The sequence below is a fragment of the Mucilaginibacter sp. L3T2-6 genome (assembly GCF_030519355.1).
Classification (GTDB): domain Bacteria; phylum Bacteroidota; class Bacteroidia; order Sphingobacteriales; family Sphingobacteriaceae; genus Mucilaginibacter.
The window spans coordinates 1-57671 of record NZ_JAUMKC010000010.1 but is presented as its reverse complement, the minus strand read 5'-3'; the positions used below and the strand labels follow the sequence as shown (position 1 = coordinate 57671).

Annotated in this window: 55 protein-coding genes and 1 tRNA gene (1 of these 56 running past the window's edge); 29 read left to right on the top strand and 27 right to left on the bottom strand. The window is 44.0% G+C overall.

The window, feature by feature from the left end; all coding sequences use genetic code 11:
- Window positions 1–205 carry the 5' end (the start) of a hypothetical protein gene (locus Q3W13_RS12710; protein ID WP_302864388.1) on the bottom strand. The gene continues 212 nt to the left of window position 1, outside the view, so 205 of the gene's 417 nt are visible here — the first part of the coding sequence; the start codon lies at window positions 203–205; its stop codon lies off the left edge, out of view.
- A gap of 113 nt (window positions 206–318) precedes the next feature.
- On the opposite strand from Q3W13_RS12710, the gene Q3W13_RS12705 reads away from it, so the two are divergent.
- Entirely contained in the window at window positions 319–705 is a 387-nt protein-coding gene (locus tag Q3W13_RS12705; RefSeq protein ID WP_302864386.1) for a YidH family protein, read from the top strand.
- A gap of 18 nt (window positions 706–723) precedes the next feature.
- Here the strand turns inward: Q3W13_RS12705 and Q3W13_RS12700 are convergent, their stop codons facing one another.
- The 10 genes from Q3W13_RS12700 to pyrE all read right to left on the bottom strand — a co-directional run bounded on the left by Q3W13_RS12700 (window position 724) and on the right by pyrE (window position 9393).
- Complete coding sequence (locus Q3W13_RS12700; protein ID WP_302864385.1) at window positions 724–1800, bottom strand: acyltransferase; 1077 nt, start codon at window positions 1798–1800, stop codon at window positions 724–726.
- A gap of 92 nt (window positions 1801–1892) precedes the next feature.
- Window positions 1893–2654, bottom strand: coding sequence for a LytTR family DNA-binding domain-containing protein (locus Q3W13_RS12695; RefSeq protein WP_302864383.1), 762 nt, complete (start codon window positions 2652–2654; stop codon window positions 1893–1895).
- On the bottom strand, window positions 2635–3654 hold the full coding sequence (locus Q3W13_RS12690) for a sensor histidine kinase (RefSeq protein WP_302864382.1): 1020 nt from the start codon (window positions 3652–3654) through the stop codon (window positions 2635–2637). Before Q3W13_RS12690 ends, Q3W13_RS12695 begins: the two co-directional genes overlap by 20 nt.
- Window positions 3655–3789: 135 nt before the next feature.
- The gene (locus Q3W13_RS12685; RefSeq protein ID WP_302864381.1) at window positions 3790–4248 is read right to left on the bottom strand and encodes an organic hydroperoxide resistance protein; all 459 of its coding nucleotides are present in this window, start codon (window positions 4246–4248) and stop codon (window positions 3790–3792) included.
- Window positions 4249–4287: 39 nt separating this feature from the next.
- Window positions 4288–5337, bottom strand: a complete 1050-nt coding sequence (locus tag Q3W13_RS12680; RefSeq protein WP_302864379.1) for an alpha/beta fold hydrolase — start codon at window positions 5335–5337, stop codon at window positions 4288–4290.
- 28 nt (window positions 5338–5365) lie between these two features.
- On the bottom strand, window positions 5366–5815 hold the full coding sequence (locus tag Q3W13_RS12675; RefSeq protein ID WP_302864378.1) for a DoxX family protein: 450 nt from the start codon (window positions 5813–5815) through the stop codon (window positions 5366–5368).
- Between the two features lie 269 nt (window positions 5816–6084).
- Window positions 6085–6157 (bottom strand) — tRNA-Lys (locus Q3W13_RS12670).
- A 106-nt stretch (window positions 6158–6263) separates the two neighbouring features.
- Window positions 6264–7892, bottom strand: coding sequence for an ABC-F family ATP-binding cassette domain-containing protein (locus tag Q3W13_RS12665; protein ID WP_302864377.1), 1629 nt, complete (start codon window positions 7890–7892; stop codon window positions 6264–6266).
- A 372-nt stretch (window positions 7893–8264) separates the two neighbouring features.
- Complete coding sequence (locus Q3W13_RS12660; protein ID WP_302864376.1) at window positions 8265–8735, bottom strand: SRPBCC family protein; 471 nt, start codon at window positions 8733–8735, stop codon at window positions 8265–8267.
- Window positions 8736–8748: 13 nt separating this feature from the next.
- Window positions 8749–9393 carry an orotate phosphoribosyltransferase gene (gene pyrE, locus Q3W13_RS12655; RefSeq protein WP_302864375.1) on the bottom strand — a complete coding sequence of 215 codons (645 nt, stop codon included), beginning with the start codon at window positions 9391–9393 and terminating at the stop codon, window positions 8749–8751.
- Between pyrE and Q3W13_RS12650 the strand changes: the two genes are divergently transcribed.
- Complete coding sequence (locus tag Q3W13_RS12650) at window positions 9392–10015, top strand: NUDIX domain-containing protein (protein WP_302864372.1); 624 nt, start codon at window positions 9392–9394, stop codon at window positions 10013–10015. The genes pyrE and Q3W13_RS12650 overlap by 2 nt on opposite strands.
- Window positions 10016–10113: 98 nt before the next feature.
- On the opposite strand, the gene coaD is transcribed toward Q3W13_RS12650, so the two are convergent.
- Window positions 10114–10575: a pantetheine-phosphate adenylyltransferase gene (coaD, locus tag Q3W13_RS12645; protein WP_302864371.1), complete on the bottom strand. Its 462-nt coding sequence runs from the start codon at window positions 10573–10575 to the stop codon at window positions 10114–10116.
- 134 nt (window positions 10576–10709) lie between these two features.
- On the opposite strand from coaD, the gene Q3W13_RS12640 reads away from it, so the two are divergent.
- Genes Q3W13_RS12640 through Q3W13_RS12625 form a run of 4 tightly spaced genes read left to right on the top strand, consistent with a single transcriptional unit; the run spans window position 10710 to window position 14266 of the window.
- Window positions 10710–11627: a decaprenyl-phosphate phosphoribosyltransferase gene (locus Q3W13_RS12640; RefSeq protein WP_302864369.1), complete on the top strand. Its 918-nt coding sequence runs from the start codon at window positions 10710–10712 to the stop codon at window positions 11625–11627.
- Window positions 11608–12942 carry an FAD-binding oxidoreductase gene (locus Q3W13_RS12635; protein WP_302864367.1) on the top strand — a complete coding sequence of 445 codons (1335 nt, stop codon included), beginning with the start codon at window positions 11608–11610 and terminating at the stop codon, window positions 12940–12942. The genes Q3W13_RS12640 and Q3W13_RS12635 overlap by 20 nt, the downstream gene beginning before the upstream one ends.
- Before the next feature lie 5 nt (window positions 12943–12947).
- The gene (locus Q3W13_RS12630) at window positions 12948–13673 is read left to right on the top strand and encodes an SDR family oxidoreductase (RefSeq protein WP_302864365.1); all 726 of its coding nucleotides are present in this window, start codon (window positions 12948–12950) and stop codon (window positions 13671–13673) included.
- The gene (locus Q3W13_RS12625) at window positions 13670–14266 is read left to right on the top strand and encodes an HAD family hydrolase (protein WP_302864364.1); all 597 of its coding nucleotides are present in this window, start codon (window positions 13670–13672) and stop codon (window positions 14264–14266) included. The genes Q3W13_RS12630 and Q3W13_RS12625 overlap by 4 nt, the downstream gene beginning before the upstream one ends.
- On the opposite strand, the gene Q3W13_RS12620 is transcribed toward Q3W13_RS12625, so the two are convergent.
- From Q3W13_RS12620 to Q3W13_RS12605, 4 genes are all read right to left on the bottom strand, one after another.
- Window positions 14242–15987, bottom strand: a complete 1746-nt coding sequence (locus tag Q3W13_RS12620) for a hypothetical protein (RefSeq protein WP_302864362.1) — start codon at window positions 15985–15987, stop codon at window positions 14242–14244. The two genes, Q3W13_RS12625 and Q3W13_RS12620, sit on opposite strands and share 25 nt — an antisense overlap.
- Before the next feature lie 65 nt (window positions 15988–16052).
- A complete protein-coding gene (gene rsmD, locus Q3W13_RS12615) occupies window positions 16053–16586 on the bottom strand; it encodes a 16S rRNA (guanine(966)-N(2))-methyltransferase RsmD (RefSeq protein ID WP_302864361.1) in 534 nt (177 codons plus the stop codon).
- Window positions 16574–17371 (bottom strand): DUF3822 family protein, encoded by a 798-nt coding sequence (locus tag Q3W13_RS12610; protein ID WP_302864359.1) that lies wholly within the window; start codon window positions 17369–17371, stop codon window positions 16574–16576. The genes rsmD and Q3W13_RS12610 overlap by 13 nt, the downstream gene beginning before the upstream one ends.
- Before the next feature lie 130 nt (window positions 17372–17501).
- Complete coding sequence (locus Q3W13_RS12605; protein WP_302864358.1) at window positions 17502–18725, bottom strand: acyltransferase; 1224 nt, start codon at window positions 18723–18725, stop codon at window positions 17502–17504.
- 202 nt (window positions 18726–18927) lie between these two features.
- Between Q3W13_RS12605 and Q3W13_RS12600 the strand changes: the two genes are divergently transcribed.
- From Q3W13_RS12600 to Q3W13_RS12590, 3 genes are all read left to right on the top strand, one after another.
- Window positions 18928–20349 (top strand): ATP-dependent RecD-like DNA helicase, encoded by a 1422-nt coding sequence (locus Q3W13_RS12600; protein ID WP_302864356.1) that lies wholly within the window; start codon window positions 18928–18930, stop codon window positions 20347–20349.
- Between the two features lie 92 nt (window positions 20350–20441).
- Window positions 20442–21335: a cation diffusion facilitator family transporter gene (locus Q3W13_RS12595; protein WP_302864355.1), complete on the top strand. Its 894-nt coding sequence runs from the start codon at window positions 20442–20444 to the stop codon at window positions 21333–21335.
- Window positions 21336–21435: 100 nt separating this feature from the next.
- Window positions 21436–26100 (top strand): DUF3320 domain-containing protein, encoded by a 4665-nt coding sequence (locus tag Q3W13_RS12590; protein ID WP_302864354.1) that lies wholly within the window; start codon window positions 21436–21438, stop codon window positions 26098–26100.
- 34 nt (window positions 26101–26134) lie between these two features.
- Here the strand turns inward: Q3W13_RS12590 and prmC are convergent, their stop codons facing one another.
- Entirely contained in the window at window positions 26135–26995 is an 861-nt protein-coding gene (gene prmC / locus Q3W13_RS12585; RefSeq protein ID WP_302864352.1) for a peptide chain release factor N(5)-glutamine methyltransferase, read from the bottom strand.
- Between the two features lie 33 nt (window positions 26996–27028).
- On the opposite strand from prmC, the gene ribD reads away from it, so the two are divergent.
- The 7 genes from ribD (at window position 27029) to bioB (ending at window position 32775) form a co-directional block, all read left to right on the top strand.
- On the top strand, window positions 27029–28075 hold the full coding sequence (gene ribD, locus Q3W13_RS12580; RefSeq protein ID WP_302864351.1) for a bifunctional diaminohydroxyphosphoribosylaminopyrimidine deaminase/5-amino-6-(5-phosphoribosylamino)uracil reductase RibD: 1047 nt from the start codon (window positions 27029–27031) through the stop codon (window positions 28073–28075).
- A complete protein-coding gene (locus Q3W13_RS12575) occupies window positions 28072–29031 on the top strand; it encodes an EamA/RhaT family transporter (protein WP_302864349.1) in 960 nt (319 codons plus the stop codon). Before ribD ends, Q3W13_RS12575 begins: the two co-directional genes overlap by 4 nt.
- The gene (locus tag Q3W13_RS12570) at window positions 29031–29645 is read left to right on the top strand and encodes a YigZ family protein (RefSeq protein WP_302864348.1); all 615 of its coding nucleotides are present in this window, start codon (window positions 29031–29033) and stop codon (window positions 29643–29645) included. The genes Q3W13_RS12575 and Q3W13_RS12570 overlap by 1 nt, the downstream gene beginning before the upstream one ends.
- Window positions 29646–29717: 72 nt before the next feature.
- Window positions 29718–31076, top strand: a complete 1359-nt coding sequence (gene mgtE, locus Q3W13_RS12565; RefSeq protein WP_302864346.1) for a magnesium transporter — start codon at window positions 29718–29720, stop codon at window positions 31074–31076.
- Window positions 31077–31112: 36 nt separating this feature from the next.
- Complete coding sequence (locus Q3W13_RS12560) at window positions 31113–31424, top strand: nucleotidyltransferase family protein (protein ID WP_302864344.1); 312 nt, start codon at window positions 31113–31115, stop codon at window positions 31422–31424.
- A complete protein-coding gene (locus Q3W13_RS12555; RefSeq protein WP_302864342.1) occupies window positions 31414–31749 on the top strand; it encodes a DUF86 domain-containing protein in 336 nt (111 codons plus the stop codon). The genes Q3W13_RS12560 and Q3W13_RS12555 overlap by 11 nt, the downstream gene beginning before the upstream one ends.
- 18 nt (window positions 31750–31767) lie before the next feature.
- Window positions 31768–32775: a biotin synthase BioB gene (gene bioB, locus Q3W13_RS12550; protein WP_302864341.1), complete on the top strand. Its 1008-nt coding sequence runs from the start codon at window positions 31768–31770 to the stop codon at window positions 32773–32775.
- 105 nt (window positions 32776–32880) lie between these two features.
- On the opposite strand, the gene Q3W13_RS12545 is transcribed toward bioB, so the two are convergent.
- Window positions 32881–34665, bottom strand: coding sequence for a glycoside hydrolase family 15 protein (locus tag Q3W13_RS12545; RefSeq protein ID WP_302864340.1), 1785 nt, complete (start codon window positions 34663–34665; stop codon window positions 32881–32883).
- Between the two features lie 652 nt (window positions 34666–35317).
- Between Q3W13_RS12545 and Q3W13_RS12540 the strand changes: the two genes are divergently transcribed.
- From Q3W13_RS12540 to Q3W13_RS12500, 9 genes are all read left to right on the top strand, one after another.
- Entirely contained in the window at window positions 35318–35953 is a 636-nt protein-coding gene (locus Q3W13_RS12540; protein ID WP_302864339.1) for a peroxiredoxin, read from the top strand.
- Between the two features lie 140 nt (window positions 35954–36093).
- Complete coding sequence (locus tag Q3W13_RS12535) at window positions 36094–36291, top strand: cold-shock protein (RefSeq protein ID WP_302864338.1); 198 nt, start codon at window positions 36094–36096, stop codon at window positions 36289–36291.
- 119 nt (window positions 36292–36410) lie between these two features.
- Entirely contained in the window at window positions 36411–37646 is a 1236-nt protein-coding gene (locus Q3W13_RS12530) for an MFS transporter (RefSeq protein WP_302864337.1), read from the top strand.
- A gap of 147 nt (window positions 37647–37793) precedes the next feature.
- Window positions 37794–38717 (top strand): oxygen-dependent coproporphyrinogen oxidase, encoded by a 924-nt coding sequence (gene hemF / locus Q3W13_RS12525; protein WP_302864335.1) that lies wholly within the window; start codon window positions 37794–37796, stop codon window positions 38715–38717.
- A gap of 15 nt (window positions 38718–38732) precedes the next feature.
- A complete protein-coding gene (locus tag Q3W13_RS12520) occupies window positions 38733–39140 on the top strand; it encodes a hypothetical protein (RefSeq protein WP_302864333.1) in 408 nt (135 codons plus the stop codon).
- A 224-nt stretch (window positions 39141–39364) separates the two neighbouring features.
- On the top strand, window positions 39365–42001 hold the full coding sequence (gyrA, locus tag Q3W13_RS12515; RefSeq protein WP_302864331.1) for a DNA gyrase subunit A: 2637 nt from the start codon (window positions 39365–39367) through the stop codon (window positions 41999–42001).
- Window positions 42002–42004: 3 nt separating this feature from the next.
- Window positions 42005–43123, top strand: a complete 1119-nt coding sequence (locus Q3W13_RS12510; protein ID WP_302864329.1) for a lipopolysaccharide assembly protein LapB — start codon at window positions 42005–42007, stop codon at window positions 43121–43123.
- 6 nt (window positions 43124–43129) lie between these two features.
- On the top strand, window positions 43130–44431 hold the full coding sequence (locus tag Q3W13_RS12505) for a tetratricopeptide repeat protein (protein WP_302864328.1): 1302 nt from the start codon (window positions 43130–43132) through the stop codon (window positions 44429–44431).
- A gap of 211 nt (window positions 44432–44642) precedes the next feature.
- On the top strand, window positions 44643–45437 hold the full coding sequence (locus Q3W13_RS12500) for an SDR family NAD(P)-dependent oxidoreductase (RefSeq protein ID WP_302864326.1): 795 nt from the start codon (window positions 44643–44645) through the stop codon (window positions 45435–45437).
- Between the two features lie 64 nt (window positions 45438–45501).
- On the opposite strand, the gene Q3W13_RS12495 is transcribed toward Q3W13_RS12500, so the two are convergent.
- Window positions 45502–45705: a hypothetical protein gene (locus tag Q3W13_RS12495; RefSeq protein WP_302864325.1), complete on the bottom strand. Its 204-nt coding sequence runs from the start codon at window positions 45703–45705 to the stop codon at window positions 45502–45504.
- Between the two features lie 271 nt (window positions 45706–45976).
- On the opposite strand from Q3W13_RS12495, the gene Q3W13_RS12490 reads away from it, so the two are divergent.
- From Q3W13_RS12490 to Q3W13_RS12480, 3 genes are all read left to right on the top strand, one after another.
- Window positions 45977–46453, top strand: a complete 477-nt coding sequence (locus Q3W13_RS12490; protein WP_302864324.1) for a GNAT family N-acetyltransferase — start codon at window positions 45977–45979, stop codon at window positions 46451–46453.
- Entirely contained in the window at window positions 46450–47073 is a 624-nt protein-coding gene (locus Q3W13_RS12485) for a helix-turn-helix domain-containing protein (protein ID WP_302864322.1), read from the top strand. The genes Q3W13_RS12490 and Q3W13_RS12485 overlap by 4 nt, the downstream gene beginning before the upstream one ends.
- Before the next feature lie 108 nt (window positions 47074–47181).
- Entirely contained in the window at window positions 47182–48549 is a 1368-nt protein-coding gene (locus Q3W13_RS12480) for an MATE family efflux transporter (RefSeq protein ID WP_302864321.1), read from the top strand.
- Here Q3W13_RS12480 and Q3W13_RS12475 read toward each other — a convergent pair whose 3' ends face one another.
- From Q3W13_RS12475 to Q3W13_RS12450, 6 genes are all read right to left on the bottom strand, one after another.
- Entirely contained in the window at window positions 48550–50847 is a 2298-nt protein-coding gene (locus tag Q3W13_RS12475; RefSeq protein ID WP_302864320.1) for a glycoside hydrolase family 95-like protein, read from the bottom strand. It abuts the gene before it with no gap.
- A gap of 85 nt (window positions 50848–50932) precedes the next feature.
- Window positions 50933–51841 (bottom strand): histone deacetylase, encoded by a 909-nt coding sequence (locus Q3W13_RS12470; protein ID WP_302864318.1) that lies wholly within the window; start codon window positions 51839–51841, stop codon window positions 50933–50935.
- Between the two features lie 71 nt (window positions 51842–51912).
- Window positions 51913–53196: a kynureninase gene (gene kynU, locus Q3W13_RS12465; protein WP_302864317.1), complete on the bottom strand. Its 1284-nt coding sequence runs from the start codon at window positions 53194–53196 to the stop codon at window positions 51913–51915.
- 576 nt (window positions 53197–53772) lie between these two features.
- Window positions 53773–54375, bottom strand: coding sequence for a DNA-3-methyladenine glycosylase (locus Q3W13_RS12460; protein WP_302864316.1), 603 nt, complete (start codon window positions 54373–54375; stop codon window positions 53773–53775).
- Window positions 54372–55019 carry an alpha/beta fold hydrolase gene (locus Q3W13_RS12455; RefSeq protein ID WP_302864315.1) on the bottom strand — a complete coding sequence of 216 codons (648 nt, stop codon included), beginning with the start codon at window positions 55017–55019 and terminating at the stop codon, window positions 54372–54374. The genes Q3W13_RS12460 and Q3W13_RS12455 overlap by 4 nt, the downstream gene beginning before the upstream one ends.
- Window positions 55012–55494, bottom strand: a complete 483-nt coding sequence (locus Q3W13_RS12450; RefSeq protein WP_302864313.1) for a GAF domain-containing protein — start codon at window positions 55492–55494, stop codon at window positions 55012–55014. Before Q3W13_RS12450 ends, Q3W13_RS12455 begins: the two co-directional genes overlap by 8 nt.
- 87 nt (window positions 55495–55581) lie before the next feature.
- Here Q3W13_RS12450 and Q3W13_RS12445 point away from each other — a divergent pair, with 87 nt between their 5' ends.
- Window positions 55582–55827 carry a hypothetical protein gene (locus Q3W13_RS12445; protein ID WP_302864311.1) on the top strand — a complete coding sequence of 82 codons (246 nt, stop codon included), beginning with the start codon at window positions 55582–55584 and terminating at the stop codon, window positions 55825–55827.
- A gap of 221 nt (window positions 55828–56048) precedes the next feature.
- On the opposite strand, the gene Q3W13_RS12440 is transcribed toward Q3W13_RS12445, so the two are convergent.
- Both Q3W13_RS12440 and Q3W13_RS12435 read right to left on the bottom strand, forming a co-directional pair.
- A complete protein-coding gene (locus tag Q3W13_RS12440) occupies window positions 56049–56771 on the bottom strand; it encodes a diphthine--ammonia ligase (RefSeq protein ID WP_302864309.1) in 723 nt (240 codons plus the stop codon).
- A gap of 114 nt (window positions 56772–56885) precedes the next feature.
- Window positions 56886–57575, bottom strand: a complete 690-nt coding sequence (locus Q3W13_RS12435; protein WP_302864308.1) for a Sir2 family NAD-dependent protein deacetylase — start codon at window positions 57573–57575, stop codon at window positions 56886–56888.
- Between the last annotated feature and the right edge of the window lie 96 nt (window positions 57576–57671).

Sequence of the window (57671 nt, the reverse complement as noted above, 5' to 3'; positions counted from 1 at the left end):
GCTTAGCATCAAATACGTGATTATAAATTATTTCGAGCAGGGTGTTATCCGGATGCGAAATTGTCGTCTCGCAGGAACTTGTATACGCATTGGGAACCTCGGAGAAGACCGGGTGAAAGCAGACCAGCGCGTTGATTAGCCATGCTGCCAGTACGATATGAAGAGATCGCTTCAGCACGCTGCAAAGATAAGAAATTTTGCGCACAGGAGCAATATTTAATTGAATTGCCGGGTGAGAAGAGACGGACCTACCCAGTTACGCGCCATCAGGTTTATATCATAATTTAAACCTGAATGGGCTTTAAGTGTTAGGTTAATATGATAACATCCGGAGAAAAAATAAAGATTAGCGCAAGTGATCACCTTGCCAATGAACGCACTTTTCTTGCGTGGATACGTACCAGTATAGCCCTGATGGGCTTTGGGTTCGTGGTAGTTAAGTTTTCGCTTTTCATCCGCCAGTTGTCACTGGTAGTTAGCGGCCACGAGGTAAGCCCGCCAAAAGGGTTCTCCGGCGTTATCGGTATGTGCCTGGTGGCTATCGGAGCGTTAACCGCACTCATTGGCTATACGCGCTATAAGCGAATAGAGCGGCAATTGCTATCGCAAGCTTTTTATCCTTCGTCCCGATTGTTGATGCTGCTGACAATTGGTGTTGTAGTTGGCAGCTTGTTGTTACTGTATTATCTTTTGCCGAATTTATAAGGAAAGGGGTAATATTCTTTATCCTACCAACCACTTGCTCTTCGGCAAATACGAAAGCACCTTAATAATTACGTTTGTTATCACAAACGTTGTAAGCGCTATCAGCGGTAGCTTGATGGCAGCGCTTTCAAAATGTGGGTTAAGCAAGGCATAGACAGCGTTTAAAACAATAATGTGGGCCAGATAAACGCCATAACTCTTCGCGGAAATATCGGTAAGGATTTTTACAATGAGCGAATCGGTATTTTTTATAGAGACGTTTTTTAGAATCAGGAATATCCCCGCAGTCATCATTGCGACGTTAATGGTCTCGAAACTCCAGCTAAGTTCTGCTGCGCTGGTGTATTTTTCCACCGGCAGCAGGTGCAAAAAACACCAGGCTGTTATCGTGTATCCTATAATTATTAACAACGCGCCCACATAATAGTTCCATGACCGGGCCTCCAGGCAAAAACGCTTAATGTAGTTGGCGAGTATAACATAGCCCAGGAATCCGGAAAAATAATAGAGCATCGGCGTTTTGTTCCAGTAACATTCCCCCCAAACCGCAGGGAAAGCCAGGTGTATATAAGGCAGCGAAAATGAGATTGCCCAAAGTAACAGGTAAAACTCCATATTCCTGCGGCTGCAGGTTTGCACCCAGTTAGAAATTAAAGGCGCGAACAAATATATACCCAGCAGCATGTAAACAAACCATAAGTGCCCAACATCCACGCCATAGTTCACAGCTATTTTAGCTATATTGATAAACGTTGTCTGTAGGTCTGCCTGTCCCTTAAAATAGTAATAGAACGCATATATAATGCACCATAAAACAAACGGAATAGCCACCCGGCTCATGCGCTTTTTAAAGAAGGCACGCGTATCAGTAATTGGAAACAGAAAATAGCCTGACAGCATCACGAACAATGGCACACAAGTCCTCAGAAAGGAGTTACACCAGCCTACAATATGCGCGTCGGGAGAATTTATTACCGTACCGCCATCTCCGATATAGTAAAATTCGCCGGTATGTATCTGCATTACCATATAACAAGCGAGCACTCTAAGGATATCAAAGCCGTAATGGCGTTTGGCGATGTTTTGGGTGGTCATTTAGGTTGGTCTAATGGTTCAAAGCTTTAAATTTAGAAAACAAGATGATAAAAAAGAGTCCCAGGGTAGATTTAAAAGGCCGGAAAATATTGTCAGCGCTCCTCCATCCAGTTCAAAAAGCTATGTGATTTTTCCTTATTAATCAGCAACTTCTCCGGTGTCTCAATAATCAGCTTTACATACAGCTTGCGCAGAAAATAATGCTCAACCTCTTTAATCGCCTTAAAATTAACCAGGTACTGCCGATTAATCCTAAAAAATTGCTTAGCTGAAACCGACGAGGCAATTGTATCGAGCGATTGATTAAGTGTATACTCCTGACCATCAAAACACATAAGTGAGGCAGCGTCATTGCGAATGTAAAAGAATGCAATGTTATGGGTGTGTACAGTAGTATATTTCTGGTTTTTAAACACCAGAAAACTAGTTTTTTCAGCAGGCTGACTAAGGCGCGACAAAAGGCTCTCCAGCGTATGCGCAGATTTTTGTTGAAAAAAGTTCTTTAATTCATCCACTTTTCTCAATGCATCCGCAATATCATCTTTAGAGAAAGGTTTCAAAATATAATCAACACCATTGCTTTTAAATGCCTCCAGCGAATATTCATCGAAAGCGGTACAAAAAACCACCGGACAAGTAATCTTCACCGATTTAAATATTTCGAACGATAAGCCATCAGCGAGCTGGATGTCCATAAAAATAAGATCAGGCAGAGGACCGTTGCTGAGCATTTCTACTGATTGATCTACGCTTTGGTACTGCCCGATTATCTGTGCATTTGGTTTAAGCTCTTTAATAATGTTTTCGAGCGATTTGGCCGTCCTAAACTCGTCTTCAATAATGATTATGTTCATAAATAAAGGGAAGTATTACCTTGAAGGTTTTGTCATCTTGTACGATCTCAATATTTTTTTTCAAAAAGTGATTGTAGCGCAAACCTATGTTTTTTAAGCCAATACCTGTTGATTTTACACCGCCCTTTTTTGGCTGTAAAACGTTCTCTATAACAATATGCTCATGGTCTTCATAGATAGTAATGTCCAGCGGTCTTTGTGGTGATACTACGTTGTGCTTAATGCAATTCTCAACTAACAACTGAAGTGTAAAAGGCGGAACCAGCGTTTTAAAAGTATCGGGAGTCAACTTGCTGGTAAATGTAAAGCCGCTATCGAAGCGTGCTTTCTGCAGAAAAAGATAAGCATTTACAATTTCCATTTCCTCTTGAACATGTATAAGGTCGAGCCTGCGGCTTTCGAGGGTGAAGCGATAAAAATCAGATAGTTTGAGAATGAAATCTACGGCTTCCGCATCGCCGGCTTCAACCATGGCTTTTAAGGTATTTAAACTGTTGAACAAAAAGTGCGGATTGACCTGCTGTTTTAATAATTCATACTGGGCAGCAAGGTTGTCGCTTTTTATACGTTCCAGTTCCATGCCAACATACTGGTTTTCGTAATTATGCTGAAGCAGATTTAAAAACATATAAAATACGAGATTGATGAGTATGCCACGTACTTCGACCATTAGCATGGTTGGCCCAAAATTAATTTGCGAGAGAATAAGTTGTTGCAGCCAGGCCAAACCAAACATCACTACAAGCCCGAACAACAGTGATTTAAACAACCTGGTATAAGAGATGCCTTGTGCGCGCTTTCTCACGGGCTCGCGTTTGAGCATGAAGATATTGAAATACCACATCAGTATTGCAAAAGAACCGGTAAGCACCGCATTTACGGCAGCCTCGGCAGCGTTAAATTGATGTGCTGCCAATTGCGGCGCCGACGACAGCAAGCCGAGGATAACAGAACTTACCCATATAGTGGTATGCGATACTTTGAACTCCGGATTCTTCATTTATATAATACGGGCTTTAAAGGTAATTATAATGTATAGTAATAGCAGCAGATACGTAAATCGTGATTAATTATGGTTTATATAAAAGCGGAAGCACATTTGCCGTACTCCCGCTTTCATCAAAAAACGCAGATGTTAAACTGTTACATTAATGTCAACATTGATATTGCCGCGTGTAGCTTTTGAGTAGGGGCAGGTTTCATGCGCTGCGCTTACCACGGCCCTGGCCTCATCCGGCGTTAAACCCGGTAAACTTACGTTAAGACGTGCCTGCAGGTAAAACCCGCCATCGCCGGTGCCAAGATCTACCTCTGTATCGACAGCAAGGTTGGCAGGCAACGCAATTTTCAGGCCTGATGCGTTATGCTTCATCGCTCCTATAAAACAGGCCGACCATCCTGCGGCAAACAACTGTTCAGGGTTTGTGCCTGCACCGGGCCCGCCCGGAGTCGAGAGCGTGATGTTTAACCGGCCGTCGCTGCTGCTCGCGTTACCTTCGCGGCCGCCTGTTACATGTAATTTCCCGGTATATAGCACTTTGCTTATCCCGGCGTTTGCAGCATTTCTGCTGCTGATCACATTTTGATTTTCCATTTTTATTTAAAGATTGATCCTATCGATTAAGTTGATTTATTATTTCGTAAAACTGCCGGCCTCAACAATCGCGTCAACAAAGGCTTCCGGTGCTTCCTGGGGCAGGTTGTGCCCGATTCCTCCTTTAATCGTATGATGAGCGTATTTCCCTTTAAAGCGATTTGCATAATCGGCTGGCGACGGATGCGGCGCGCCATTGGCATCACCCTCAAGGGTTACCGCCGGAACTGTTATTGCGGGCGATAGAGCCAGTTTTGCCTCCAGTTCATCGTATTTCGGCTCCCCTTTGGCAAGCCCAAGCCGCCAGCGGTAGTTATGGATCACTATCGCGACGTGGTCGGGGTTATTAAAGGCGGCAGCCGATTGTTTAAAGACCGAATCACTGAATTTCCATTCGGGCGAAGCGGTTTGCCATATAAGTTTGGCAAACGCGGCACGGTTGGCCTGATAACCAGCCTGGCCCCGGGCAGTTGCAAAATAGAATTGATACCACCAGGAAAATTCGGCCTTTGGCGGGAGAGGTGCTTTATTAGCCTGCTGACTGCCGATCAGATAGCCGCTTACAGATACCAGCGCCTCAACCCGTTGGGGCCATAGTACCGCTACTATGTCTGCGGTACGGGCGCCCCAGTCAAAACCACCGATAATGGCTTTTTGTATTTTAAGCGCATCCATTAAAGCTATTACATCTTCGGCCAGCGCTGCTTGTTGTCCATTGCGCGGGGTCTTTGCCGAAAGGAAGCGGGTAGTGCCGTATCCCCTCAGGTAAGGCAAAATTACGCGGTATCCCCTTGCTGCCAGCAGCGGCGCTACTTTTGAATAACTGTGAATGTCGTATGGCCAGCCATGCAGCAGTATTACCGGTTTGCCATTTGCAGGGCCGATATCTGCGTAGCCAATATCCAGCACTCCTGCCTTTATCTGTTTAATTTTTCCGAATGAAGCATCGAAGCGGCTTATGTCCAACGGCGCCTGTTGATTATTGATGTTTTGTGCATGCGTCGCGTGTGAACTGCCTGGCAGCAGTGCGATGAGGATGGCGGCGGCAGCAATTATCATGTTGCGGCCCGCGGTTAAAGTATTTTTCATGATTCAGCGTTTTGTTTGATGAGAGTTTTTAAGCCTGAACAATGTTATAATTTGCTTTTTCTGAGACCCCTGTGCTATAAGCAGCCGGGTAAAGCTTTCTGAACATTGCGTATGTTATAGTGATTGCGGCGAAAGCGATAATTGCATCGATTGTCGGCGCAAAACCCAAGACCATAAGCTTGGAGAAGAATGCGAAAATGATGTCGAAAAAGATTCCCGCAAATACCCACTCTTTCAGACGAAGGAAACGGTTGGGAGTGAGCAGCACGATTACTCCTGATAATTTAGCCACACCAAGGATATAAATAAAGTGTGCCGGATAACCCAGTTTTACGGTAATATCCCAAACGAGGGGATTTTTGGTAAGTTCGAAAAAGCCGCTGGCGCCAAACCAAAGAGAAATAAAAATAGCACCAGACCAGTAAATTGTTTTTAATGTTTTTAAGTTCATGACGTTGTTTGTTTTGATTGCTGACACAAAATTGGCGTAAAACAAACAGCGCCGGGAGCAGATAATGGCCGAAGCGGACACATCAACCCATGAAACGGACATTCACGCTGCCGATTAAGATATTTTTGCTAAAACGGATCTGCGCTGATGAATAGGGCACAGTTCAGCCTGCGGAGTTATGCCAGGTATTCAAGAATGGTTCCTTAAGGCAGGGCCTGTTGAATTTATTCAACGAAGAAAATCTTACTAACAAAAAGCGGGATATGACGCTGAAAACAGCGCTATATCCCGCCTAGTGACCCCGGAGAGATTCGAACTCTCGACCCAATGATTAAGAGTCATTTGCTCTACCAGCTGAGCTACGGAGTCTGGTGTTTTTTTGCTGGGGCTGCAAATAAACGAATTTTTTTTCGAACAGAGATAAGAGAAAAGAGATTAGGGGAAAACTAACCTCCGTCTTCAGCTATCTTAACGATCAGGCCGTCGCATAGAGCTCGTCCCGCTGTTTTTGCACCGCATCGCTTGTGATATATTCGTCATAGCTCATCAGCTTGTCGATAGTACCGCCGGGGGTTATTTCGATGATCCGGTTGGCAACAGTTTGTACCAGCTCATGGTCGCGCGAGGTAAACAGAATAGTTCCCCGGAAATCTTTCATGCCATTGTTCAACGCGGTGATCGACTCCAGGTCGAGGTGGTTGGTTGGCTCGTCAAACATCAGCAGATTTGCCGATTGCAGCATCATCCGGCTGAACATACAACGCATTTTTTCGCCGCCGGAAAGCACTGTTGCTTTTTTCAGTACTTCTTCGCCGCTGAATAGCATTCTGCCCAGGAACCCGCGGATAAACTGGTCGTCCTTGTCGCCGGGCGAATATTCACGCAGCCAATCTATCAGGTTTTCGTCCTTGCCGGCAAAGTAGTCGGCGTTGTCGATCGGGATATCGGCATAATTAATGGTAACACCCCATTTAAATTCGCCTTTATAATCTTTATCCCGGCCGGTCAGGATGTTATACAAAGCCGTAGTAGCTAAGCTGTTTTGCGACAGTATGGCTATCTTATCGCCCTTATTCACCATAAAACGAACGTCGTTGAACAGCAGTTCGCCGTTTAATGATTTGCTAAGCTTTTCGACCTGTAATATCTGGTCACCGGCTTCGCGGCCCTGGTTATTAAAGATAATGCCGGGGTACTTGCGGTTCGACGGCTGTATCTCATCGAGGTTGATCTTATCCAACGCCTTCTTACGGCTGGTAGCCTGTTTTGATTTTGATGCGTTAGCGCTGAAACGGCGGATGAACTCCTGCAGTTCCTTCACCTTATCTTCGGCCTTTTTATTCTGCTCTGCACGCTGCCTCAATGCCAACTGGCTCGATTCGTACCAGAAGGTATAGTTGCCGGTAAAGATGGTCATTTTACCAAAATCTATATCCACCACATGCGTACAAACCGTATCAAGAAAGTGCCTGTCGTGCGATACTACCAGTACAATAGCCTCATAACTTGCCAGGAAGTCTTCCAGCCAGCTTACAGTATGTATATCAAGGTCGTTGGTGGGCTCATCCAGCAGTAAGATATCGGGCTTGCCAAAAAGCGCCTGCGCTAACAATACACGTACTTTTTGGGTATTATCAAGGTCTTTCACCAGCTGATAATGGAATTCTTCTTTTATGCCCAGGTTACTCAATAGGGTAGCGGCATTGCTTTCGGCGTTCCAGCCGTCCATTTCAGCAAACATGTTTTCCAGTTCACCGGCACGCTCGCCGTCGGCGTCATTGAAATCTTCCTTCAGGTAAATGGCGTCTTTTTCCTTCATAACGGCATACATTTCTTTATGCCCCATCATCACAGCCTCAATAACGGTAAATTCATCAAAAGCATAGTGATTTTGGCTCAGTACTGCCATGCGTTCGCCGGGAGTAAAGCTTACTGATCCGCTGGTTGGGTCAACTTCGCCCGAAAGGATCTTAAGAAAGGTAGACTTTCCGGCTCCGTTGGCGCCGATTATGCCATAACAGTTACCCTGCGTAAATTTCAGGTTAACATCTTCAAAAAGTGTGCGTTTGCCGTAGCGTAAAGATAAATTGGATACCGTAATCATTGCCGCAAAGGTACGGCTAAATGCCTTAATTTATTAACATTCGCCCGAATAATAGTTTTTAAGTTGCCCTTAACTGTTGTAACAAACATGTTACAACCTCGTTTTATACCTATAAATCGCTGTTTTGGCTATGAAAAATATGAGTTGGAACAAATGTTAATAAATTACCCGCTTTATTCTTAACAAATACTTTGAAATTAAGTAACACGTAATTACCTTGTAATGTTTTTAATCCCTAATTAATAAACGAAAGATGGTAATCGTAGTAACATTATTATTTGTTATTAATGTACTTGCGGTAATGGTTCATTTAAGGGCAAAAAGCGAATATTAATTTACTTGCTTGCTTTTAACTGAGTCGCCCCGCAGTACTTAACCCAAAAGAAAAATCAAGCTATTGGCTTCGTGTTCGGTGAGTTTTTTCAACTGACCGGACACGGCCATTTTCATCATCAAATTTAACTCCGCGTTTATTGTAAAGGTTACTTCCGTGTCCTGTCCGGATGGCTTCAATTCCCACATCAGTTCCATTTCGAAAGGCGGTTTCTCAGCCGGCACAATCTTTATTTGTTCGTTTACTGTCCTGCTGTCAACCTTAAGGCTAAGACTGATCATGCCCCTAATATTAAAACTGGCTTCGTTGTAAGTTGATTTCCAATCGCCAATATCTTCTGCGGGCATTAATTTCTGATGATTGTTCATATCGGCCAGAAAGTCAAATACCTTGGTCGCTGGCTGGTGTACAGTTACTTTATTTTGAAAGGTGTTCATGGTGTAGTTTGCGGTAAGCACTTTGCAGATCAATATCAGCTGACAGATAAAACTGCCAACTGCACTTATCAACTGTCAGCTAAATTTAGCGACCCCAGTTAGACGGATCTTCGCGCCATTTTGTTAATAGCTCGACATCCGCTTCACTGATGTATTGATTTTCTGCGGCATATTTTATCAGCGCGCTATAATTTGAAAGCGTAAAGAAAGGGCAATTTGCATTTTTGAAATTTTCGGTTGCGACGTCAAAACCATAGCTAAAAATTGCAGCCAGGCCAGCAACGTCGTATCCGGCATCACGCAAAGCATTTACAGCTTGCAGACTGCTTTTGCCCGTTGATATCAAATCTTCAATAACAACGGCTCTTTTGCCTGATAATGAGGAATCACCCTCAATGAGACTGCCCGTACCATGTTCTTTGGGTTTTGAACGGACGTATATAAAAGGCAGGCCTAATTCCTGTGCTACAAGCGCCCCCTGGGGTATACCGGCAGTAGCGACGCCGGCTATAACGCCAACCGAACCGAATTCTTCCTGGATTAAACGGGTTAGCTGTTGCCTTATATAGGTGCGTATAGTAGGATGGGAAAGCGTGATGCGATTATCGCAATAAATGGGCGATTTCCACCCACTGGCCCAGGTAAAAGGATTATTAGGTTGTAATTTTATTGCTTTAATTTGCAGCAAAAATTCAGCAACTTGCTGCGCTATCTCGGTATTATCAAACATGGCCCAAAAATACAGAATTTATATTAACGAAAAAGTTATTCTACTAACAGGAAAGGAACCAAAAAGGGTTGCTGATTACAAACGAATTGATACAGAGGCATTTGATCTTAAGATGGCTTATTCATGGGTTCTTAATCACCCAAGTAAGCTTTTTTACGTGCTGTGTGACGATGTAAAAGCCTTTTTTAAAACTGTTAAGAAAAGTGTTATCCTTATCGAGGCGGCAGGCGGATTGGTAAAGAACGAAACAGGCCACTATCTTTTCATCTTCCGCAATAATAAGTGGGACCTGCCCAAAGGAAAGATTGAAAAACAGGAGGGCGTAAAGGAAGCTGCTGTACGCGAAGTGGAAGAAGAATGCGGCATCAAGGTGACCCGGCTGGATGAACTTATCTGCAAAACTTACCACTCCTATATCAATAAGGGCGAAGTAGTACTTAAGAAAACCTACTGGTACAATATGCGTACCCGTGGCCAAAAAGATTTGAAACCGCAAACGGAAGAGGGAATAACCGATGTGCGCTGGTTCAATAAAGATCACATCAGCCCGATAATTGAAAATACCTTTCCATCGATTATGGATGTACTGGTGAAGGAGAAATTAGTAGAAAGGGTGCGGTAGTTCATTGCTGATAGTTCATGGCAGTCGTAATTTCACATACTGGCGAGTTTTGGTTATTGTCTGTATGTTTCGCCAATGAACTATGAATTATGAACCGACTATAAAAACGGCAGCGCCTCCTTTGGAATAAACTGGCTGACATCACCATTATAGCGCATAACTTCGCGTACGATACTTGAGCTGATTGATGAATACCCCGGCTTGCTTACAATAAAGATGCTTTCGATTTCAGGATCAAGTGAGTGGTTCATTTGGGCGATGGCTTTCTCATACTCAAAATCCGATACGGTACGTATGCCGCGGATCATATAAGCAGCGCCTATGCTTTTACAAAAGTTTACGGTTAACCCCTCATAGGCTATGATATGGATGCGGTCGTCATGGCCAAATACAGCCCGCAAAAGCTCTTCCCTCTTTTCAACACTTAACAGGCCGGCCTTGGTGCTGTTTACGCCGATGCCAATGTAAAGCTTATCGAATAAGCCGACTGAACGTTTTACAATGTCAACGTGGGCTTTGGTAACCGGGTCGAACGAGCCGGGAAAAAGGGCAATTTTCATAGCTGAGCCTTATATACGGGTAAAGTTATAAATCAAAATCAAGCCTGCACAATATTTCGGTAAAATGCATCGCGTAAATCGGCACATTCGCAACAATAGGCCATACTTGCCCGTAATAGGCATATTCAAAAGCTATGAAATATCACATCAAGCTGCTGCGGCCAAAAGACTGGGCTAAAAACCTTTTTCTTTTTGTCCCGTCTTTTTTTGCGAAGCATATATTTACCGCCTCGAATACAATTTTGCTGGTGGCCGGGTTTATTGCTTTTTGCTGTATTGCCAGCAGCATTTATATCATCAATGATTACCGGGATATCGAGGACGACCGCAAACACCCCACCAAATCAAAACGCCCGCTGGCCTCCGGCAAAGTTAAGCCATCACATGCTATTGTAATGTTAGTAGTACTGATCATCCTCGGTACAGGCTTTGGCTACGCTGCGAATCCGGGTTTGGGATTTTTGCTGGTGCTGGGCGTATATTTCTTATTAAATCTGGCGTACTCGTTCGGTTTAAAAAATATAGCAATACTGGACATGCTGATCCTTTCCGCAGGTTTTGTGTTCAGGGTTAAAGGCGGGGGGATCATCACCCATACCGACACTACCGAATGGATGATCATTATGACCTATCTGCTTGCGATGTTTATGGCGCTTGGTAAACGCCGTGATGATTTGTTATTGAAAGAAACCTCGGGTACTGAAATGCGTAAATCGGTGAACGGCTATACCATGGAATATTTAAACCTGATGCTCGGCCTGTTCAGCGCGATAATTATTGTTGCATACATCAGTTACACGCAATCGCCCAAAACCATTAACAGGCTGGGCACTTATCGCCTTTATTATTCAAGCGTGTTTGTTATTGCCGGGATTATGCGATATATGCAGATAGTGTTTGTAAACAAAAACGCCGGTTCACCAACGGAAGTATTGTACCGCGACCGCTTTATACAAATAACCATTTTGTTATGGATAGCGAGCATTTATGTTATTTTATATATGTTGCCGCATACCCCAATTTTTTTACCCGATGGAAAAGCCGCTTACTAGCTGGGGCCGTTACCCGGTTGTTGAATGCAACCAGGAGAGTTTTGTTTTTACAGAACAACTTGAAAAGCTGGCAGACAGGAGCGAGGACTTCATTCCGCGTGGAAATGGTCGCAGCTATGGTGATTCAGCTTTAGGCAAACGGGCTTTAACGACGCTAAAGTTCGACAAGATACTATCATTCGATACGGCTAAAGGTGTGTTTGAGTGCCAGCCAGGCATTACCTTAAGCGATGTGCTGCAGGTGATTGTGCCGCAGGGCTGGTTTCTTAGGGTTACGCCCGGCACCAAGCTGATTACCGTGGGCGGGGCCGTTGGCAGTAATGTGCACGGCAAAAACCACCGTACGGAAGGTTCATTCTCCAGGCATATCATCGATATGGATGTAAGGCTGGCATCGAACGAGGAGATAACTTGTTCGCCAACTCAGAATACAGATTTATTTGAGGCTACATGCGGAGGAATGGGTCTTACGGGTATGGTTACCCGGGTAAAGTTCAGGCTAAAGAAAATTGAGACATCTTACATTCGTCAAAAACAAATTAAGGCTCAAAATCTGGATGAGCTGCTGTCGCTGTTTGATAAATATCAGCATTATAGCTATACGGTGGCCTGGATTGACTGCCTTACGAAAGGTAAAAATTCTGGCCGGGGCATTTTAACAGTGGGCGAACATGCGGCTTTCAGCGAGCTTATTGAAGAGCAAAAGAAAGAACCTTTAAAACTTCCATCAAATAAAAAGCTGAACTTTCCATTCACGCTGCCTGCATGGGTACTAAATACCTTTACGGTTAAAGCCTTTAACTTTTTATATTACCTGAAGAACTATAAAAAAGAAATGGATTCGGTGGTTTTGTATGACCCTGTGTTTTATACGCTGGATGCTATAAACAACTGGAACCGTATGTACGGCAAAGCCGGTTTTGTACAATACCAGTTTGTAATGCCATTGGAATCCAGGCAAGGGTTGGTGGAGATTTTAAACCGGATAGGCGAAAAAGGCATGGGCTCTTTCCTTACCGTATTGAAAGTGTTAGGAAAGCAGGAGAGCATGATCTCCTTTTGCCGGGAAGGTTATACCTTGGCGCTTGATTTTCCATTGCGCAAGGGCGTATTGGAGTTCCTGGATGAACTGGATGAAATAGTACTTAAATACGGCGGACGGATTTACATTACTAAAGATGCCCGCATGAAACCGGATATGCTGAAAAACTACCCCGAGCTGGATAAGTTTAAGGATATCGTAAAGAAATATAACCCGGATGGAAAAATCAGGTCGGCACAATCTGACCGCTTATTATTAACAGAACCTAAATAATACACATGGAGACGGTATTGGTACTTGGCGCAACATCTGACATCGGCATCGCGATAGCGAGAAAGTTTGCCGCCGCTGGTTATAATATACAATTGGCTGCCCGCAAACCTGAGCAATTGGATGCAGTTAAATCGGATATTGAAATCCGGAGCGGGGTAAGCTGCAGCACGCATGCGTTCGACGCCGTGAAATATGACAGCCATGCTGCCTTTTTCAATGGGATAAAGCCCGATATTACTATTGCTGTTTTTGGTACGATGTACGAGGAAGAGGATGCTTTTAATGACTGGTCGCTCGCCGAAACAATGATCAACACCAATTACACCGGCGCCGTTTCGATCCTCAATATAGCCGCAAGACATTATACGACGCAACAAAGAGGAACTATTATCGGTATCAGTTCTGTTGCCGGAGATAGGGGCAGAGCCAGTAAACTGGTCTATGGTAGCTCGAAGGCCGCTTTCAGTGCCTATTTGGCCGGGCTTCGCAATAAATGCTTTAAGGATAATGTGCACGTGATGACCGTAAAACCGGGCTTCGTATACACCCGCATGACAGAAAACCTTAAACTGCCTGCTCCGCTTACATCTACACCGGATGAAGTTGCCACAATTGTTTATAACGGATTTAAGGCAGGCAAAAACACGATCTATGTAAAATGGTTTTGGAGATATATTATGCTTATCATAAAAAATATTCCTGAGTTTCAATTTAAAAAGATGAAGCTGTGAAAAAGATAGCCTTTTTTGATTTCGACGGAACCATAACTACGAAAGACACTTTGCTGGAGGTTATAAAGCACCAAAAGGGCAAGATATTGTTTTACACCGGCTTTCTGTTAAATGCGCCCACCCTGATTGGTTTGAAGCTGAAAATGGTATCAAACCAAAAGGCGAAGGAACGGATGCTCCGTTATTTCTTTAGCGGAATGAATATCGCGGCATTTCAGCAAGCCTGCAATAAGTTTGTCGACGAAGTGTTGCCGGCGATGATTCGCATGGATGCAATAGAAGAAATACAAAAGTTAAAAGCAGAGGGTTTTGAAGTGGTTGTTGTATCCGCTTCGCCAACAAACTGGATACAGAAATGGACCGACGCAAATGGCCTGGGACTTATTGCCACAAATCTGCAGTACATCGACAAGACCCTTAGCGGTTACATCGATGGCGTGAACAACAACGCCGAAGAAAAGGTAGCCCGCATTAAAGCAGTTTACAACCTGGCTGAATACGACGAGATCTATTGCTACGGCGATTCATCCGGGGATAAGCCGATGCTTGCTCTGGGCACCAAAGCATTTTATAAGCCATTCAGAAAAAAGTAAAAATAGTCGTTATTGCGGGGCTTACCTGGCGTAAATGCCATACGCTTATTCCTCATCAAACTATCCTTTTTAAGTTCAAGCGATATTAGTGTAAATGAGTCGTTTTTAAACAGCAGCTTATCAGTGGCAAAGCGAGGAGTTTTGTATTTAGCGTAATCCTTTTTTGTAAGCAATACCAGGCTCACCCCATAATCATTAAAGAGTTTGGCCGCGTCCCCGGGCTGATTTGTGGTGAGGTAATTCAACATCGTATTACGGTCGGCTTCGCGTTTATCATAGCTGACGTATGGGTTGGAGAAAAAAGTCTCCACGGATACCATCTTTATGGCTGTTGGCATTACCGGAAAGAGTGATAAGTCATGTTCGCAAAGCAATACCTTATTTAAGGGCACATTTTTGCTGATAAAATTGTAGATTTCTATTTTATCGGTTTCGCTTCCTTTGGCTATTGCATCTTTTCTGGCTTCCATAAAATCAGCTCTGTGTACATAAATGGGATAATAGCATGCTGCATACAATAGCACTGCCCCGACAAAAAGCCCGGCTGAGTGAGTAAAATAGATCTCCTTTTTAGTAACCTTAGTCAGCCATACCGAAGCTTGTTGCAGGATAAAGATAAAGCCGAACGCAAAGAAGACAGACTGCAGGACCTTTAGATAAAAAAAGTAGTGGAAAGCAGGGATGGTATCAGGCAGATGTATATTACCAAGGCGGTCGAGCGTCGGAACCAACGATTCATATACATACATAAAAGCCGTAATAACCAGCCAACTGAATACTATTCTGCGGATAAGTTTATTATCGTACTTTAAATAGAACCAGATGAGGCCAATAAGCGCAATCAGCAGGCTAAAAGAAATATTGGCTTCAACGAGCCTGGCCCATTCTTTTCGTGCAAAAATCCCGGGCGCACATTCCAGGATGGCGCGGTTGACAAAATGAAAACCGTATTTACCCCAAACAAAATAGAGAAACGGAAATGCACATAGTATAAACGGTATTACGGTAACAACTCCTTGCAACACATAGCGGGTAATGGCCTTATATTCTTTTTGCCTGATTGCTGAAAAAACATTTTGCAATTGGAGCACAACCATTATCAGAATGATCAATATGGCAGGGGCAGAATGTCCCAAAAAAGTTATGCCTATAGACGCGCCAAGCAGGATAAACCACCGCATTTGCTGCGTTGAGCAGGCCTGGTAACAAAGTATTATATTTATATAAAACAGGAACTGCACAAATGAATCGGATATAAGCCAGGGGGAATAGGTTGCACCACCCCAACACGGCAAGTTCCCGGCTGCCAGGAAAAGAAATGAAAGCAAAGCGGCCAGCGCGGCCTTATAGTCAAAGAGCTTCGCTACCATCAGGAAAAAGAAAACAGGCCCGAGGACATTTAAAAATGCACCCGCACGTATCACTGCGATGTTAATTGGAAGGCCTGTTAGTTTTACAATTAATGTTTCTGATAAGAAAAGAAGCGGATTATACCACATATACTCGCCGGCATAGTTTGCGTCCTGCCCATAATGCCCGCTTAAGGTTGTGCGGATATAAGCTATATCACGGTCGAAGTCGGGCTCTCCGCCCCAGTGTAAATCGTGTATAGTTCTGTAACATTGCACCATGGCAGCAAGTATCATCACAATGCAAGCTACCCAATATTTGGTGTTGTCTTTTAACCGCATGTTTTGCGTTTCGGCTTTAATTTTAATCATCAGGGGATATGATTACGGGAATTAATAATACGCTTTATACTACTAATTTTGCTTTTTAGTTACATTTAATTGCCGAAAAATGAGAATGATGAATGTCCGTATTTACGCTGTTCGACAAAGGCAGGGTGACCAGATAGATTTTGCATAGACTGGTGTTCAACTATCAATAAGCCACCTGGCAAAAGCAATTCACGGTCAAATATTAGTTTAGGCAATTCAGGAATGCGGTTAAGGTCATACGGCGGGTCTGCAAAAATCAGGTCGAATTTATCACTCTCCAGCAGCAGGTACTTAAAAACGTCATCCTTGTAAACTTTGATGTTATTTAATTCATGCTGGCGCGCCGCGTCCTTCAGGTAATTAACACAATGAATGCTGCGGTCGACAGAAACAACCTGGGCTGCACCGCGTGAAGCAAATTCCATGGAAATATTGCCAGTACCGCTAAACAAGTCGAGCACGCGGATGCCTTCAAACTCAATTTTATTTTGCAGGATATTGAAAAGTGCCTCTTTTGCTAAATCAGTGGTAGGGCGAACCGGTAAGTTTTTAGGCGGATTAAGTCTTAACCCTCTCAAACAGCCGCCTATGATGCGCATAGTGACAGAGCAGAAAGCGACAATAGCTTGTGAGACTGTACCTGTCCAGGCAGTTCCAACACTTTTAGCGGATTGAGTTCAATTTTGGGGAAGAAATAAGCGAGCCTGGTTAGGTTTTTATCGCCGGCAGCAACATCACCGCTGATGACAAGCGTGATGCTTTGTGGCTTTAAATTCAGTTCTTCGGCAACGAATGTGGTGAAATAAGCCAGCTCGTCTTCCGCTTTAAACTCGAAAACATTATAAAAACGTAATGTATTTAACGAAAAATATAGAAAATGCGCCTTATCATTTGCGACCTCGATATACAGATTCGAGTTTGGCGGATTTGTCCTGGCAATCGCTTTTATCCAACCTTTAGCAGTATACACCGTATGTTGCAAACCAAATTTTTGAACTGGGGATATTAAATCATCACCTGTTTTATAAATGATAGCGTTGATATCGTCCAGGGACTGCGCAAAAACTTTTTCGTTGTCCCTGACATCGAGGAAACGGGCAAAACCTGAGACCCTTTCTTCCTGAAAAAGCGAATTAGGGATAAGCGTTAACGCCGATGCAGGCATGCCAATAACAAGTTTTTTATAAGTAGCTGACAGCAAGTCATTAAGCGTACGTGGCTGCGAAAGTTCCTGCAAATCGCAGTTTTGCGCCGTAACTAATAACTGCCTATCGTTTACAACGGCGTAATTAAAGGAAGCCGCCTCAACCTGGAGTAATAAAGTGTAGTTATAAGCCTGGTGCAGGCTGAAGCTACTGTCGGTATAATTGTTATTGTCGCTCATGCAGATGAGCAAAAGTAATTAATTTTTGTTATTTGCCATTCGCAATATAAACGCCAAATTTTAGCAGGGTAATTAAATTAACCAAACGTGTTCCTTCTCGTCAAACAAAAAGACAGTGGCACTCAACAGTTTAACGTCCAAGCGAAGGGTGAGTAATAAAATCTGCACGGACAGTTTTGTCTTTTAACGAGGCGTCGGGCCTCACTTCTGGCTTCAACAGCCTGTTTACCGCAGGCTGTACCCAATTCTCGAGACCGTAGGCAATGATGGCAATAAAAGGCAGGCACAGCAAAGCATATAACCATACCTGGTGTATCAATTTTGAAAGCACGAATACAACCGTATAATGACTTATGTAAAGCGAGTAGGAATACTTCCCGGTAACAGTACCAGTATTGTGCATAAAAGATTTTAGTCCCTCTTTTAAATTAAGCTTCTCAATCACATAAAATATACCCATATAAACGTATGGCAATGTGCTGTATACGATTGTATTTTTAAGAGGCATGTACCGGATGGTAAGCGCGCCAATCACCAACAGTGTGTGCGGTATAACCAGGTAACTCAGCTTTATTTTTTTGCCTGAAGGGGGTAACTGCAGGCAATAGCGTAAAAACGGTGCAGCAAAAATGGCAAAAATAAAATACTTGAGCGGGTCGTAGAAATTGGGAGAAAACTGCATTCTCGAAATAAGCGGTAATATGCCAAGGCTAAAAAGAACTGCGTATTTTTCGATATAAAAACGATTATAATATTGATAGACATAATAACCAGTTATCCAGGTTGCCGAAAATGCAAATATGGCTATGATGTGGGTAAGAGCGTCGCGCTGCGTATGAATGAAGAATAGCGGGATTGCGGCAAGCGACAGCAATAGCCAGGCGAACATCTTTTTTTGCTGATGGCGGCCTATGGTAAAAGCAAACAAAATATAAAAGGCCATCTCAAACGAGAGCGACCATACCGGAAGGTTACTTTGGATACTGGTTGACACATAGCCCATATAATCTTTCATGGTGCTAACCATCAGAAAGTTACCTATAATATCTTTGACAGGAGGGAGCGCAGCGTGTGTAATATATAATGCCGCGATCGCCAGCAACAGCCCAATGACAAATTGCGGATAAATTCGCCCGAACCTGTTACTGATAAATGCTGTAAATGTTTTTGGCCTGCGTGATTCTGACAGGTTGATTACCAGTCCCGAAAGCATAAAAAAGATAATGAGGGCGTCTGTTCCCCAGTAAGCAGTAAGATGTGTCGGATGTCCGGTTGGCGCCAGGAATGCCATATGCCAGCCGATAATGAAGATAGTTGCCGCTCCTCTGAAAAATTCGAGATAAATTTTTTTCATCGCTTAAGGTTTAGGTAGCTTTAATATTCTGCATACTGCTCTTTTATTCTCTTTACGAATAAACAGAACTGAATGTTACGAACCTTTTTCAACCGGGCGGTTAAATTAATAGTAACAGTTTTTTATAAATTAGCCAAACGGATTAACTTATTCATAATTTTATCGTTAATTAAGCTTACTCAATCAATTAACGAAAAACGAGGTGTCCGAACCCATTATCAGAGCATTTCCCCATGAGCCTACCGCACAGCAGTTAGAGCTGTTTGAGAAACTGCATGGTTTCCTGACCAGTAACGACGGTGATGAATGCTTTATATTGAAAGGTTATGCCGGCACGGGCAAAACCACTATACTTGGCGCATTAACCAAGGCCCTCCGGGTTTATAATTTTAAATATGTGCTGCTTGCTCCAACTGGCAGAGCAGCTAAAGTGATTACAGCTTATTCCGGCCGCAAGGCGTTTACCATCCATAAAAAAATCTATCGCAAGAAGGCGGCATTTAATATCGACGAAGGGTTTTCGATAGGGGAGAACCTTGCAGAAAATACATTATTTATTGTTGACGAGGCTTCTATGATTTCGGATGATATAGGCATAGGGCATAAAGCATCCTTATTGTATGATCTGGTGAATTATACCTATAACACCAAAAACTGCAAGCTAATGTTAGTTGGCGACACGGCGCAGCTGCCGCCGGTGGGTTCGGATGATAGTCCGGCACTAAATCCAAAGCTGATGAAAGACCGGTTCGGCCTTGATATTTATACTTATGAGTTAACCGATGTATTGCGCCAGCAGAAAGATTCAGGCATTTTGTATAATGTTACTAAAGTACGTAATATCATTCGCCTGGGTAAAGAAAAGATGCCCCAGATCATCACCAAGGGTTACAAGGATGTTTATCACATGCGCGGCGATATGCTGGAAGAAGGGCTTAACTACGCCTACAATAAATATGGCAACGATAATACCCTGGTGATTTGCCGCTCAAATAAAAATGCCAACGCTTACAACCGGCAAATCCGTAACCGGATTTTATACCGTGAGGAAGAACTAACCGGCGGCGACCAAATTATGATAGTAAAAAACAACTATTTCTGGATGGCCGAAAAGGAGGAAAGCAGCACCGATTTTATAGCTAACGGCGACATTGCACGCATAAAAAAAGTACGCCGGTTTGAGGACATGTATGGCTTTCGCTTTGCTGACGTTCAAATGGAGTTTACCGACTATGCCGAAGACCCTGTTATCGACTGTAAAGTTATGCTCGATACACTTTATACTGACGCGCCGGCCTTGCCGCAGGATGAACAAAAGCGTTTTTACGAAGAAGTAATGAAAGACTATGAGCATATCCCTGCCAGGCGCGATAAATGGAAAGAGTTGAAGCAAAATCCCTATTATAATGCTTTACAGATAAAATTTGCCTACGCCATTACCTGCCACAAAGCCCAGGGCGGCCAATGGGGTGCGGTTTTTATAGACCAGGGGTATCTTACCGACGAAATGGTAAATACAGATTTTCTTCGCTGGTTTTATACTGCCTGTACCCGGGCTATCAGCGAGTTGTACCTCGTTAATTTTAACAAACAATTCTTTGTAAAAGGCGAAGACGATGAATAGCTGCTGAATATGTTAGCTTAGTGGTTTGATTAATACTTAATTATTACGATTGTGACAACCAATTTGCAATGGGGTTGTTATAAACCGTAGCAATGAAGTCGAAGGCGTTTATTTACATTTCTTTAGCGGTCGATTTGATAATTGCGGCGTCCAAGTTTACAGCTGCCGCTTTTACGGGTAGTTCGTCCATGGTTTCAGAGGGCATTCACTCTATAATAGATGCGATAAGCCAATTGCTGCTGATCTGGGGCATAAAAACCAGCGCACGAAAACCCGATCTGACCAGGCCGTTCGGTTATGGCAAAGAACTTTACTTCTGGTCGTTCATTGTATCCCTGCTGATATTTGTGATGGGCGGCTGCGTGTCTGTTTACCAGGGCATTATACATATAAACAGCCCAAACCCCGATAGCAATCAAGGCTGGGATTACGCCGTACTAGGCATAGCTTTTATATTTACGGCCATATCATTGAATGCCGCAAAAAAAGAGTTTAACCGGGAACGGGGTAAAATATATTTCTGGAAAGCAATTATCCAGACCAAAAATCCATCGACAATAATTGTTCTGCTAGGCGACGTTGGAGATATGCTGGGGCTGATCATTGCCTTTGCCGGCGTATTTCTCGGGCACTTGTACCGAAATCCGTATTATGATGTCGCTGCCTCTATCGTAATTGGCGTTATAATGATAGCGATCAGCGCCTTGCTGGTTCGCGAAAGCAAAAGCCTGCTGCTGGGCGAGTCAACCAGCAGAACAACATTGAAAAAAATAATATTGCTTGCCCAGGCGGACGACGCTGTTATTAAAGTAAAAAAACACTTCAGCACCTATATGTCGCCGGAAGAGGTTCTTTTACAGCTGAATACTGTTTTTAAAGATAACCTCACCACCCGGCAAATTACTGATGCTATTGAAAGGATAACCAAGGCGATACAAACGGACTTCCCGCGGATAAAACAAATATTTATCGAGCCGGTGAAATAAGGTTATGGGCGGACAGTGGGATGGCGTTACGTAACAATTCATTGCTCACACCTCACCACTCATCAAATTTTTTTATGTTTATCTCGTTTTAAAAACTATTATGCAGGAAACTATTTTGTCCCGCCTCGAGGCATCGCGTAAGGAACTTTTAGATCTGGGTTTGCGCAATCCTTTACTTAATTACAAAGCATCAAAGGCCAGGGGATTACACGTCATACAGGAGAAATCGGTTTATATTTATGACATCCTGGTGAAACAGAATAAATCAATGACCTTTTTGGGGATGCCCGAAAAAACAGGGGCGGGGCAAGAGGGTCTGTTTCCTGAATTATCACAGCCGGAGTTGCAGGAAACTTACCGGGATACTAAACTGCAAACCGATGAAATTGATCTGAAACTTCAGTCGAAGCTGTTAAACACGTATTATTTTGCGAGAACCAGCATTGAGGAACAGGGGGTAAATACACTCTATCTATCATTAGGAATGCTGAATTGGTACGAAAACGGTAACGATGACGACGTCCGGCTGGCGCCATTGCTGCTGATCCCGGTTTCCCTGGAACGTTCAAGTGCTAATGAAAGATTCAGGCTAAGGTATTCGGGTGTAGAAATTGGCGGCAATCTGTCGTTGCAGGCTAAAATGCTGAGTGATTTCAATATTTCGATACCAGACATGCCTGATGCGGAGGAATTTGATATTAAGGCATATTTTGAGGATATCAGCAGCCGAATTGGCCGGCAACCTAACTGGAAAGTGGATGAAGATGCTATAGAGCTGGGCTTTTTCTCGTTTGGCAAATTTATGATCTACCACGACCTGGATAGCAGCAAGTGGCCTAAGGATGAGCAGCCGGCCAATCATCCTAATATCAATGCGCTTTTTACGGACGGATTTAAAGACAAAGAGCCAACCGCTACCGAAGAAGATTATTTAGATACCGACACACCGGCCAATGATCTTTTTCAGGTGGTTGATGCCGATAGCTCGCAGGTTCTGGCGATGCTTGCCGTACATGAAGGCCGCAATATGGTGATACAGGGGCCGCCGGGAACAGGCAAATCTCAGACCATCACTAACATGATTGCTAATGCTATTGGCCAGGGGAAAAAGGTATTATTCGTGGCGGAGAAAATGGCAGCGCTTGACGTGGTAAAACGCCGGCTGGACGCTATTAACCTGGGCGAGGCCTGCCTGGAGCTGCACAGCCACAAAGCCAACAAAAAAGAATTGCACGAAGAACTAAAACGCGTGCTGGAATTGGGTAAGCCTACTTTTAATGCTTTGCAACAGGAACTTGCCTTATTGCAAGCTTACCGTAGCGAGCTGAACGAATATTGTGCCGCCATTAATAATGCAATTATTGGCAGCGGTCTGTCGGCACAAAAAATAATCGGCTTTTTATTATCGATTGGCAAAACGGCGTCGCAGATACATTTGCCCAAAATACCGCTCGAACAAATAGAGCAATGGGACGCTGCGAGAATGAGTAAAGCCGAAGCTATGGCCGACAGGATACAGGCGCGGTTAAATGACACCGGAACGCCCTCAAAGCTATTATTCTGGGGCAGTAAGTTAACTGTGTTATTGCCTCATGAAGAGCAGCCTGTTCAGCAAATGCTTTCGAAAGCATTGCAGAATTTGATCGCTTTACAGCAGGAACTGGAAAATGTTGCGGCGGAATTTGGCGTATCATCGCCCAAGAACCGGATTGGCACTACAGACTTGCTGGAGCTTTGCAAACGGGCAGCACAGGCTCCTGATCTGAAAGGCATCACCATAAAAACCGATGCATGGCTGCATAATCAGCATGATATTAGTGAGCTGATTGATACCGGTAAACGCTTCGCCGCCTTACGCCGCGAATACGACCATATATTAATTCCCGAGGCCTGGACACAAAATGTACTGGAGATTCGCCAGAACCTGATAGCTTACGGCGACAAATGGTATAAATTTATGATTGGCGCGTACGGGCGGACTAAAAAGCAGCTGGCGGCAATGAGCAAAATACCGCTGCCACCGGGCACCGCTGAAAAGGTTGCCATGGTTGACGCCATATCCGAATCGCGCCGGCTGGAGCAGACGCTGAATGAACTTGAGCCGCTAGCCGGGAAACTATTCGGAAGCAGGTGGATGAAACAGCGGTCGGACTGGGACGCTTTGTCAAAAATAGCTGCTTACATGGCAGAGCTGCAATTTACCATTGCCGATTCGTCGATTCCACAAGCGATTTTGGATTACCTTACTAAAAATGAAAACGGGGACAGCGCTAAGGCCAGCCTTGATAAGCTTTCCTCTCAAATAAATGAGCAGCAGCAGAGCCTGCAGACAGTGCTGGATAAACTGCAGGTTGATTTAGCGGTGAGAATGCCGGAAACAACACTGGAACGCCTCTATTATCATGCGCAGCAACAAACTATAGAAAGCTGGATAAGCCGCTTCCCTGAATTACAAAAAACCATTGCATGGAATAATTTGACGAAAATGGCGGCGGAAGAAGGGTTTTCGAGTTTAATCAGCGCTTCGTTAAACTGGGAGGGTGCAGTTGAGCATTTGAAAACTGCTTTGCAAAAAACCTGGTACGAATACTTGATAGAGCAGGCATTTAACTATAATCCGGCCCTGATAAAATTTGAGCGCGCCAGCCACGAAGAAGTTATTGAAAAGTTTAAAAAGCTAGACTTACTGAACCTGCATTATAACCGTGCGCGTGTAGCCCTTAAGCATTGGGAAGGGGTGCCGAGGCAGCAGGCAGGCGGACAGGTAAACATACTGCGCAGTGAATTCAACAAAAAATCGAGGCTGATGCCCATCCGTAAACTGATATCGGAGGCAGGGGCGGCCATACAGGCTATTAAGCCGGTGATAATGATGAGTCCGATGTCTATCGCGAACTTTTTTGCGCCGGGAAGCATAGAATTTGACCTTGTAATTTTTGACGAAGCCAGCCAGGTTCGCCCGGTTGAAGCGCTTGGCGCAATAGCGCGGGCTAAGCAATTGGTTGTGGTGGGCGATTCCAAACAATTGCCCCCAACCAGCTTCTTCGACAAAATGAACACTGACCTGGAAGATGAAGACAACGTAACCGCCGACCTGCAAAGCATTCTGGGCATGTGCGATGCGCAAGGTGCGCCGCAGCGGATGTTAAGGTGGCACTACCGCAGCCGCCATGAATCCCTTATCAACTTGTCGAACAAAGAGTTTTATGAAGACAAACTGGTGATATTTCCAAGTCCCGGGTCAAAAACAAGACTTGGTTTAGTGTTTCACTATCTTGAAAATGCGGTATACGACCGTGGCAAAACACGTACCAATCCGATTGAGGCCGAGGCTGTTGCGGATGCCGTGATACAGCATGCCGTTAATAACCCTAAACAAAGCCTGGGCGTGGTGGCATTCAGCACTTCGCAAATGCAGGCCATCCAGAATGCACTTGAAAGCCGCCGCCGCAAGCATCCTGAGGTCGAGAATTTCTTCCGCAGCCACATACATGAGCCATTTTTTGTAAAGAATCTTGAAAATGTGCAGGGCGATGAGCGCGATGTAATTTACATCAGTATCGGCTATGGTAAAACTGAAGAGGGCAAAGTCCCCATGAGCTTCGGCCCCCTGAATAATGAGGGCGGCGAACGCCGGTTGAACGTATTGATAACCCGCGCCAAACTGCGCTGCGAGGTGTTTACCAATATCACTTCAGAAGACATCAAACCAACAGAAAGTACCAAATTTGGCATCCGCGCACTGAAAAGCTTCCTGTATTTTGCACAGCATGGCCGGTTTGATGAAGGCGGCGATGTTATTGTAACGCAAAAACGCCCGTTTGAAGACCAGGTTGCTGATGAACTGACTGCCAAAGGCTATATCGTAAGGAAGAAAGTAGGCTCCGACGCATTTTATATTGATTTAGCTATAGTTGACCCGCAGAACCCGGGACGTTACATCATCGGTATCGAGTGCGATGGCGACGCTTATGCCTCAGCAAAGTCCGCCCGTGACCGCGACCGCTTGCGCAAACAGGTGATGGAAACGATGGGCTGGAAAATATTCCGTATCTGGAGCACCGATTGGTTCCGTAATCCAAAACAAGAACTCGACAGGCTGGTAAATGCCATTGAAAAGGCTAACCAAAACGTTGCCGACAACGATGCTGATACCGATGAACAACCGGTTAATGATGCTGTGATTGTAAATCGTGAAAAAAGTGAAGAAGTCAAGAATGGCGCTGCCGCTTATAAGCTAACCCAACTGCCGCGTGAAGTGGCTAAACAAGAATTACACTTGCATTCGTTTGCCAAACTGGCCGGCTGGATAACTGAAATCGTTAACACGGAGGGCCCGATTCATGAAGATGAAATGGCACATCGCCTTGCCGAAGCCGGCGACGTTAGTAAAATGACTTCAAGGGTGAAATATACCATAACCCAGGCTACACAATTTGCTAAGGATAACAAAATGATCAACGCAAAAGGCGATTTTCTTTGGCCGGTTGATATGGAAACACCGGTTATAAGGGACAGGAGCGACTTCCCGCCATCATCAAAAAAACTGCAGTACATCGCCCCGGAGGAAATAGATTTGGCGATTCAGAAAGTAGTGGAGGATGCTATCGGTATACAACCTGAGGCGGCGGTACCATTTGTTGCTAAAATGCTGGGCTTTGGCAGGGTTACGGAAGATTTGAAAGATGATATTCTGCATGCCATTGAATTGAGTCTGGATAAAGACCATGTGTATATGGACGGGGAGTTTTTGAAGAAGAGCTGATATATTGCGGAAAGGTTGGCGCACGCTCTTTCGTTTAATGCATAGCTTTTATCATCCTGTCCCGGCCACTCATATCTTTTCTTAACTTAATGCTTTTAAAGCCTTTATCACGTAAAAGCTCCATAGTCTCTGCGCCAAGGCTTTCGTTGATCTCGAAAAATAACAGGCCTTCATCGGCCAGATTGATTAAAGCGAAATCGGCTATCGCGCGGTAGAACATCAGCGGATCATCCTCAGGTACAAACAGGGCTGTATGGGGTTCAAAGTCGGTCACGTTGGCGTGCATGCGGGTTTTATCCTGCATGGTAACATAAGGGGGATTACTAACTATGATTCCGGATTTCGTAATTTTTATTTCGGAATTTAGGTTTAATATATCGGCGTTAATAAACTGTATATCAACATTATTCAACCGGGCATTTGATGCGGCAGTTTCTAATGCGTTAACAGAAATATCCAAAGCCCGGACCTCAAACGGAGGCAGGTTTTTCTTCAGGGTGAGGGCGATACAGCCACTGCCTGTGCCGATATCCAAAATACTGCCCGCTGCCAACTGCTCACTGTTCACTGACTCCAACACCCATGCTACCAATTCTTCGGTCTCCGGACGGGGGATAAGGACGGATGGATTTACGTTAAACGGCAAACCATAAAATTCCGTGTGACCTAAAATATATTGCACCGGGCGGCCTGTTTTGAGTTCTGTAAGAACAGCGGCCATTTTTACTGATTGTTCTTCTGTTAGTTCAAGCTCCGGAAAAGCTTTGACTTTCGCGTTGCTTATGCCGCATATATCGCTGATAACCAAAAGGGTAGTGGCGCTTATTTCATTTACATCATATATTGCTGATAATTCCTGCCGGTAAGCGGTAAAAACATCCTTTATAGTTTTCATGCAACAAAGTAACATAAAAGCTACTTTTGCAGTATGGTGCAACATGAAAAATATATACAGCGCTGCCTGGAGCTGGCTCAATTAGGCACAGGCAGTGTTAGCCCCAACCCGATGGTGGGCGCCGTGGTTGTGCACCAGGATAGGATAATAGGCGAAGGCTATCATCGCAAATATGGCGAAGCACATGCCGAAGTAAATGCCATTAACCACGTAATTGAACGCTTTGACAATGCCAGCGAATTACTCAGGCAGTCAACTATTTATGTTTCCCTGGAACCCTGTGCGCATTATGGCAAAACACCGCCCTGTGCTGATTTAATTATCAGGCATCATCTTCCTAACGTGGTTGTCGGTTGCCGTGATCCGTTTGCGCAGGTGGATGGCAAGGGAATTGAAAAGCTTAAAGATGCGGGCATTAACGTTACCGCCGGTGTTTTGGAAAAAGAATGCCAATGGCTTAACCGGCGTTTCTTTACGCGTATACAAAAACACCGGCCATACGTGATATTGAAATGGGCGCAAACCCCGGATGATTTTTTTGCGCCCGATGATAATAGCCAGCTATGGATAACAGGTCAGGAATCGCGAAAGCTGGTACACCAATGGCGCACCGAAGAAGATGCTATTTTGATTGGTAAAAACACAGCAGCTATTGATAATCCCTTGCTAGATGTGCGGCTTGCGCATGGCAAATCGCCCAAACGGGTGGTGATTGACCGTAAACTAAAACTTAACCCGGCGCTGAATATTTTTGATCAAAGCGTTGAAACCATTATTTTCAACGAGGTAAAGACGGATGTTGACGGTAAAAACAAGTATATTGCCCTCGAAGATTTTGAAAGGTACGTACCCCAGTACATTTTGTTTCAACTCTATCTTCAGGATATACAATCGGTGATTATTGAAGGCGGCGCACACACATTAAACAGTTTTATTGAGGCTGGTTTATGGGACGAGGCCCGTATCTTTACCGGTGAAACAGAATTAAAAAAAGGAATAAAATCCCCTGAAATAAGAGGCCATATAATTGGCGAATATTCGTCAGGGCAAGATAAATTAAAAATTTTGGTGAATAGTTGATTAAGTTAGTGGTTAAGTGGAGAGACCGTTTAACCGCTCACCAATCAACCGGTCACCCAATCAACCAAACCATGCTCTACGTTTTACTAAGCATTTGTTGCAGCGTACTTGTTTCTATAATGTTAAAGCTGGCCAAACGTTACCATATCGACGTTTACCAGGCCATAACATGGAATTATTCTATTGCCATTGTACTTACCTGGCTGTTTCTAAAGCCGCAGTTACAAAATCTTGACGGCGCACCTTTCAACCTGTTTGTGTTGCTTGGCTTGCTGCTGCCTGTATTATTTGTGATACTGGCTGCATCAGTAAGATCGGCCGGGATTGTGCGTACGGACGCTGCACAGCGATTATCATTATTCATCCCAATAGCCGCCGCTTTCCTGCTTTTCAATGAGTCGCCGGATGCTGTCCGGCTTACAGGACTGGCCATCGGTATTACCGCGGTTGTTTGCCTAATTCCCTGGCAAAAGAAAGAGCGCAATAAAAAGGCCGGCAACAGTTCATGGATTTACCTCCTGGTGGTGTTTACCGGCATGGGGGTTATCGATGTGCTGTTTAAGCAGGTTGCCCTGGTTAAGCAAATTTCAACCGGGACATCACTGTTTATTGTTTATTCCCTGGCCTTCGCTGTAGCGCTAGTTGGCTTGTTTTACCAGGTATTTACTAAAACCATGCGCTTTTCATGGCCGCATATTTTCATCGGATGGGCGCTGGGCATAGCCAATTTCGGCAATATCCTTTTTTATATTAAGGCGCACCAGTCTCTGGCAAAAAATCCGTCGATTGTATTTTCATCAATGAATATCGGTGTTATAATATTCGGTACGCTGGTAGGGGTGATCATCTTTAAAGAAAAACTGACATTGTTCAATAAGATAGGCCTTGCACTTGCTATATTGGCTATTGTGGTTATTTACTATCCTGAGACATTCACAAATATACTTGGCCGCTGATGCTTTTTGACGATACCTACCGCACTATCGAAAAGCCGGCTGAGAGCATATTTCGCGACAGGGGCAGTAAGTTTCTGGCCTTTGCTTTTCCGGTGATTAACGAAACTGAGCTGAAGGCCCGCCTGGCGATATTAAAAAACGAACACCCAAAAGCCAATCACCATTGCTGGGCGATGCGGCTGACACCTGATCGTTCGGTATTTCGGTTGAACGACGATGGTGAACCTTCGGGAACCGCGGGAAGGCCCATCCTGAATACCTTGCTATCTCATAATCTTACCAATATAGCTATTGTTGTCGTCCGGTATTTCGGCGGGACGCTGTTGGGTGTCCCCGGTTTGATCAATGCCTACAAAACCGCTGCTGAAGAGGCCCTGAAATCAGCCACTGTTATCGAGAAAACTGTAAATGACGTGTATGCTATAGCGTTTGATTACCTGCAAATGAACGATGTAATGCGAATTGTAAAGGATGACGGGCTACACATAGCAGAACAAGCTTTCGATAATAACTGTAGTATAACGGTTACTATCCGGCAGATACAGGTAAACCAAAGTCTTGCCAAACTAAGCAAGATAGAGGGTGTTAAAACCACTTATAAATATAGCCTGTAAGTTGTAAAAGGAAGGTAAAAACAGGCCATTTTTATTCCTTTTTTGCGGCATAAATGCTTACTTTAGTCGCATATGCAATCTTTCGAAATCGATAAGTCGGACTTGCAGCGCATTGAAACTGCGCTCGAAGGAAACGATGCTGAATTAGAGCAGGTTCTGCTTGAATATCATGCGTCGGAGATTGCTATGCTCTTCGGGCAGTTACCGCAGGAGGCGAAAGAAAGGATAATCAATGTCCTCCCGACTGACATTGCTTCGGAAGTAATTGCTGAAATGCACGAGGAGCAGGATGCGGGGGAACTGCTTATCGGCCTTGACCCAGAAAAGCGGACGGAGATTATTGCTGAGCTGGATTATGACGACGCCACCGACATTATCTCCCAACTGGATGAGGAAGACCAGCAGGAAATTCTGGAGGATATTAATGCGGAAGATGCCGCCAGTATCCGTGAGCTTTTAAAGTACGACGAAGACACGGCCGGCGGTATCATGAACTCCGACCTGATTAAGGTGAACATCAAGCTGGATAAAAAACATGCACTTGATGAAATCATTCGCCAGTCGGAAGAAATGGAGGACTTCTACACCATTTATGTGGTGAATGATGATAATGTGATGCAGGGTATCGTATCGGTAAAGTCTATTCTTAAAGCGCGCGCCGATGCGAAGCTGAAAGACCTGGTGAACAGGGATTTTGTTTATGTTAAAGCTGACCTGGACCAGGAAGATGTGGCCGGCCTGATTTCGCAATATAACCTCACCAATATCCCGGTGGTAGACGATGATATGAAGCTGCTTGGCCGTATCACTGTTGATGACATCATCGACGTAATGGAGGAGGAAAGTACCGAGGATATATTGAAGATCTCCGGGGTATCAGAAGATGAGGAACTGAGCGGTAACTGGAAAGAGGCCGTTAAAAGCCGTTTACCCTGGCTGGTGATAAATCTGGGGACGGCATACCTGGCAGCCTCGATCATTCGGCACTTTGACAGTACCGTTTCAAAAATACCATCCATTGCAGCCTATATGACAATTATTGCAGGAATGGGAGGAAACGCCGCAACGCAGGCGCTGGCGGTGACGGTGAGGCGTATTTCATTAAATGACCTGAGCGATAAACAAGCCTATAACGCTGTATTAAAGGAATTTTTAGTAGGCTTATTGAATGGTGCTGCCAACGGTTTAATTGTACTCGGCGTAGCACTGTTTTATGACGCTGACCCAATGCTTGGTTTGGTACTTTTCCTGGCCATGACGGGTAACCTGGTGGTAGCAGGTCTGACTGGCGCATCCATTCCGCTCGTATTAAAACGTGTGGGAATTGATCCTGCTGTGGCATCATCCATAATTATCACTACTTTTACCGACTGTGCGGGTTTTTTATTGCCGCTGTGGTTTGCAACTCAGTTGCTGTTGCATCATAAATAAAAGGTTAGCTGAATTTGAACACGAAAGATTAGAGACATGGTACATCCAATATTTCAATCACATTTACCGCAAGTGATAAAACTTTTCAAAGATTACAAGGTAAAAAATGCCTTTGCCTTTGGTTCTGTGGTCAGCGAAAAATTTGATGAAAAAAGTGATGTTGACTTGTTGATTAATTTCGAAGATGGTATAGAGCCACTGGAGAAAGGAGAAATGTGGTGGGATTTATACGATAAACTTCGTGATATTTTTAACCGGGATATCGATTTAGTGATTGAAGAGGGATTAAAAAATCCTTATTTTATCGAGGAACTCAATGAGAAAAAGCAGTTGATTTATGCAGCGTGAGATCAATAAATATCTTTTTGATATCCAAACAGCGTTAGATAATATTGAAGCCTATGTAGGACAGCCCAAGCTGTTTGAAACTTTTAAAGGAAATCTGATGCTTCAACAGGCTGTTGAACGCAATCTTGAAATAATTGGAGAAGCTGTAAATAGTTTGCTCCAAATTGACCCGGAAATTAAGATCACAAGTGCCCGCAGGATGGTGGATACAAGAAATAAAATCATTCACGGTTACGATGAAATACAACCTGAACAAATTTGGAATATTATTATTAATCATTTACATATTCTTAAAAACGAAGTGGAAACTTTGTTAAATAATTAGCCTATATTAAACAGACACATGACTGAAGTAAGACATAACTGGACTAAAGAAGAAATTGCTGAAATATACCACCGCCCATTGTTAGACCTGGTTTATGAGGCCGCAACTGTGCACCGCGAAAATAAGGACTATTCAGAGGTGCAGATAAGTTCGCTGATATCTATTAAAACCGGCGGTTGCCCCGAGGATTGTGCTTATTGTCCGCAGGCGGCGCGATACAATACCGGCGTTGATGTACACGCCATTATGCCGCTAAACGAGGTAATATTGGCCGCCCAGAAAGCAAAAGATGGCGGCGCATCGCGTTTGTGCATGGGTGCAGCCTGGCGCGAGGTACGCGATAACCGTGATTTTGATAAAGTAATTGACATGGTGAAGGCCGTGAACGATTTGGATATGGAAGTTTGCTGCACGCTGGGCATGCTTACCGAATCGCAGGCACAACGGTTGGCTGACGCCGGATTATATGCCTACAATCATAACCTGGATACATCAGAAGATGACTATAAGCGTATCATCACCACCCGCACTTATGATGACCGCCTGAAAACTTTGGAACATGTGCGCAAAGCAAAACTCACTGTTTGCAGCGGTGGCATTATTGGCTTGGGTGAAACCGTGGAGGACAGGATATCGATGCTAAACACACTATCTAATCTGCCTAAACACCCGGAATCAGTTCCGATAAATGCATTAGTGCCGGTACAAGGCACACCGCTTGCCGAGCAGCCCCGTGTATCGATATGGGATATGGTGCGTATGATTGCCACTACCCGCATCATCATGCCGAGGACCGTGGTACGTTTGTCAGCCGGCCGTACAGAAATGAGCATAGTAGAGCAAGCCTTTTGTTTCATGGCTGGCGCAAACTCCATATTCGCGGGTGAGAAATTATTAACCACGCCAAATCCAGCATTTGATGAAGATATGGCGATGTTTGAATTGCTGGGATTAACACCAAGAAAAGCCTTTAAAAATGGCAGGCCAGGGCGAGTGGAAGACCCTGCTGAAGTTGTTGCAGGATAGCCCCGAAATAAATTTGGTTAAGAAATCGAAGTTTTTGAAACTTCGATTTCTATGATTTAAGCCCGATTATTGAAAATTTCTTTTTGCCCTTTATCTTTCGCCTCTTTACAAAAATATCGGCCTGTCCAGCTTCATTGCAATGCGATAAGCGGCATTCATTAAACCCACGTGGCTGTATGCCTGCGGGAAATTGCCCCATTGGCTGCCGTCGTTTTCATCAACGTCCTCGCTAAACAGCAGGAGATGGTTTGAGTATTTCAGGATGCCTTCAAACTCACGCATCGCGTCGTCCATACGGCCAACACAAGCAAGGGCTTCTACATACCAGAAAGCGCAAATCAGGAAAGTAGTTTTAGGTTTCCCGAAGTCATCCTTGTATAAGTATCTGTAAAACAACCCATTGTTACCTTTTAACTCTTTTTCCAGGGCAGCGAGGTGATCTCTGGCGCGCTCTGACGCCGGGTCGAGGTAATTCATCATGATCAGTTGCAGGGTGCTGGCATCCAGGTTAGGGTTTCCGGCCGAGTTGGTGTAGACTTTTCGCTCAGGGTCGTAACAGCTTTCTATATGGGCGGCCGCACGATTCTTAAGCCCGATTGCCTTTTCTGTAAGTTCCTTGTTCTCGATCGTCCGCGCCATTTTTTCCGCGGCAGAAGCGCCAGCCCACTGGAACAGGTTACTATAGCAATGTACATTGGCCATGTTACGGAATTCCCAGATTCCCGCATCTTTCTCATCGATGGTGCGTTCTATCTTATTCAGCAAAAATTCTATCCACCGCACAGAATCTTTACGCTCTGAAAATACAAATCTGTGGTCGATATACAGCGGTAGCAGCGAAATCATTACCTGTCCGTATATGTCATTCTGTATATGTTCAGACGCCTGGTTACCTATACGCACCGGCTTATTGCCCATATAACCGTCCAGACCGCTCAATATTTCTTCTTCAAGGTGTTTCTTGCCGGTAATGCCATATAGTGGCTGGTAACGGTCGGTTTCATTAAACGATATATCAGTGACATAGCTGAAATACTTTTCCATTTCTTCGAAATGGCCAATGTGGTTAAGCGACGTTAGTACGTAATAGGTATCACGCAGCCAGCAATACCGGTAATCCCAGTTACGGCCGCTGCCGGGCGATTCCGGCAAACTGGTTGTACTTGCGGCAATGATGGCCCCGGTATCTTCATACTGGTGAATTTTTAAAGCCAGTGCCGAGCGTATTACATAGGGCTGAAAATAAGTAGCAATAGATGAGTGCTTAATCCAGGTACGCCAGTATTGCGTGGTTTCCCGTAAAAATCGTTCCGTGGTACTGATCAGCGGGGCTTCGAGCGGTTCGCCATAGGTGAGCACCAGGTATTTGCATTCATTGATTACAAAGGGTTGCTCATCAAACACATAGCTGATAGGTATATTGGTGGTAAGCCTGATGTTTTCTTCGCCTCCCAGGAACTGGATATGGTTACTGCCGCGGTTAACATGGAGTTTTGTAGCCCCGTAGTCAGACACGGGCTCGCACTTTACCACAATCTGCGAAGTGCCCTCAATCGCTTCAATTTTACGTACAAGCATCAATGGTTTATAATAGCGCTCATGCTCACGAAATCGCGGGGCAAAATCGGTGATGCGATATTTGGAGCCCTTGTCTGTAGTAATTTCAGTGATAAGGACATTGGTGTTTTCAAGATAGTATTGGTGTGAAGTGAAATCGTCAGTAGGCAGAATTGAAAATTCGCCGCCTTTCTTTTTATCCAGTAAGCCGCCGAAAATAAAAGTGCTGTCAAAACGCGGCCAGCACAGCCAGTCGATATTCGTATTTTTATTTACATGCGCCAGGTAAGCGCAGTTGCCGATTATACCGGTATCATAGGTATGTCTATCCATAATTAAGTTGTTGTGCATTGTTGTAACAACATTTGCGGATTTTGGTTTAAGAGGAGGGCAGTTAGATTGAGTTGATCAGGTTGATGGCATCAGCTCTTTCCTGCGCTATTCCCTTACTGACAAACTCGTGTCAGCATTTATTCCAGTCAAACTTAGTATCTTGTGTGTTTATTTTAGCGAACAACCCAAAAATTCACCAGTAACGCCTATTAAAAAGTTCTTTTACATTTATTTTCGACTAATTAAGCACTAAAAACCTTGCTAATAAGGTTAATTTTACCTCTCCAGATACCGTAATGGCGGTTTTTATACCGAACGACCATAATGGTTCTAGCCCGTTCAGGGAACGTTCTTGTAAACAGGCAAAAACGCTTTTGCCCGTTTTTACCTCTTTTTTCGTTATGGGCTAAACGCATTTTGCGCGTTTTCAGGCTAATTTTCGTTACGGGCTAAACGCATTTTGCCCATCTGCAAAACGGAGCTTGGCCGTGTATTTCAATTTAACGCGACCAGCCTGAAATCTTCATCCGTCACTTTTGTCAATGGAAAAACAAATTCTACCAAATCAGTAGAATTAATTTTGAAGACACTATGATAAATAAATCAATCCGTTTAACTTAGCAATATTATTAATCAGATAAATACTACTACTATGGGCTTACGACTGGGAGATACCGCTCCAAACTTTAAAGCAAAAACATCGCAGGGCGAAATTGATTTTTACGAATTTCTTGGCGACAGCTGGGGCGTGCTTTTTTCACACCCCGCAGATTATACGCCGGTTTGTACTACTGAACTGGGCAAAACTGCTTCTCTTAAGGAAGAATTTGCGAAACGGAATGTAAAGGTAGCTGCGCTTAGCGTGGATTCTGTTGAATCGCACAAGGGCTGGATAAACGACATTAACGAGACACAGAACGTTGAGATAAATTTCCCGATAATAGGGGATGAGGACCGTAAAATTGCTGAGGCATACGATATGATCCATCCAAACGCTTCAATGACCGCTACCGTGCGCTCACTATTTATTATCGCTCCGGATAAGACGATTAAGCTGATGATTACCTATCCCGCATCTACCGGCAGAAATTTTCAGGAAATACTAAGGGTGATAGATTCACTGCAGCTGACCGCAAAATACAGCGTGGCTACACCTGCCGACTGGAAAGACGGCGAAGACGTAATTATAGTTCCGGCTGTTAAGACGGAAGACATCCCGGCCAAATTTCCGAAAGGTTATAAGCAGATTAAACCCTATTTAAGGACGACGCCGCAGCCAAATAAATAATTTTATTTGGTTTTGTAATTATTTATTATATTTGAAAAGATTGGTTTTCCTACGACCTTCTGATAATAAATACCATTTTTCAGTTTAGGCCTGGTTTTTTAATCTAAACACAATTTTTATTACGACAATTATATTTATTTATGAAAACTGGAAAAGTAAAATGGTTTAACACACAAAAAGGCTACGGTTTTATTATTACCGAAGATGGTAAAGATCTTTTTGTGCACTTTAAAGATGTACAAGGCGGCGTAAATGCCATTAAGGATAATGACAACGTGACTTACGATGTGGAAGAAGGCAGAAAGGGCCTGCAGGCAGTAAATGTAAGAAAAGCATAACGAAGAAACCGGCGTTTCAAATTCAAAAGCCTCTGCTATACAGAGGTTTTTTTATGCGCTTATTTTTAGATTGATTATTTAATATTTCTGTTAATTTAGCCCTGCCAATTAATTAAACTATGACTGATATTTCCCCTGCCAAAGCCCAACGAAATGCAATCTTTCTGGTAGTTGTAGCATCTTTGGGTTACTTTGTTGACATCTATGATTTGCTTATATTTTCTATCGTACGGATAAGCAGCCTGAAAGAAATAGGCGTAACCAGCGCTGAAATGCTAAAAGAAAAAGGGGAATTTATATTAAGCATACAGATGTTCGGGCTGCTGCTGGGTGGATTGCTTTGGGGCATTTTGGGCGATAAGCTTGGCCGTATAAAGGTTTTATTTGGGTCGATACTCCTATATTCCCTGGCAAACTTTGCTAACGGATTAGTGCATGATGTTAATACTTATGCCATTATTCGCTTTATTGCAGGTTTGGGGCTTGCAGGCGAATTAGGGGCAGGTATAACGCTGGTAAGCGAGACATTGAGCAAAGAAAACAGGGGTTACGGTACGATGATAGTTGCCGTTATTGGTTTGTTCGGTGCAACAGCGGCATTTTTTGTTGCAAAAGAAGGCTGGCGGAACGCATACTTTGTTGGCGGGGGCCTGGGCATCGCACTGCTGCTGCTGCGTATCGGTACATTCGAATCGGGAATGTTTAAAAATGTGGAGAGAAGTACTGTATCGCGGGGTAATATATTACTGCTGTTTAACAATTGGGAAAGGTTTAAGAAATACATATTCTGCATACTGATAGGCGCGCCGTTATGGTACGTTGTAGGTGTGCTTATAAGCTTTTCGGACAGATTTGGTGCAGCATTGGGAGCAAAGGTTCCGATTAGCCCAGCCGATGGTGTGTTTTACTCATATATCGGCATAGCTATTGGCGATATATTTGCTGGTTTGCTGGCGCAGGTTACCAAATCACGGAAGCTGACAATGGTAGTTTTCCTCATAATTTCGATGTTGAGTGTGGTGCTTTACCTGCGCTCAGAAGGCATAACCCAGCAACAATTCAGATGGCTGGCATTTTTCATGGGCTGCACAGTGGGCTATTGGGCTACCTTTGTAACTATTGCTTCTGAACAATTTGGCACCAATATACGTGCTACAGTCACCACTACAGTACCTAACTTTGTACGCGGATCTCTCATTCCCATTATTGCCGTTTTTAACCTGTTCGAAAAAAGCTATGGCATACTGGCGAGCGGCTACATTATGATGGGTATTTTAACCTTAATTTCCTTGCTGTCACTCAGTCAGTTAAAGGAAACCTTTGGCAAAGATTTGAATTATGTTGAAATAAGTTAATGCTGTTGTGTGATTGCAGAGTCTTTAATAGTTGTAGACATAGGAGCCAGCTAACCTCGCAGGAATTCTCTAACTTCAGTCAAACTTAATAACCATTAAAAACCAACCATTACAACACTTACAACTATTACAACTAACTTCGCCCCGATGATTACAAAAGAGCAAATAGCTGCCGATTACCAGACCATACAGGAAGAGATTTGTGCTGCGCTGGAGCAATGCGATGGTATAGCAAAGTTTGAAGAAGAAGTATGGGAACGCGAGGGCGGCGGCGGCGGTCGCACACGTGTTATTCAAAACGGTAACGTATTGGAAAAAGGTGGCGTTAATTTCTCGGCGGTGTACGGACAGCTTCCGCAGACCATGAAAAAGGCGCTGAATGTGGAGCACGACGAGTTTTTTGCTACAGGGGTTTCGATAGTCATCCATCCTAATCACCCCATGGTGCCGATTATTCACATGAATATCCGGTATTTCGAAATGCCGTCGGCACAGCACCCGGAGGAACCGTTACGCTGGTTTGGCGGCGGGATAGACCTTACACCTCACTATGTAGTCGACGGCGATGCGCAATATTTTCATGCCTATCTAAAATCGGTTTGCGATAAGTATAATGCTGACTTTTACAGCCGTTTTAAAACGTGGGCTGATGACTACTTTTTTATTAAGCATCGCAACGAAACGAGGGGGGTAGGAGGTATCTTTTATGACCGGTTAACTGCCAAGGAAGGTATCACATGGGAAACCATATTTGAATTCTCAAAAACACTCGGCCGCTCGTTCGCACCAATCTATACAGAACTGGTTAATCGAAATCGCGACACACCGTTTACAGAAGAGCAGCAAAACTGGCAATATATCCGCCGGAGCCGTTATGCCGAATTTAACCTGGTTTATGATGCAGGAACAAAGTTCGGGCTCGAAACAAATGGGCGTATAGAATCGATATTAATGAGCTTACCGCCGACTGCGAAGTGGATTTATAACTATCAGCCTGACCCTGGCAGCGCCGAGGAAAAGACATTAACGCTGCTGAAAAAGGGAATCAATTGGGTTGACGCAGGTCATTAAGATTTCTATTAAAAAATGAAGACGAAAGTAATTTATAAACTGGGCGGCCTGCTGATATTAAGCATAATTGTATCATCGTTCGATGATGTTAAAACACTTAAAGGCAAATGGGAGTATGCGGGGGATATCTTCAACGGCAAAGCCGAAGGCGCGCCAACGGAATATACCCTTGAGCGGCGGTTCACTAAAGATAAATTTGAGTCCTTCTTACTTGAAAAGGGAGAAAAACCGCAAAAATATGAAGCGGGTGAGTATTCGTTAGAGGCTGACACGTGTTACCAAACGCAGACATTCAGCGCACAGGACTCACAGTTGCTGAATATCCGGATAAAATACAAATACACGATCGTAAACGATACGCTCACCCTTAGCACTACGCTGCCGAATGGTAACAAGGTGACCGAGTTTTGGAAAAAGAAGTGATTTAACTTGAAGGCGCAGAGGCAATTTATCGTTCCGGATACATCCATTTTGCCCATTTTCGGACTTCACTGACTATCCCGGCTTTACTGACTTCTTTCCACTTCTCCACAGCAGATTTGTTACCAACATTCGGGGAAAAAGCCATAAATTTTCTTAACTTCGCCCGTTGTTTAAAACTACATTTTTAAACATACCGAACTGAGAAGAATCTACAGGAAAAAACAATGGCCGAAGAAACAGGAAACGGAACCCCACAAACACCAGAAGACAGAATAATTTCGATAAATATTGATGAAGAAATGCGGTCAGCCTACATTGACTATTCAATGTCGGTTATCGTATCAAGGGCTTTGCCGGATGTGCGCGATGGTTTAAAACCGGTACACAGGCGCGTACTATATGGCATGCTCGACCTTGGCCTTAGCAACAACAAACCCTATAAAAAATCAGCCCGTATAGTAGGAGAGGTGTTAGGTAAATATCACCCCCACGGCGATACGTCTGTCTACGATGCGATGGTGCGTATGGCCCAGGAATGGAGTCTTCGCTACCCTTTTGTTGAAGGACAGGGAAACTACGGGTCCATCGACGGCGATGAACCTGCGGCAATGCGTTATACAGAGGCAAGGCTGGAGAAGATCGCTGAAGAGATGCTGGCCGATATCAACAAAGACACCATTGACTTCCAGCTGAATTTTGACGACTCGCTTGAAGAGCCGACCGTTCTGCCTGCAAAATTCCCTAATCTTTTAGTTAATGGTGCATCAGGTATCGCGGTAGGTATGGCTACGAACATGGCGCCGCACAACCTTACTGAGGTTGTTAACGCTACGCTGGCTTACATCGATGACCGTGATATTACTATTGACGGTCTGATGCAGCACATTAAAGGTCCTGACTTCCCAACCGGGGCGATCATATATGGCTTTGACGGCGCACGCCAGGCATTTGAAACAGGGCGGGGCAGAATTGTAATCCGCTCACGCGCTGAAATTGAGGTATATAACAATGACCGCGAACGTATCATTGTGTCAGAGATTCCTTACCAGATCAACAAGGCGCTGATGATTGAGCGCACCGCCGAGCTGATCAATGATAAAAAAATAGAAGGTATTTCGGCCATAAGAGATGAATCGAACCGGGAGGGTATTCGTGTTGTTTACGAGATAAAACGCGATGCAAACGCAGCCATCGTTCTGAATAACTTATATAAATACACCGCGCTTCAAACATCTTTCAGCATTAATAACATTGCGCTTGTACACGGCAGGCCGATGCTGCTGAACCTGAAAGACCTGATACACCACTTTGTTGAACACCGCCATGAAGTAGTTATCCGCCGTACGAAGTTTGAACTTGCAGAAGCTGAAAAGCGTGCCCACATACTGGAGGGCTTACTGATCGCGCTTGATCATCTTGACGAAGTGATCAGGCTGATAAGAGCTTCGAATACGCCGGATGACGCCCGCGAAGGCTTAATAACTCAATTCGGTTTGACCGATATACAGGCCCGTGCGATACTTGATATGACCTTGCGCCGGTTAACCGGACTGGAGCGCGATAAGATAAAGGACGAGTATGAAAGCTTAATGAAGCTGATAGAGCATTTAAAAGCCATACTTGGTGACGAAGGCATGCGAATGCAGATCATTAAAGATGAGCTTACCGAGATAAAAGATAAGTACGGCGATGAACGCAAAACCGAGATGGTGCATTCATCGGCCGAAATGAACACCGAGGATTTTATTGAGGATGAAGACGTTGTGATCACCATTTCGCGCGAAGGCTACATCAAGCGTACTCCCCTTACCGAGTACCGCAGGCAGGGCAGGGGCGGCAAAGGCGCCATAGGCAGCAACAGCCGCGATGCGGACTTTATAGAACACCTGTTAATAGCATCCAACCATAACTATATGTTGTTCTTTACGGAGTCTGGCCAGTGTTTCTGGCTAAGGGTGTTCGAAATTCCGGAAGGAACACGTACCTCGAAAGGAAGGGCTATTCAGAATATCATCAATATACCAAAAGAAGAAAATATTAAAGCCTACCTGAAGCTGATCAGCCTTAAGGATAAAGAATACCTGGAGAATAACTTTATTATTATGTGTACCAAAAAAGGTACCATTAAGAAAACCTCTCTCGAAGCATATTCGCGTCCGCGTGCAAATGGCATCAACGCTATCAACATCAATGAAGGCGATTCCCTGCTGGAAGCGACGATCACCACTGGCAGCAGCGAGATTGTTATGGCGCTGAAATCAGGACGTGCAATCAGATTTAATGAGTCGACTGTAAGGCCGATGGGACGTACAGCCACCGGCGTTCGCGGCATTACGCTTGACAGCGAAGATGATGAAGTTGTAGGCTTAATAAGCGTTGACAACCCGGAGACAACAGTTCTGGTTGTATCTGAGAAGGGCTACGGCAAACGTACCGATATCGATGATTATCGTGTAACTAACCGTGGCGGTAAAGGTGTTAAAACATTAAATATTACCGAAAAAACCGGAAAACTTGTTGCCATAAAAGGTGTTACTGATAAGGAAGACCTGATGATTATCAACAAATCGGGTATCATTATCCGGATTGCTGTAAGCGAATTGCGTACCATGGGACGGGCTACGCAGGGCGTGAGGCTGATTACACTTAAGGGAGATGATGAAATAGCATCAGTTGCAAAAATTGAGCATGACGAGGATGAGGAAATTGCGGAAGCGATATCAGAGAATGAATTGGAAGCATCCGCTCAGAGTGCACCTGAATCAACCGACGAAGAAATCAGCCTTGACCCGTTGAAAGATACAGACAATACGGGTGCGGATACTGACGAAGATTCGTTAAGTGATGAACCAAAAGAATAATGAATGAATTACCGTAAATTCATATTACCTGTTATAATTGTCTCTTTTAGCGCTTCTTCGGCTTTTTGCCAGTCTGAAGTGCTTAAGGGCGTGGTGAATAGCCTGGCATTTTACAAGCAAAAGAAGGATTTGAAGTACCTGGCAGCTGCAAAAAAGTCAGTCGACAGCCTGATCACTACAAAATCGGATTCTGCTGATGTACAAAAGGGAGTGTACAGGGCAGTAGTAAATTCAAGCATATTATATATTGATTCGCTCAATAAATTGAATCAGCCGGCGAATTTCTTATCGCAGACTACGAATCTTATTGATCAGTTGTCGGCCAACAGAAAAGCTTTCAAATACCAGTCGGAGATTGGTTATGCAAAAAGATGTTTGGCTAACGTTTACATCCGCAATGCATTTGGCTATGTAAACAAAACGGACTTCAATAATGCATTACAGCTGTTTTTGACCGCTAAAAAATATGCGCCGGGCTTTAAACCATTAAATGCTTACATAGCTTATTCCAATAATAAGCTTGGCAATATGCGCGAGGCTGCAAAGTATTACACGAATTTGGTAAACAGCGATACTACCAAGTTGGAATATGTACAGGAGGCATCAAACAATTACAAATTGTTGGGCGATACGTCGGCAGCGTTAGCCGTTATTAAAAAAGGGCGCAAGCTGTTACCTGCTGATAAAACACTTTTGCTGGATGAGGCTAATATCTACGCGAACCGAAAAGACTACCACTCCTTAGCGCCATTGTTACCTGCATTACTTGATAATAATCCGAATAACGCCGATATTGCATTTGTTGCAGCTGTTTGTTACGACCATTTAAACCAATACGACAAAGCAGAGTCATTATACCTGCATTCCATTGAGTTAAATAACTCGGCGTATGACCCGATATTTAACCTTGGACTATTGTACTTGAAAGAAGCGGCGAAAAAGCAGGAGAGGGGTAATACTCCCGATAATAAACGTGCAGCTCAATGGTTGGAAAAGGCTAATGAGATATCGCCGAATAACACCAACTGCCTGCAAATGTTACAATTAGCCTATGCACAGGCGGGGGATTCGGAGGAAACTGATAGGGTAACCAATAAATTAAAACAAATAACCAATCAATAGCAAACTATGAAAATCAAACTTTTGATGACGTGTCTTTTGGGGATGGCTTCTGTTGCTGCTTTCGCACAAAAAGGGGAGCTGAAAGATGCCCAAAGCAATTACGACACATATTCCGGCCTGCGCGGACAGAAAGTAGCAGCAATACAAACTAAAGCTAAGGCGAGCCTCAATGATGCTAAAACGTCGATAGATAAAGCATCTGCGAACGAAAAAACGGCAAATTTGCCTCAGACTTTTGCTTTAAAAGCGGCGATTTACGCTTCCTTAGCAACTGAAGATACCGTAGCAACTACGTCTGCGCCATTATTTGCTACAGCAGATGAAGCTATCAAAAAGGCAAAAGAACTGGATACCAAAGGGGAAAATAAGAAACTTATTGACGATGCAAACCTGAACCTGGCGCAATATAAACTTAACGCCGGGGTGAAAGACTATCAGAATAAGAAATTCGAAGATGCCTACAAAGAATTTGATTATTACCGTACTGCGCTGCCTGATGACACAAACGCAATGTATTACACAGCACTGGCGGCCAGCAATGCAGCAGAAGCCACAAAGGATAATAAATATTATCAACTGGCCCTTAACAATTATGGTAAACTGGTCAACACCAAATATTCAGGCAATTCGAAAGTATATCTGGATATGTCGTCGATATACCTGTTAATGAAGGACACAAGCAATGCGTTGAAGGTAACAGGGGAAGGTATCGCCAAATACCCTTCGAGTTCGCCGTTACGCAAAAGAGAAATTGAAATTGCTCTGCAGTCGGGTAAAGCGAATGACGTTTTGAGTAAAATACAAACCGCTATAGCCGCCGATCCTAAAAACAAGGACCTTTATTACTACCAGGGTTTAACCTACGTACAGGTGGCTGACGCTCAAAACGCAAAAGCTGCAAAAGACAAAGACGCAGCCGCTAAAACCGCTGACCATAATGCTGCATTAGAAGGGTACAATAAAGCTGCTGATTCATATAAAAAGGCCCTCGAAATAGATCCGGACTATTTTGAGGCTAACATGAACCTCGGTTATGTTTTAATGCGTCCTGCGCTCGACATTTATAACGAAGCGCAATCGCTGCCTGCAAGCAAGCAAAAGGAATACGATGCGGCAATGACTAAATCAAACACCATGCTTGACGTGGCAAAGCCATATCTGCAAAAGGCTGTTGATTTAAAACCAAATGACCGCGACGCTTTGACAAACCTTAGAAGCTACTACAGGGCAAAGTCCGATCCTGCTCATGCAGCAGAGTATAAAGCAAAAGCAAATGAATTAAAACAAAAGATTGATGCCTTACAATAGGGGCCATCTTTAATAAAATATGGAGGAGGATTTTAATATCCTCTTTCTTTTTAAAATATTACTTAACATAATGTTAATTATGTGAATAATAAATGTTTTTAACTTATTCAGTTTATATCTTGATTTGTCGGCGCGGGCTCATCTTTTCCAGGCAGGTCCATTTAATAAAAAAACATCCTTAAACTTGTTTAAATATCTAATACTTTGGAAAATGGATTTAAAAATTAAAAACAAAATTGCGCTGGTAACGGGTTCGACAGCAGGCATCGGTTACGCAATTGCGGAAACATTGGCAAATGAAGGCGCTGAAGTTTTTGTAAATGGCCGCACGAGTGAGCGTGTTAACCAGGCGGTGGAAAACCTGATCAAGAAAACCGGCAATAAAAATATCAAAGGTCTGGCAGCGGATTTTGCCAATGTGAGCCAGATTAACCAATTGATTGGACAACTACCAGAGGTTGATATACTGGTAAATAATGTGGGAATTTTTGAACCCAGGGAGTTTACCGCAATCCCGGATGAGGACTGGTTTAAATTTTATGAAGTAAATGTTTTGAGTGGCGTCCGTCTTTCAAAAGCTTATTTTGATAAGATGCTGAAAAAAAATTGGGGCCGTATAATCTTCGTTTCAAGTGAGTCCGCATTACAAATACCTGAAGAAATGATTCATTATGGTATGACTAAAACAGCCCAGATTGCTGTCGCGCGCGGTCTTGCTGAGCTCACAAAAGGTACAAATGTTACCGTCAATGCCGTACTGCCGGGTCCTACTTTTTCTGAAGGCGCAGGAACATTTGTTAAAGATATGGCTGCTCAAAAAAATATTACTGTAGATGCGATGGAAAAAGAATTCTTCAAAACTGCAAGACCTACGTCAATCCTTCAGCGATTTATAACCCCTGAAGAAATTGCAAATATGGTTGCTTATGTAGCCAGTGATTTATCAATAGCTACTAATGGTGCTGCCATCAGAGCAGACGGTGGCTTAGTGAAAAGTCCGTTCTGAGTTTATAAGAGACTTACGAAATTTTTATAAATTTCGTAAGTCTTGTTTAGAAGTTTACCGGAAATTAATGATGTGTGGTATCCTTCATCATTGTGTCTTTTTTCATACCGGTATCCTTTTTCATGGTATCAGTTGTCATCGGCCTTACAGTTGCGCTGTCTTTTTTGGTAGTATCGCTCCCGCTGGTGTTTTTCGATGAACTACAGCCGGTAGTTATCGCGCCAATCATCCCTGCAATTAGCGCAAACGTTAAAATTTGTTTTTTCATAGGTCCGTATCTCATTTTCATTTAAGTGTTTATGGATAACACTAAAACTTTCTTCGTTGTTTGTGAAATTTTCGGTATTCGAAAAATTGCGTTAAATAGCACAGAACTTATTTTAGAAAGATTTAGCTCAAAACCAATGATTTTCGTGACGGCTAATCAAAAAATTACCCCTGCCCAACATATCAGTCGGCCTTAGTCAGCAAAATTTTTCGATATTTAAAGGCGATGGTTTTGGGAGCTTGTACTCCCCTATTTTGTTAAGATCATAAAAATGTACACTGTAATCAACGATGAAGCCTTTGAAAAACAAGGCTTTCAAATATCAACTGATAAGAAATTACTCGACCGGGAGCTAATTTATAACTACCTTGATAAAGAGTCATATTGGGCACAGGGCATCCCGCGGGAACGTGTGGAAATATCTATTGAAAATTCGCTTTGTTTCGGCATTTTTCACGGTCAGGAACAGGCCGGATTTGCCCGGGTGATAACCGATAAGGCTACGTTTGTGTATCTTTGTGATGTTTTTGTGCTTACCAAATACAGGCGTTTAGGATTATCAAAATGGCTGATACAAACAATTGTGCGACACCCTGAACTACAAGGCCTGAGACGCTGGTCATTAGCTACAGCAGACGCACACGGATTATATAAGCAGTTCGGATTTACTGAATTATCAAAGCCGGCAGCTTGGATGGAAATTCATCATCCATACCGGCCTGCAAAAAAAGAGGGAGATGGAACATGAATTTGAAAAGATTGATTTTTGAAGGTGAAGGCGTTTCACTCGACTTTAAAAAAACCATAACGAGTTGCGAGAAAATAGCCCGCACCATGGTCTCGTTTGCTAATAATAAAGGCGGGAAGCTGTTAATCGGCGTGGCCGACGATGGTACGATCAAAGGTGTAAAATCAGAAGATGAAGAGCGTTATATGATTACAAAGGCGGCTCTTTTTTTTGCACGTCCGGCCCTTGAACCGATTTTTGAAGAAGTGTATGTCGATGATAAATTGGTGCTGATTGCTGAGATTGAGCAAAGCAATATGAAACCGCATTATGCGCTGGCAGAAGATGGCAAGTGGTGGGTGTATGTGAGAGTTAAAGACAAAAGTGTACTGGCGAGCAAAATCGTGGTTGATGTACTTAAACGCTCGTCAGATAATGAAGGCGTACTGATAACTTACTCGACTAACGAAAAAACACTGCTCGAACATCTTGACAAAACAGACCGTATTACAATAAAAGAATGTTGCCAGTTATTGAATATCGGGCGCAAAAAAGCGCAAAAGCTTTTGGTTGATCTGATATTATCAGGTGTAGTCCGGATAAATACCACTGAAAAAGAAGAATTCTATACCGCGGCGTAGTTATCGTCTCATTTTTGCTGCTGCTCTGGAAGCTTCCCTATCTTTATAAAACCGCTAACAGTTAATTTGCGGTTCTTAATCAAAAAAACCGATCTCTGCTCACTTAATATGCCCCTTTATCATAAATACAAGCCGCACTACCGGGACAACCTGAAACTGGCCATACCTGTGGTAATATCGCAGGTGGGGCACACACTTGTGCAGTTTGCAGATAGCGTTATAGTAGGTCATTTTGCTGGTACTATAAGTCTTGCTGCGGTCGCGCTTGCCACCAACATATTTAGCGTGGTGATTGTGATCGGCCTGGGTATTTCCTACGGTTCAACGCCCTTGATAGCCCAGTTGAATGGCCGTAGCGACTACAATGAATGCGGCAAGTTGCTTTCCAATAGCCTGTTTATTAATATTATCTGCGGGCTCCTGCTGTTTGGCATTACATTAACCGTGGCGTTTTTCTTGTTGCCTGATCTGCATCAAACCCCGGAAGTAGTGCGGCAGGCCGAGCCATTTTTAATGTTGCTGGGCTTATCCGTTATACCTATGATGATATTCAACACCTTCAAGCAATTTGCCGAGGGGCTTGGTTTCACTAAACAGGCTATGCTGATTTCAATATGGGGTAACATCATCAATATTATTTTAGGGGTAACATTTGTAAAAGGATTATTCGGAATCCCTCCTATGGGTGTTAAAGGTGTAGGCTACAGTACCCTTATTGACCGAACAATAATGGCGTTAGCGATGGGATTTTATATATTTAAATCAGCGCGATTTAAAAAATACCTGAAGAGCTTTGTTCTGCGTCGGATCAGTCGTTCAAGGGCGGTGCAGATATTACGCATCGGCGCACCGGTGGCCCTGCAATACACATTTGAGATAAGCGCCTTTACCGGGGCAGCAATCCTGATCGGTACTATTGGCTATCATGAGCAAGCCGCGCACCAGGTGGCTATCAACCTGGCCTCCATGACTTATATGATGGCAAGCGGGCTTTCAGCTGCGGCGGCCATCAAAACAGGGAATTATTTCGGCGCTAATGACCATGCAGGCTTGAGGCATTCGGCTATATCAAGCTATCATATTGTTTTGGCTTTTATGTTTATCACAGCCTGTATTTTTACCCTTGGCAATCATTTGCTGCCCTTAATGTATACAACAGATAAAATTGTTATCGATATTGCAGGGCAGCTGCTTATCATCGCAGCGTTGTTTCAGCTGTTTGACGGCGCCCAGGTTGTAGGCCTCGGTATATTACGCGGCATGGGTGATGTAAATATTCCTACCGGGATAACGTTTATCGCCTATTGGGTGATCGGCCTGCCAATTGGCTACCTGTTGGGCATGAAGCTGGGATTCGGCGCCACAGGTATATGGTATGGGCTGGTGCTCGGACTGATGGCATCTGCAATCCTTCTGTTTGTTCGCTTCCAGTTTATCAGCAAAAAACACCGGTCGGCAACCATAAGCCGGCTTTGATTATTCATAACCGTTTTTTAACAGGATGGCGCCACCTGGTTCGAAATGTATCGATAAAATATGATCTTGATTATCAATTATCTTAGCTTTGTTTTTTGAAGCGGTTGCCCATGTCTTAAATGGTAGCTTAAGCTTTGCTAACCCGCCTTTTTCAGAGGTTATTTTTATTTCTGATACCTGCCCGTTTTCTTTTTTTGCGCTTACAAGGAATGCACCTTCGGCTCTGAGTGTATGAAAGGAAATATCGGTCCACGATGCCGGTACCGCAGGAAAAACTTCTATAAAGCCGGCGTAACTCTGCAGCAGCATTTCCTGCAGGCCAGACGCAAATGCAAAGTTCCCTTCAAGGGTAAACGGACGGTAGGTAAATTTTGAATATCCGGATTTGGTCTGGTCGCCATTTAAATGAAAGCTATTTATCGAGCAAAACGCTTTAGAGAATATCTCCAGATCTTTTGCCGCTCCTTCGCCATCCTTGGCGCGTGCTTTTAAACTTGCCAGCCACGAGTACGAGTATCCGCACCAATAAGCAGGGCCAACGCTATCCAGCAAATGGATCGTGTTTTTTATGATTGACCTTGATCCAGCACCATCCTCCCATTTTATTAAACCGAGCGGATAGATTGCCATTGCGTTAGAAAAATGCCTGTGAGATTGATTATAAGCCATTGTGGGCGCAAACATCAGCTCATTGTTTTTTGTGAGCGCAAAATCGCCAAACTGAGCGTAGATTTTACTCCAATGATCGGCCGCATGTGACAAACCAAGTTCCTTAGCTAATTCAGCAGCGGCATGAAAAGTAAATTTCATCAAAGAGAGGTCATAATTGGTATTGTCAGGAAACCAGGCGCTTAGGCTGTTATCGTTAATCTCAGGACTCGAACTCATGGGCAGTTTTCTTTTCCCATTGCTATCAATAACGGTAATATTTTCAAGAAACGTCGCGACGTCCTTTATCCAGGGATACGCCCTCTTTTTAAGAAAATCTTTATCCATGCTATACCGCCATTGCAGATAGTAGTGTTGCCCCAACCATGAAGACACTGTTGGTGATAATGAATATTGAATCCATCCGCCCATTTCGGCGCCGTGCAGTGTGGTTACGCCAGGCACAGCAAGGCCCGGCTCATTAAAGTACATTTTGGTGTAACGCAGGTAATTTGCCTTATTAGCATCCAGGTGGTCTAAATACCCCATACCTTCTTCAAGGTGATTGCCGCTGTAAGATGGCCAATAGCTTAACTGGGTATTCAGGTCATGATGGTAATCTCCCTTCCAGGGCGGTATACGGCCGTTGTCGGCGGTCCACACGGCTTGGAGAGAAATTGGCGGTGCCCCCCTCCTGGCCACAGAGCCAAATTTGTATTGCTCAAGGTACCATTGCTTTTCGATCAGGCGATCCGGCACATGCAGCGATGACTTGCTCCAAAATGTTTTCCACCATAATTGGTGTGACATGAAATTTGCATCAGAATTTTGTTGCAGCGCAGCAGATGTAACAGAACCAGCTGCGGGTGCTGCTGCGCTATTTTCCTGGTGCGAACTGATACTCCAGGCTCCATCAATTACGTTACCGGTTCTTTTCCATCGTACATTCACTTCATAGCTGAAACCGCCCCATCCCTCCTGCCTGTAAGTTATACTATTCCCGCGTCGCCTTACAGAGCCTTGCTTATAGCCTAATTTGGACAGATCATCCCCGACCAACGAGTTTACTTCACCCTTTGTTGGCGGCGCCTGGTATAATGGCGGGATCAATTCAGGTGTGAAATTTCCGGCAACATTTTCAAATCTGAACCAACCAAAAGGTTTCGTAGCATGAATATATGTTTTTAATAATGTTCCGTTTATCCACCTAACCTCGCACTGGGCGGTGTTTATATCCAGGTGAACAGATTTAACCTTTCCCCATCCTTTAGTATCAAACTCCAAACCGGCGCCCGGTATTTTCGACGGGGCTGGTTCTGCATCATAAGGTTCATCAAAGTACTTTTGCACCTGGCTGTAGTTCGTTTTCTTTTGAACCTGCTCATAAACCCATTGGTAACTGAATTCCTTTCGGTGCAAACCCTTCATCGGGCGTTCATCCCAAAGGTCAGCCCGGTCGAGGGAGAAGCGGAGATGATCCTGCTTTTGCCAGATCAAAGCACCAATCGTGCCGTTGCCAAGGGGAATTGCCTCGTCCCAGCGGGTAGCCAAAGTGTCGAATTGCAAATTGTGAGATTGTGATTGCGCAAAGCCAATTGTGCCTTGCAAGGCAAAAAAGAACAGAAATGTTAATTGAATAAATCTTTGCATCAAACTGTAAATCTTCTAGTTATCATTACAATATATTTGACCGCTGATCTGCGAAATCATCCTTCAACGGGTAGGATCTCAAAAATCAAAAGAACAACTCATCAGCCAGCCGGAACGTATTGCAATGCGCTTCAACGATATCTTTTATATCCGGCGAATATCCGCCGCCCATACTTACCTGCACCGGGATTTTGTGCATTAGGCATTGTTCAAAAACTATGCGGTCACGTTCTTTACATCCGTTTTTAGTCAGTGCCATCTTGCCAAGCTTATCAGACGCGAGTATATCAACGCCTGCAAGATAAAATATAAAATCCGGTTTTCGCTGACTTATCAGGCGCGGCAAAGTTTCTTTAAGTAAAGCCAGGTACGCGGCATCGCCGGTACCATCGGCCAGCGCTAAATCCAAATCAGACCTTTCCTTTCTGAATGGAAAATTATTAGCGCCATGCATCGAGAAAGTAAACACCACCGGGTTGTTTTCAAAAATTTGGGCAGTGCCATTGCCCTGATGCACATCTAAATCTATTATTAAAATAGAGTGAGCTAATTTATTATTTAACAGATAATTAGCTGCAATCGCTTGGTCGTTTAACAGGCAGAAACCCTCTCCCCAATTAGTGCCGGCATGATGCGTGCCCCCGGCTACATTAAATGCTATACCCGACTCTTTTGCGTAATGACAACCTTCAATAGTTCCTCTTGCGATACGTATTTCGCGCTCCACCAACTTTGCAGACAAGGGGAAGCCAGTGCGTCGTTGCTCTTTCGGCGGGAGCGTTAAATCACGCAGCTGATGCCAGTAACTTTTGTCATGTGTCAGCAGGATAGTTCCCACATCCAGCATCCCCGGCGAGAACAGGTTTTCTGGTTTTATTACGCCCTCATGTAATAGCTGCTCCGGTATCAGCTCATACTTCAGCATCGGGAAGCGATGCCCCTCAGGCAAAGGATGAGCATAGATGGGGTCGTAGGCTATTTTGAGATTGGTCATGTTTAGCGGTTAGTGATTAGCTGATTAGAGGTAAATTATTGTAAAACCGGCTTTTTCCTAATCTCTGGCCTCTAATCTACCGCCACTGCTCCCGCCAATATTTGCCCGAACGCATACACCTGGGAAAAACTGTTGTAAAGCGGAACGGGACTGATACGAATTACATTCGGTTCGCGCCAATCGCCGATAACCCCGTGATCAGTCAGGTAATTGAAAGTTGCCTTTGCATTTTGCTTGCAAACTATGGAAAGCTGGCAGCCGCGGGCTTGTTTGTCCCCCGGCGTGATAATTTTGAAAAGGTCGTCGCCATTGGCGGCGTTAACTTCGCCGATAATAAACTCCAAATAGCCCGTCAGCGCTTCGCTTTTCTTTCGCAAGGGTTGGATACCGCCTGCCTCTTCAAAAATGTCCAGAGCGGCCTTATGCAAGGCCAGGAGCATAACCGGACTGGTACTTACCTGCCAGCCTGCCGCACCTTTGTCAGCTTCAAAGTCGTGCGGCATCAAAAAACGCTTGTCCTCCCTGTGTCCCCACCAGCCCGCAAAGCGGTGCAAACTGTCATCGTTGAAATATTTTTCGTTTACAAAAATGCCGCTGATGCCGCCGGGGCCCGAGTTCATGTATTTGTAGGAGCACCAGCAGGCAAAGTCGACATCCCAATCGTGCAGCTTCAGCACTACGTTGCCGGCTGCATGAGCCAAATCAAAACCTGCATAGGCGCCTGCAGCATGCGCCCCTTTCGTAATCGCTTCTATATCGAAAAACTGCCCGGTGTAATAGTTTATACCGCCGAAAAGTACCAATGCCAGTTCGTCTTTATTTTTTTCGATGGTTTCAAGTATATCTTCGGTACGTAAGATTTCTTCGCCCTCGCGTGGAAAGATTTCGATGATCGCTTCTTTCGGGTCATACCCATGAAACCTGGCCTGGCTGGCTAAAGCGTACTGGTCTGAAGGAAAAGCGCCGCCTTCCATTATAATTTTAAATCTTTTGTTTGTTGGTTTATAGAAACTTACAAGCAGCAAATGAAGATTAACTGTAAGCGAGTTCATCACAGAAACCTCCTCGCTTTTAGCGCCAACAATGTCAGCAAGCGTCTGTGTTAGTTTTTTATGATACCCCAGCCATGGATCGTTGCCGACGAAGAATCCTTCGATAGCCAGGTCTTTCCAGTTGTCGAACTTTTGGCCGGCATAATCCCGTGAAGTTACAGGCTGAAGTCCCAGTGAATTACCGCAAAAATAGATTACGTCTTTCCCTTTGTGTTTTGGCACTAAAAATTTATTGCGGAAGTTTTTCAAAGGGTCCTGGTCATCCATCTGATGAGCAAATTCAGGCGTGTTCTGGTAGTTCATGCAACAAATATTGGAAATATTTACCGATAAACTTCAACCTATCACGATGCTCCAGGGCACGGCGAAGGGCTAAATGTAACCGGGTAGATGGGCAAAAGCCACTTAGCCCGTAACTAAAATACCCCAATAAACGGGCATAATTCGTTTTGCCTGTAACAAAAAAGTGGTAAAAAACGGGCAAACGACGTTTTGCCTATCTACAAATGTTTACCTTGAACGCCTCAGAACCATTATGCCCGTTCGGTATAAAAACAGTGTTTTAGCTATTATTATGACTAAAACTTAACTCATTTGTTAACATTTTGTCGTTTTAAAGGCCTGAAAATCCTGTGAAAAGACTATTTTGACAAAGCAGCCGCCCCAACCCGATGATGAGTAGATTGTCTAAGGTTTATCGCCATCTAAAATACTACTTTTAACGCGGATATCGCTGACATAAGTTTGTCACTACCGCGCAATCGCTTTTTTAGGCAGGGCGGCTAAGAGGTTCATCACATGGAGAGCCCAGGGAGATAAACAGACAGTTTAACCGTTAATTTATGCCTTGACTTTAAGCCCGGCCTGTCATACATGAGTTTATTTATTAGGCTTACTTACGTACTGATTTCCTTTTAAATAAAACCGGTACGGCAGCAACGCGTCTTCCCCTGCATAATCAACACCTACTCGTGGAACCACGGCAATTTCTTCGTCAGGAAAAGAAAGCCCGCGGTCTTCGATCCAGATCGTGTCTCCGGTTAAGTCAAAGGCATTAATGGCTCGGGAAACTCCCAGGGCTTTTGCAACCGAACCCGGCCCCATCGTGATCGTCGGTTTTAATACCGGCATGTTACGACGGCTCTGCATTGTCTCCAATCCTTCAGTCGGATGCACAGCTCTTACAAGAATTGCGTGTGGAGTACCTTCTTCCGCCACTACAATATTGAACATTTCATGAATGCCATAACAGAGATAGACATAGGCTACCCCACCTTGCATAAACATGGTTTTGGTACGAGGGGTAAGCCTGTTACCATAGGCATGTGATGCTTTGTCAATAGCGCCATTATAAGCTTCTGTTTCAACGATGTATCCCCCGGTAAGTATACCATCTATACAGGTGAACAGATATTTGCCGATCAGGTCGCGGCTTAGTGTAACTACGTCTGTGCTATGGTAATATGACGAGGGTAATTTCATTCAGCGAGGATATTTTTAAGAATAGCATTGACCTCATCCGCCCGGTCGAATATCATGAGGTGCGTACCGCCGGGAATTACTATAGCGTTTTTGATCCTTTTATAATTGAAGACCCTGTCCCTGTCGCCTGTTATGGTGTACGTATCCGGAAGCACGATTTTGTTATCGAAATACAATACCGCCCGCATTGCCCACTTAATAAATGTTGGGGATGATCTTTGGAGCATGTCTATAAACAATTCTTCCTGCTCCTTTTTCATCTTGCCAAATATATACCGGATTAGGAAACCGAACTTAGTTATCAATTTGCCCGGCACGAGTTTGTAAATACCAGTGTATTTGAAAAACGAAAAATACCCGGGCGCTTCATCAATAGTTTTAATACTGGATATGAGGATCGTCTTCTTCAGTGGCAGGATTTTAGATATTTCCATTGCCAGCATTCCGCCCAGCGAATTGCCAATTACAATTGACAGCGGAGACATATCATAATGTAAGATAAGCTTTTGTGCGTATGTTTTTAAAGTATCTGTTTCATCCGGTTCTATCCAGTCGAGTTTGATCACCTCGTGGTCTTCTATGACAATGTTGCTATATGCCCGGCTGTCTGCGCCAAGACCCGGTATCAGATACGCCTTACTCATTAAAGTCAATGAGTTCTATAATCTGCTGCAGATATTTAGCATCGGTGTCGTCAAATTGGTTCAATTTGTCAGCATCCACATCAAGTACACCTGCCACTTTACCGCCCTTAAAAATCGGCAGCACTATTTCTGATTTGGACAGCGAGCTGCAGGCGATATGCCCCGGGAATGCATCCACATCCGGAACGATCAATGTTTCTTGCTGTTGCCATGCAGCTCCGCAAACGCCCTTACCTAAGCCAATTCGGGTACATGCCACCGGCCCTTGGAACGGGCCAAGCACCAGTTCGTTACCCTTTACAAGATAAAAACCAACCCAAAACCATTTGAATTGCTCTTTAAGAGCAGCGCAAATATTAGCCAGGTTTGCTACTAAATCGGGTTCGCCCATCAGCAGGGCTTCTATTTGCGGAATCAGCGACTGATATTGTTCCGCCTTGTTGGTTGAGGTTATGATATTTAAATCTTCTGCCATAGTACAAAAATAGGTAAGCGCTTTAAATAGTTAATAAGGCCAATCTCATATTTAATGTTTTATTTAGCAGGATTAATAATTACCAGCATGAGAATCATCGCAGAACTCCCCCATCCCGATTTCAAAATATCCATCCTGAATATGAACCGCAAGTTTATCGTAAAGATCGAGCAGGGGGCTTTTGAGCAAACTTACAAAGTTGCAGAAGCCGACCTGATGGACGGTGTAAACAGCGTTTTTGAATTGCTGGACGAGGCATTTTTGAAAACGGTTTCAAGCCGCTTCGAGGAAATGCGCGGAGACTTCGGACAGGCGTATGATCGCTACAACTAAATATATATAATTAATTGTATTATAGCGTATTATACATTAAATAACCTTTAAACAAAATAAAATTTGGCCAAATAACACTTCTTTAAAGGTCAATTGATCAGCTATTTAAATCGGAATTTTTCTTTTTATGAAATAAAAAATTGACTATCAAATTATTATGATGAAATAAAAATCTTCGCCAAATAAAATTTGGGGCCTATTTAAACCAAATAAATGGAAAGTCAGGCCAAAATCAGGTCTTGGTACCAAAAACCTGAAAGCTTATCGTCACCCGGAGAATCGCTGTTATCTCTATCCGTTTTGGGAGCGGTGTAAACCTTAAACACCTTCTCACCCAGCCTGTATTTTATTTCACTTTTAAAGATGGGGCCGCTAAAAGCAAAAGTGTGAAACTCGCCGTTTTCGCCACATACATCAATGTCCGGCGGCAGTGTTTTGATTAACCCGGGACTTAGCTCCTGCCCTGCTATCCTGCCTAATTTTTCCTGCGTACAGGCTATCACGGTACCGAAACCCAAATCAAAAAATTCTTTTATCAATTCACGGGTGTCACGTTTCCATAAAGGATAAATGCCTGTCAGACCGGCCTCTGTTAAACGCCGATCACGGTAACTTTTTAAATCTTCCAAAAAGATGTCGCCAAAGATGGAATGCGTAATTCCTTCTGATTTAAAAAACTCCACGTGATGCCGCATGGCGTTATCGTAAGTTTCCATATCGGGCATTTCGGGCAGGCGAACCTGGTATAGAGGAATACCGATACTTTCTGCCTGACGGATTAAAAGTTCAACCCTGACACCGTGCATCGATATTCTGTCAGCGGCATCATTAATAGTAGTAACCAGATACCTGACATCAATTTCAGGATCTTGAAGACAATGGTACAGGGCCAGGCTGCTGTCCTTGCCGCCGCTCCAGTTCATTATTGCTTTTTTTGATTTCATTTTTCTGATTTCACCGGCTTGAAAATCATGTTTCGCGATTGGTTGACTTTTTAAGTGCTCAAGATAGTATGCCGTTTACCAATTTGAATTAGCGTAATCAGCAGTATCTCCGAATTATTCTTCGTTCAACAACCGCGTAACCAGTGTCACAACGCCTATGCTGGCTTTCTCCTCAATTTTGATATAAGAACTGTCTCTGTTCATATAAGGAATTTTCGGGTCGACAATATATTTTGGTGTATCACGGGGGACATAGTCTACCAATCCGGCCGCCGGGTAAACAGCCAGTGATGATCCCACCAGGATAAAAATATCCGCTCCGGTGCAGATCCTTGCCGCCTTCCCGATCATTGGCACAGCCTCGCCAAACCATACTACGTGGGCACGCAATTGTGAACCGAGCTCGCACTTCTCTCCCATCTTTATTTCCCATCCGTCAATCGGATAGGTTAGGCTGGGATTTTTGCTGGATTGCGAACGGGTAATAATGCCATGCAGGTGCACCACATTGGTAGAGCCGCCGCGCTCATGCAGGTCGTCGATGTTTTGGGTAATGACCGTTACCTCGTATTTCTCTTCAAGTTTTGCCAACGCGATGTGTGCTGCGTTGGGTTGCGCCTCAAGCACTGATTTGCGGCGCTCATTATAGAAATTCTGTACCAGCTCCGGATTCCGGCGCCACGCTTCGGGCGTGGCCACATCCTCTATATTAAATCCCTCCCACAGTCCATCGCTGTCTCTAAAGGTCTTTAATCCGCTCTCGGCACTGATACCGGCACCGGTTAGCACTACGATCTTTTTCATAATTTTTCTCATAAAGACCATCGAGTAGAGGGCGAAACTTTTATTCGTTTCACCGCTCTCTCACACCACCGTACGTACGGTTCCGTATACGGCGGT

Bases quoted from the DNA above. Each gene is read 5' to 3' on its own strand.
- prmC (WP_302864352.1), bottom strand. From the start codon at position 26,995: ATGAAAACTATAAAGGATGTTTTTACCGCTTACCGGCAGGAATTATCA.
- Q3W13_RS12640 (WP_302864369.1), top strand. From the start codon at position 10,710: ATGAAATATCACATCAAGCTGCTGCGGCCAAAAGACTGGGCTAAAAAC.
- Q3W13_RS12455 (WP_302864315.1), bottom strand. From the start codon at position 55,019: ATGAGTAAGGCGTATCTGATACCGGGTCTTGGCGCAGACAGCCGGGCA.
- Q3W13_RS12595 (WP_302864355.1), top strand. From the start codon at position 20,442: ATGAAGTCGAAGGCGTTTATTTACATTTCTTTAGCGGTCGATTTGATA.
- Q3W13_RS12440 (WP_302864309.1), bottom strand. From the start codon at position 56,771: ATGAAATCAAAAAAAGCAATAATGAACTGGAGCGGCGGCAAGGACAGC.
- Q3W13_RS12685 (WP_302864381.1), bottom strand. From the start codon at position 4,248: ATGGAAAATCAAAATGTGATCAGCAGCAGAAATGCTGCAAACGCCGGG.
- Q3W13_RS12485 (WP_302864322.1), top strand. From the start codon at position 46,450: ATGAATTTGAAAAGATTGATTTTTGAAGGTGAAGGCGTTTCACTCGAC.
- Q3W13_RS12495 (WP_302864325.1), bottom strand. From the start codon at position 45,705: ATGAAAAAACAAATTTTAACGTTTGCGCTAATTGCAGGGATGATTGGC.
- Q3W13_RS12590 (WP_302864354.1), top strand. From the start codon at position 21,436: ATGCAGGAAACTATTTTGTCCCGCCTCGAGGCATCGCGTAAGGAACTT.
- rsmD (WP_302864361.1), bottom strand. From the start codon at position 16,586: ATGCGCATCATAGGCGGCTGTTTGAGAGGGTTAAGACTTAATCCGCCT.
- Q3W13_RS12500 (WP_302864326.1), top strand. From the start codon at position 44,643: ATGGATTTAAAAATTAAAAACAAAATTGCGCTGGTAACGGGTTCGACA.
- Q3W13_RS12445 (WP_302864311.1), top strand. From the start codon at position 55,582: ATGAGAATCATCGCAGAACTCCCCCATCCCGATTTCAAAATATCCATC.
- Q3W13_RS12620 (WP_302864362.1), bottom strand. From the start codon at position 15,987: ATGATTAAAATTAAAGCCGAAACGCAAAACATGCGGTTAAAAGACAAC.
- Q3W13_RS12630 (WP_302864365.1), top strand. From the start codon at position 12,948: ATGGAGACGGTATTGGTACTTGGCGCAACATCTGACATCGGCATCGCG.
- gyrA (WP_302864331.1), top strand. From the start codon at position 39,365: ATGGCCGAAGAAACAGGAAACGGAACCCCACAAACACCAGAAGACAGA.
- pyrE (WP_302864375.1), bottom strand. From the start codon at position 9,393: ATGTTTGATAATACCGAGATAGCGCAGCAAGTTGCTGAATTTTTGCTG.
- Q3W13_RS12505 (WP_302864328.1), top strand. From the start codon at position 43,130: ATGAAAATCAAACTTTTGATGACGTGTCTTTTGGGGATGGCTTCTGTT.
- Q3W13_RS12530 (WP_302864337.1), top strand. From the start codon at position 36,411: ATGACTGATATTTCCCCTGCCAAAGCCCAACGAAATGCAATCTTTCTG.
- Q3W13_RS12540 (WP_302864339.1), top strand. From the start codon at position 35,318: ATGGGCTTACGACTGGGAGATACCGCTCCAAACTTTAAAGCAAAAACA.
- Q3W13_RS12665 (WP_302864377.1), bottom strand. From the start codon at position 7,892: ATGATTACGGTATCCAATTTATCTTTACGCTACGGCAAACGCACACTT.
- Q3W13_RS12695 (WP_302864383.1), bottom strand. From the start codon at position 2,654: ATGAACATAATCATTATTGAAGACGAGTTTAGGACGGCCAAATCGCTC.
- Q3W13_RS12610 (WP_302864359.1), bottom strand. From the start codon at position 17,371: ATGAGCGACAATAACAATTATACCGACAGTAGCTTCAGCCTGCACCAG.
- Q3W13_RS12560 (WP_302864344.1), top strand. From the start codon at position 31,113: ATGGTACATCCAATATTTCAATCACATTTACCGCAAGTGATAAAACTT.
- mgtE (WP_302864346.1), top strand. From the start codon at position 29,718: ATGCAATCTTTCGAAATCGATAAGTCGGACTTGCAGCGCATTGAAACT.
- Q3W13_RS12520 (WP_302864333.1), top strand. From the start codon at position 38,733: ATGAAGACGAAAGTAATTTATAAACTGGGCGGCCTGCTGATATTAAGC.
- Q3W13_RS12475 (WP_302864320.1), bottom strand. From the start codon at position 50,847: ATGCAAAGATTTATTCAATTAACATTTCTGTTCTTTTTTGCCTTGCAA.
- Q3W13_RS12690 (WP_302864382.1), bottom strand. From the start codon at position 3,654: ATGAAGAATCCGGAGTTCAAAGTATCGCATACCACTATATGGGTAAGT.
- Q3W13_RS12450 (WP_302864313.1), bottom strand. From the start codon at position 55,494: ATGGCAGAAGATTTAAATATCATAACCTCAACCAACAAGGCGGAACAA.
- kynU (WP_302864317.1), bottom strand. From the start codon at position 53,196: ATGAACTACCAGAACACGCCTGAATTTGCTCATCAGATGGATGACCAG.
- Q3W13_RS12700 (WP_302864385.1), bottom strand. From the start codon at position 1,800: ATGACCACCCAAAACATCGCCAAACGCCATTACGGCTTTGATATCCTT.
- Q3W13_RS12705 (WP_302864386.1), top strand. From the start codon at position 319: ATGATAACATCCGGAGAAAAAATAAAGATTAGCGCAAGTGATCACCTT.
- Q3W13_RS12535 (WP_302864338.1), top strand. From the start codon at position 36,094: ATGAAAACTGGAAAAGTAAAATGGTTTAACACACAAAAAGGCTACGGT.
- Q3W13_RS12480 (WP_302864321.1), top strand. From the start codon at position 47,182: ATGCCCCTTTATCATAAATACAAGCCGCACTACCGGGACAACCTGAAA.
- Q3W13_RS12470 (WP_302864318.1), bottom strand. From the start codon at position 51,841: ATGACCAATCTCAAAATAGCCTACGACCCCATCTATGCTCATCCTTTG.
- Q3W13_RS12435 (WP_302864308.1), bottom strand. From the start codon at position 57,575: ATGAAAAAGATCGTAGTGCTAACCGGTGCCGGTATCAGTGCCGAGAGC.
- Q3W13_RS12605 (WP_302864358.1), bottom strand. From the start codon at position 18,725: ATGAAAAAAATTTATCTCGAATTTTTCAGAGGAGCGGCAACTATCTTC.
- Q3W13_RS12510 (WP_302864329.1), top strand. From the start codon at position 42,005: ATGAATTACCGTAAATTCATATTACCTGTTATAATTGTCTCTTTTAGC.
- Q3W13_RS12555 (WP_302864342.1), top strand. From the start codon at position 31,414: ATGCAGCGTGAGATCAATAAATATCTTTTTGATATCCAAACAGCGTTA.
- hemF (WP_302864335.1), top strand. From the start codon at position 37,794: ATGATTACAAAAGAGCAAATAGCTGCCGATTACCAGACCATACAGGAA.
- Q3W13_RS12650 (WP_302864372.1), top strand. From the start codon at position 9,392: ATGGCCCAAAAATACAGAATTTATATTAACGAAAAAGTTATTCTACTA.
- Q3W13_RS12570 (WP_302864348.1), top strand. From the start codon at position 29,031: ATGCTTTTTGACGATACCTACCGCACTATCGAAAAGCCGGCTGAGAGC.
- Q3W13_RS12460 (WP_302864316.1), bottom strand. From the start codon at position 54,375: ATGAAATTACCCTCGTCATATTACCATAGCACAGACGTAGTTACACTA.
- Q3W13_RS12545 (WP_302864340.1), bottom strand. From the start codon at position 34,665: ATGGATAGACATACCTATGATACCGGTATAATCGGCAACTGCGCTTAC.
- Q3W13_RS12635 (WP_302864367.1), top strand. From the start codon at position 11,608: ATGGAAAAGCCGCTTACTAGCTGGGGCCGTTACCCGGTTGTTGAATGC.
- Q3W13_RS12490 (WP_302864324.1), top strand. From the start codon at position 45,977: ATGTACACTGTAATCAACGATGAAGCCTTTGAAAAACAAGGCTTTCAA.
- bioB (WP_302864341.1), top strand. From the start codon at position 31,768: ATGACTGAAGTAAGACATAACTGGACTAAAGAAGAAATTGCTGAAATA.
- ribD (WP_302864351.1), top strand. From the start codon at position 27,029: ATGGTGCAACATGAAAAATATATACAGCGCTGCCTGGAGCTGGCTCAA.
- coaD (WP_302864371.1), bottom strand. From the start codon at position 10,575: ATGAAAATTGCCCTTTTTCCCGGCTCGTTCGACCCGGTTACCAAAGCC.
- Q3W13_RS12680 (WP_302864379.1), bottom strand. From the start codon at position 5,337: ATGAAAAATACTTTAACCGCGGGCCGCAACATGATAATTGCTGCCGCC.